This is a genomic window from Mesorhizobium sp. KACC 23794, assembly GCF_052180275.1.
Lineage (GTDB): Bacteria > Pseudomonadota > Alphaproteobacteria > Rhizobiales > Rhizobiaceae > Kumtagia.
The window spans coordinates 4,859,202-4,914,824 of sequence record NZ_CP197465.1 but is presented as its reverse complement, the minus strand read 5'-3'; the positions used below and the strand labels follow the sequence as shown (position 1 = coordinate 4,914,824).

Genomic DNA, 55,623 nt, shown 5'->3' with positions numbered 1-55,623 from the left:
AGGTGCTGTCGCATTCGTCAGACCGGCATCCGTGGTTTGTCGAAAGCCGGGCGAGCCGCAAGAACCCGAAAGCCGACTGGTATGTCTGGGCCGATCCGAGACCCGACGGCTCGGCGCCCAACAACTGGCTGTCCATCTTCGGCGGGCCGGCCTGGGAATGGGATTCGATGCGCAAGCAATATTATTTGCACAATTTTTTGGCCTCGCAGCCTGATCTCAACTTCCACAATCCGGACGTGCAGCAGGCGTTGCTAGCCGCCGTACGCTTCTGGCTGGATCGCGGGGTGGATGGCTTTCGGCTGGATACGGTGAACTTCTACGTCCACGACAAGACGCTGCGTGACAACCCACCGCTGCGCATGAGCAAGGCGGCAAAGCAAAAACAGACCAACCCCTACGAGTACCAGAACCACCTGCACGACAAGACGCAGCCGGAAAACCTCGTCTTCCTCAAGCGGTTCCGGGTTCTGCTGAATGAATACGACAACCGCGCCTCGGTGGGCGAAGTGGGCGACGGCCAGCGTTCTCTGCAGACGGTCGCGGCCTACACATCGGGCGGCGACAAGCTCAACATGTCCTATACATTCGACATGCTCGGCCCGGATTTCTCCGCCGCGCATGTGAAAAAATGCATCTCGGCCTTCGAGACGTCGGTGACCGACGGCTGGATCTGCTGGGCGTTTTCGAACCACGATGTGATCCGCCATGTGACCCGCTGGACGAAACCTGGCCAATCGCCGGCGGCTACGGCAAAATTCGCAATCGCCTTGCTCGCCTGCCTGCGCGGCTCGATCTGCATCTATCAGGGCGAGGAACTCGGTTTGGAGGAAGCGGAGCTCGCCTTCGAGGATCTGGTCGATCCCTATGGCATCCGCTTCTGGCCGGGCTTCAAGGGCCGCGACGGCTGCCGCACGCCGATGCCGTGGCAGGCAGAGGCGCATGCTGGCGGATTCACTACCGGAAAACCGTGGCTGCCGGTGCCGGAGGCTCACCGGGCACTGGCGGTGGATCGGCAGGACAATACTGCCGATTCCGTGCTGGCGTGCTACCGCGAGGTGCTGAAATTCCGGCGTGGCGAGCAGCCGCTGGTGAAGGGATCGATCGAACTGCTGGACGGGCCGCAGGATGTGCTCCTGTTCGCTCGCGCCGCCGGCAACGAAAAACTGCTCTGCGCCTTCAATTTCGGGGATGAGGCGATCAATACCGAACTCCCGCCAGAGCTAGGTGGTGCGGCGGCGGTCGGTTTTCCCAATGCCGAGGGAACGATGGAAGGCAAAACCCTTCGCCTGCCGCCCGTGGGCATCTTTGTCGGCCGGATCGCCTGACTGGCGCCGCAGCAGAGCGCCACCCGTGATTGCAAGGCAAACGGGGTTGCGAGTGGACGGCCGCCAGGACTGATCTTCCTCTGCGTGATCTGTCGGGATGGTTGAATTAGCCTTCGCCGGTGCTAGTGTCGCGGCACGGGGCGGTCACGGGCAATCCGGGCCGCATTCACCGTGCCGGCGCTGTCCGGCACAACACGTGACGCCTGTCGCGGCTGAGGGGCCGTGGCCAAGTGGGAGATCAGACAAATGAAGATGCGAAACCTGTTGAAGGCGACGGTATTTACCGTGAGCCTGACGGCTGCCGGCGGGATGATGCTGGCACCGGCCTTTGCCGAAGTGGTCTACAACCGCGGCAGCGCGGCGGAACCGGAATCGGTCGACCCGCACAAGACCTCGACGGTCTATGAAGCGCATGTGCTGCGCGACCTGTTCATGGGTCTCGTCATGCAGGACGCCAAGGCGGAACTGATCCCCGGCGCCGCCGAAAGCTGGACGGTCTCCGATGACGGCAAGACCTATACGTTCAAGCTGCGCGCCGGCGCGACCTGGTCGGACGGCAGCCCGGTGACCGCCGATGACTTCCTCTATTCGTTCCGCCGCCTCGAGGATCCGGCCACCGGCGCCGAATATGCCTCGATGCTCTATCCGATCGTCAACGCCGAGGAAGTCAACACGGGCAAGGCGAAGCCGGAGGACATGGGCGTGAAGGCGGTAGACGCCAATACGCTGGAAGTGACGCTGAAGGCGCCGACGCCTTATTTCCTGGAAATGCTGACGCACCAGGCGGCCTATCCGGTGAACAAGGCATCGATCGAAAAGGACGGAGCCGACTGGATCAAGCCCGGCAAGCTGGTTTCGAACGGCGCCTTCACGCTTGCCGAATGGGTGCCGAACGATCACATCAAGATGGTCAAGAACCCGAAATTCTATGATGCCGCCAACGTCAAGATCGATGTCGTCAACTTCATCCCGACCGAGGATCGGTCCTCGGCCATGAAGCGCTTCGAGGCAGGCGAACTGGACAGCTACGACGATCTTCCGACAGAGCAGCTTCCCGACCTCAAGGCCAAGTTCGGCGACCAGATCCGCGTCGCGCCCTATCTCGGCAGCTATTATTACGCGATCAAGACCGACAAGGCACCCTGGGACAATGTCGAACTGCGCACCGCGATTTCGGAAGCGATCGACCGCGATTTCCTCGCCGAGAAAGTCTGGAACAATTCTATGTTCCCCGGCTATTCGATGGTTCCGCCCGGCACCGTTGGCTATACGGCGGCAATTGCAAGCTATGCCGACAAATCCCAGATCGACCGCGAGGACGAGGCCAAGGCCGTTCTCGTGAAGCTCGGCTATGGTCCCGACAAGCCGCTGAAGATGGAAATCCGCTACAACACGTCGGAGAACCATAAGAACACGGCAGTCGCCATCCAGGAGCAGTTGAAGCCGCTCGGCATCGAGGTGACGCTGCTCAATACCGATACGAAGACACACTACGCTCATCTGGAGCAGAAGGGCGACTACGATGTGGCGCGTATCGGCTGGATCGCCGATTATCAGGATCCGGAGACATTTCTGGGCACCCTCAGGAAAGCCAGCGGCAACAACTATTCCAACTACAACAGCCCGAAGTTCGAGGAGTTGATGGACAAGGCGGCCGCCGCCGGCGGCAATCCGGAAGAGCGCATGAAGCTTCTGGGTGAAGCCGAGCGGCAAGTCGTCGACGATGTCGCCATAATCCCGCTGCTCTACTACAGCTACAAGGACATCGTTTCGCCGAAGCTCACGGGCTTCGACGACAACGTCATGGACGTCCATCCGTCGCGCTTCATCAGCAAGACTGAATAAGACTGTCCGCAAAATGGCCGCTCCACGCGTGTGGAGCGGCTCGCGGGCCTGTTAACGAGGTCTTGCGCTCATGCTGATCTACGTCGTCAGGCGCCTTCTCACGGCCATACCTACGCTTTTTGTCATCGTCACGCTGGCGTTCTTCCTGATCAGGGTCGCGCCGGGCGGGCCGTTCAACCAGGAGCGTGGGCTGAGCCCCGAGATCAAGGCCAACCTTGAGGCCCAGTTCGGGTTGAACGACCCGCTCTGGCTTCAATATGTCAACTATCTCAAGAACTTGCTGCATGGCAATTTCGGCCCGAGCTACAATCTCCCGGATTTTACCGTGGGCGAACTCTTCGCCAACGGCCTGCCGATCTCGATCCAGCTCGGCGCCGCCGCCCTGGTGCTGGCGCTTATCGTCGGGTCGGGATTGGGCATCGTCGCTGCGCTGAACCAGAACAAGGTTGTCGACTACGCGGTGATCGCCACCGCGACGGCCGGCAGCACCATCCCGACCTTCGTCATCGCGCCGGTGATCCAGCTGCTGTTCGGCCTGACCTGGAGCCTGCTGCCGATCGGCGGCTGGGGCGACGGCGCGCTGCTGAACAAGATCGGCCCGGTGCTGACCTTGTCGTTGCCGCAAATCGCGATCGTGGCGCGGCTGATGCGCGGCTCGATGATCGAATCGCTGCGCTCGCATCATATCCGCACGGCCCGCGCGCTCGGTCTTTCGGAGTGGTCGGTCGTGGTGCGCCACGCCTTGCGCGGGGCACTGCTGCCGATCGTATCCTACGCCGGGCCGGCGGCAGCGGCGTTGCTCACCGGCTCCATCATCGTCGAGACGATTTTTTCGATACCCGGCGTCGGCCGCTATTTCGTCGATGCGGCCCTCAATCGCGATTATACGCTGGTGATGGGGACCGTCGTGGTGATCGCCATCTTCACCATCGTGTTCAACCTTATTGTCGACATCCTCTACGCCGTGGTCGATCCCCGGGTGCGCTATGACTGACGCGGTGATGGAAAATGCTGTTGCCGGCCGTTCTTTCTGGGGTGACGCCTGGGCGCGACTCAAGGCCAACCGCGCTGCGATGGTCAGTCTGATTTACCTTGGCGTGATGGCCGTCGTCTGCATCGCCGGCCCCTGGTTCGTGCCGCACCAGTACACGACGATCTACAGCGACTACGTGCGCATACCGCCGAGCCTGTCCGCCTATCCGAAAGCCGATATGATCGAGACGGCGCTGACCGACGTTCTGAAGCGCATGCGCGTCGACCTGAAGGACTGGCGGCAGGAGGGCGAGCGCATCTTCGTGACGGTGACGTCATCGCGCGAGATCGATGAGCGCAACACGCGCTATATCGATCGTTCCGATACGTTCGACGACGCGAAAGTGGAAGAGAAGTCCGCCGACGGTCTGACGATGACCATGAGTGCGGCGATCAAGCAGCAATATTTCCTGTTCGGCACCGACAATACGGGCCGCGACCTGCTGTCGCGAACGTTGATGGCCGGGCGCGTCTCGCTGGCGATCGGTCTTCTGGCCGGCGTCGTGGCGGTGGTAATCGGCGTGCTCTACGGCGCGACAGCGGGCTTCCTCGGCGGCCGAGCCGATGAAATCATGATGCGCATCGTCGACGTGCTTTATTCGTTGCCCTTCATCTTCTTCGTCATCATGCTGGTTGTGTTCTTCGGCCGAAACTTCGTGCTGATGTTCCTGGCCGTCGGCGCGGTGCTGTGGCTGGACATGGCGCGCATCGTGCGCGGCCAGGCGCTGTCGATAAGAAGGCAGGAGTATGTGCAGGCGGCGGAGGCGCTTGGCGTCGCGCGTGTCGGCATCGTCATGCGCCATATCGTGCCGAACCTGCTCGGCGTGGTGGTCATCTACATGACGCTGTTGGTGCCGCAGGTGATCATCCTGGAGAGTTTTCTGTCTTTCCTCGGGCTCGGCGTGCAGGAGCCGATGACCAGTTGGGGCGTGCTGATCTCCGTGGGAGCCAAGAACATCGGCACCGCCAACTGGCTGCTGCTGTTTCCAGCGGTGTTCCTTGTTTCGACGCTGTTCGCCCTGAATTTTGTCGGCGATGGTCTGCGCGACGCGCTCGATCCGAAGGACCGCTGAGATGGCAGAAGGAGCTCCAATCCTCGCCGTCAGGGACTTGCGCGTCAGCTTCCGCACGCTGGATGGCGCAGTCGAAGCCGTCAAAGGCGTAAACCTTCATGTCAACGCCGGCGAGACGGTGGCGATCGTGGGCGAATCCGGCTCCGGCAAGAGCCAGACCATGATGGCGGCGATGAGTTTGCTGGCGTCGAACGGTGCCGCCACCGGGGCCGTCGAGTATCGTGGCCGAAACCTGCTCGGCCTGTCGAAGAGCGAATTGAACAAGGTTCGCGGCAGCAAGATCAGCATGATCTTCCAGGAGCCGATGACCTCGCTCGACCCGCTCTATTCGATCGGCAGCCAGTTGATGGAGCCGATCAGGAGGCATCGCGGGCTCAGCGCGGCGGATGCCAGGGCAGAGGCGCTTCGCCTGCTCGAACTGGTGCATATTCCGGACCCGAAGCGGCGGTTCAAATCCTATCCCTACGAAATGTCCGGTGGCCAGCGGCAGCGCGTCATGATCGCCATGGCGCTGGCCAACGATCCCGACATCCTGATTGCCGACGAGCCGACGACGGCGCTCGATGTCACGGTGCAGGCGCAGATCCTCAAGCTGCTTGCCGAGCTTCAGCGCAAGTTCGGCATGGCGATCGTCTTCATCACCCACGATCTCGGTATCGTGCGCAGGCTGGCTGACCGGGTCTATGTCATGCGTTACGGCGAGGTGGTCGAGGAGGGGGCTACCACAGCGATCTTCTCCGCGCCGAAGCACGATTACACGAAGATGCTGCTTGCCGCCGAGCCAACCGGCCACAAGGCGCCGCCGGCGGCCGGAGCGCCGGTGATCCTGGAGGGACGCAACGTCGAGGTGACGTTCGAGATCGGCGGCGGGTTTTTGGCTGGCGATCCGATGATCCTGCGTGCCGTCGACAAGATTTCCGTCGCGCTCCGCCAGGAGCAGACGATCGGCATCGTCGGCGAATCCGGGTCTGGCAAGTCGACGCTCGGCCGGGCGCTGCTGCGCCTGCTGCCGAGCCGGGGCGTGATCCGCTTCGGCATGAAGGACATCGACCGGCTGGACCGCGAGGCGATGCGGCCACTGCGGCGGGAACTGCAACTGGTCTTCCAGGACCCGTTCGGGTCGCTTTCGCCGCGCATGACGATCGGCCAGATCGTCACCGAGGGTTTGCTCGTCCACGAGCCGGGCTTGTCGAAGGCGGAGCGCGACCGTCGTGCGGTCGAGGCGCTGCGGGAGGTCGGTCTCGATCCGGGCATGCGCAACCGCTATCCGCACGAATTCTCGGGCGGCCAGCGCCAGCGCATCGCGATCGCGCGCGCCATGATCCTGAAGCCGCGGGTGGTGGTGCTCGACGAACCGACCTCCGCGCTGGACCGGTCCGTGCAGAAGCAGATCGTCGAGCTTCTGCGCGATCTGCAGAAGTCGCACCAGCTGTCCTACCTGTTCATCAGCCATGACCTCTCGGTGGTGCGCGCCATGGCGGACTACATCATCGTCATGAAGGAAGGCAGGATCGTCGAGCAGGGCGAAACCGAGGCGATTTTCGATCGTCCGCGCGAGGATTACACCCGCACCCTGATGGCGGCGGCAGTCGACGAAACGCTGTTCCGGGCGACAGGCTGACGAGGGGCCTTGTTAAAGAAAATGAGACCCGGCATTGGGGCAAGAGGCCGGGTCCCTAAGGCATATCCATCTGGAATGATTGAAGGTTACGAAGCCTGTGTAACCGCCGGATGCCGCGCGCCTCGCCAATGTAACGGCAAGGCGGTTAGCCAAGATTGACGACGATCCTTGCGGCTGGATCGAGGGAACGTTACCCTTGGGCGGACGTTACGAGACACGTCGAACTGAGAGAGGGATTTCCACTCATGAAGAAGATACTGATCCTGCTGGCCGTGGTGGCGGGCGTTGCGGGCTGCTCGAATACGGAAAAGGGCGCGGTTATCGGCGGTGCGAGCGGTGCGCTTATCGGTGGCTTGGCAAGCGGCGACGCTGGCGGCGCGATCATTGGCGGCATTGCTGGTACGGCGGTGGGCGCGCTGATCGGCAACGTCGCCGACCAGCCTGGCAAGTGCTACTATCGTGGCCGCGACGGACGTCGCTACATCGCCCGCTGCTGATCTCGATCCAGCGTCGGATCGGAGTGCGCCCGCGCCGAAAGCGCGGGCGTTTGCTTTTCTGATGGGTGCAACTCTTCCTTTTGCCTCGCGTTTCGATGGCGTGCCTGGAGAAATGCCATGACCGGAAGATCTGGACCCCAGCGGCTGACGCCTGATGGCAAACCGCTGCCGCCCCGCCGAACGGGCGACGAGGGCGACGCCAGTTCGGTCGATGGCGTGGAGGATACCGCAGTGGCCGGCGATGCCGGCAAAGGCGGTTATGCCAACACCGACGAAGTGACAGTGACGCAGGACGGACTGGTCCGCCGTGGTGACCAGCGTGATCGCCCTCTGGTTTGAGAAGCCGTCCAGCCGCCCCCCCTTTGCGTGTCAGATCACCACGAAATCCGCATTGGTGAGCGCCAGCCCGTCGGTGACCGTCGTGAACTGGATGCCGGTGGCGCCGGCTCCACTGCCGTCGGCATCGTAAAACAGCTTTCCGGTATCGGACTCGTAGACGATGCGGTCGCCGGCATCGGCCGCCAGACCGGTGGTGTTGGCGCGGAAGGCGTCGGCCGCAAGCGTCCCTGTCGTCGTCAGCGCCGCAAAGATCGCGTTCTCCAGCCGGATCGTGTCCGCCCCCACGCTGAAGTCGGTGATCGTGTCTACATTGGTCGCGCCCAGAGCCGTCGAGAAAACGAAGAAGTCCATGCCACTGAGACCGCTGAACGTATCCGATCCCTCCTTGCCATCGAGGATGTTGGAGCCGGCATTCCCGATGACCGTCTGGGCTATCTCGTTGCCGGTCAGGTCTATCCACGAGGTTCCGGCGCCACTCGTGGTGGCGAGTTGCTCGACATGAACGCCCGCGCCCAGCACATAGTCGATGTTCGACAACACCTTGTCCAGCACCCCCTGAGCGGCGCTTTCGACGATGGTCGTGCCTACGCTGTAGACGAGATAGGTATCGTCACCTCCTAGCCCGCGCAGAACGTCGGCCGCGCCGCCTCCGTCCTTCAGCGTGTTTTCGCCGGCGTTGCCGAATATTTCTTGGGCGAGCTTGTTGCCGGTGAGGTCGATCGCCGACATGCCCGCCGAGGACGTTGTCGTCAGCTTCTCGATGTCGGCATCCGCCGCCAGCGTGTAGCTCGCCCGTGCCATGACACGATCGGTCGTGCCGCCTCCAGCGACTTCGAAGACAATGTCGCTGGCCGTGTCGACGATCAAGGTGTCGTCGTCTTGGCCGCCCTGCAGCGTGTCCGTGCCCTTGCCGCCGTCGAGCGTGTCGCTGCCGGTCCCGCCCTTCAGCGTATCGTTGCCACCGAGACCGAAGAGCTTGTCCAGTCCTTCGCTGCCGTCGAGCACGTTGTCGACGCCGTCGGTGCCCGTGATCGTGTCGTCGTGAAACGACCCAAAGGCATTTTCGACGGCGTAGGTCTTGTCGTTGCTGGCGCCGCCGGCATTGGCGCTGCCGTCGAGATTGAGCGTTATCCCCATCGTTTCCGATTCATAGCTGATCCAGTCGATGCCATCTCCGCCGTCGAACGTGCTGCCCGTACTCTTCGAAGCGACGAGGAAATCGTCGCCGCCCTCGCCCGACAGCACGTCATGGCCGCCGTTTCCGGCCAGCGTGTCCTTGCCGCCACCTCCGTACAGCCGGTTGTTGCCGGTGGTGCCGTACAGCGTGTCATCGCCGGTTGCAGAGCCGATGACCTTGAAGAACGAACTGTAGACGATGGTGTCGCCTTCCGCGTCGCCGTATTTCGCGGTGCCGCCCAAAAGGTCGATCTCGACCCCGACCAGCGAGCTTTCATAGCTCAGCGTGTTGAGGCCGGCGCCGCCGTCCAGCTTGTCGCCGCCAACTCCTCCTTCCACGATGTCGTCGCCGCCGCCTGCTGTAATCGTGTCCTTGCCGCCGGCGCCGAAGATTTTGTCGACCAGTTCGTCGCCCTTCAGCGTCTCGTCGGTGCCGTTGCCGACGGTGGTGCGGCTGATCAGCGTTTCGGTATAGGCTATCCCGCTTCCATTGCCGTCGAAGTTTGGATCCATCGTCTTGTAGACATGGGCGAGAACGCCGCCCGCCAATCCCACTGCGTCGCCGCCATTTTGGGCCACGGCTCCCGCGGCGATCGTGAACTCACCTGTTATTGCGACACCATTGGCGCTGTATATTCTAGCGGCCACATCGTCGTTCGCGCTGCCCTGCGCGCTGGTCTCCCAGGTGACCGCGATGAAACCGTTATCCAGCAAGGCGAGCGACGGCACGGTCTGTATGCCGTCGGTCACTTGGTTGATCGTGAACGCGGCCGTGCGCGCCGTGCCGTTTTCATTGTAGATTCGCATGTTCAGGTCGAAATTCGCGCCCCCGCCATGGTTGAGATAGGCCACCGCGAAGCCGCCGTCCTTCAGGCCGATCACCTGCGGGTTGTGGCCGACGCTGCCACCGGTGTCGTCTACCAGGATCTTGCCGGTGAGCGAGGAGTTGCCGTCGCTGTACCGGCTGACATATGTGTTCCACTTCTGGCCGTCGTGTTCGGACCAGACGATCGCAAACCCGCCATTCGCCAGCGCCGCGACGGAGGGTGTGGTGGTATTGTTCTGCGGCAGATCGTCGACGGCGTAGCCGTTCTTCAGAACGCCGCTGGCGTCGAAACGCGCGAAATCGACGTCTCCGTCGTCTCCAGCGGTGTTGTTGGGCTCGAAAGTGATGACGAAGCCGCCGTCCTTCAGCGCGGCCACACCGCCCATTCCGGTGGTCGTGAAGCCTTCGAAGACGACCGCATCGGGTCCGAGTGCGACGCCATTGCTGTCAAAGATACGGTAGCGGACCTGGTTCTCACCGGAGCTCATATCGTTGAAGATCGTGACGAAGCCGCCGCCGGCTAGACCGACAGTCTGGCTGTTGAACTGGTCTCCCGTGGTGGTCGAGTTCACCGGGCCAAATTCGAATAGCGGCGTCGAATTGCTTGGATTCGTGCCAGCTTTGTAGGCCGTCATGGCAAGCTGCGTCGTGCCGAAATGGTTGAACGTCGTCACCAGCGTGCCGTCCTTCAGCACTGCGATCGAGGGCGAGCCCTGGATGTTCGCGGTGTAGGCGTCGCTGAGAACGACGGGTACGAGAATTTGTTCGTGCTTGTATGTGATCGTTGCCACGGGAGTGCCCTTCCGAGATGTAGGGTTGTGCGGCCCACATGCTTTACGTTGCGGAATGCGCGCCGCGTTCGGGTGGCGATATAGAGAACGATTCCGACAAAATCCAGAAGGAATCGTACAATAAATCGAATTTATCGTAAAAATTATGGCGTTGGAACAAATATTCCGGATAAAGTTCGCTGCGGTCCAAAGTCTGTCCGATTCTTGCATAGTTCCCCGATTGACTGGCGGGCAGGTTGGGAGCAGGGACGAAGGCATGAACGATCTGGACGACACCGACAGGATTATCCTCGCGCTCCTTCAGGAGAACGGCCGGACCTCCTACGCCGAACTCGGCAAGGCGGTGGGGCTGGCGGTTTCCTCGGTGAACGAGCGCGTGAAGAAACTGCATGAGCGCGGGGTGATAGAGGGCGTGCATGCGACGCTCTCCGCGCCGGCGTTGCGGCTCGATCTGCTTGCCTTCGTGTTCGTCGGTTGGAACGATCCCGGGACCGAGGAGGTTTTTCTTGCCCGCGTCGCCAACGAGACGGCGATCCTCGAATGCCATCACGTCACGGGGGCATGGAACTACCTGCTCAAGGTGCGGACGCACACGACGCGCGACCTGGAGGCATTCCTGAACTCCATCGTCAAGGCCGTTCCCGGCGTACAGCGCACCGAGACGCTGATTGCGCTTTCGTCTCCGAAGGAGACCGCGCGCCTGCCCTTGTCCCGCCAGGAATGGTCGGGCGGAGCTAGGCAGAACCGCTGACGCTGCTTGTCGGCTGGCCGAGAGGCGATCCAGTCGGCGACAGCGGTCCCGCATATGCGCTGCGTTTGCCGATCGAGCGGAAACTATTGTGGCGAAGCAGGTTCGCCTTCACGCCGTGGGACGCGGCCGTGTCGATTGCTTGCAATCTGGGTGGGCTGATGACTACGGCCCGCATCACTTGTAGGGTATCCCTGCGGTGAGAGCCGCCTTGTAGGCTGAGGGCGAACGTCAGAAGTCCTAGGGGTAATCCTAGGAGTAGCCCTATGACGATGCCGCGGGTGGAGGTGATCACGTCGGTTGAGAGGCGCCGGCGGTGGTCACGTGAGGAGAAGGAACGCCTGGTCGCGGCGTCGTTCGAGCCCGACGTGTCGGTGTCGGAAGTTGCACGATCGGCGGGCATTCACGTCAGCCAGCTCTTTCGATGGCGCAAGGACCTGTGCGATCGGGTCGATGCCGGTTCATCGCAATTGGTCCCGGTCGAGATCGCTCCTGCTGTTGCGCTGCCAGCCGTTGAGGCGCCGGCGCCATCGGCGTCTCCCGGCCGACGTCGCCGCAAGAGCGGCATCATCGAGATCGAACTTGGCGGCGGGCGTTGCGTCCGCGTCGATCGCGACGTGGATGTCGAGGCGCTACGGCGCGTGCTGGACGCGCTCGGGTCGCGATGATCCCGGTTCCGAACGGCGTGCGGGTGTGGCTGGCGACCGGCCACACCGACATGCGGAAGGGCTTTCCGGGCCTGGCCCTGGTGGTGCAGGAGACGCTGAAGCGCGATCCGCACAACGGTCACCTGTTCGTCTTCCGCGGCCGCCGCGGCGATCTGATCAAGGTTCTGTGGCACGACGGCCAGGGCGCCTGCCTGTTCTCAAAGAAGCTCGAGCGCGGCCGCTTCATCTGGCCGTCACCGGCCGACGGTGTGATCACCATCACGCCGGCACAGCTCGGCTATCTGCTCGAAGGCATCGACTGGCGCATGCCGCAGAGGACCTGGCGGCCGACGGCGACCGGCTGACGATTTGGCCTTGCACATGGTGGTGGATGTGATTCCATCGCCCTGTGCCCGCTGCTGAAACGCTCCCTTCCGACCTCGCCGCCGCCCACGCGATGATCCTCGCGGAGCGCGCCGCACGCGTCGAGGCCGAAGCGCTTGCCGCCCGCGCGGCAGCGGTCAGTTCTGGGACGGAGGCGCTGATTGGGTGGCTGAAGCTGGAGATCGAGAAGCTCAGGCGCGAACTCTATGGCAGCCGTTCGGAGCGCAAGGCCAGGCTGCTCGAGCAGATGGAGTTGCAGCTCGAGGATCTGGAGGCGGATGCAACCGAGGACGAGTTGGCGGCGGAGCAGGCAGCCCTCCAGTCACAGACGGTTCGTACGTTTGAGCGCCGGCGCCCATCGCGCAAACCGTTCCCGGAGCATCTGCCGCGCGAACGCGTCATTATCGCCGCACCCGAGAGCTGCCCCTGCTGCGGCTCGACCAAGCTGTCGAAGCTGGGCGAGGACCTCACCGAGACGCTGGAGGTGATCCCGCGCCAGTGGAAGGTCATCCAGACGGTGCGCGAGAAGTTCTCCTGCCGGCAGTGCGAGGCGATCAGCCAGCCGCCGGCGCCGTTCCATGTCACGCCGCGCGGCTTTGCCGGGCCGAACCTGCTTGCCATGGTGCTGTTCGAGAAGTTCGGCCAACACCAGCCTCTCAACCGGCAGAGCGAACGTTACGCCCGCGAAGGCGTCGAGCTGAGCCTGTCGACGCTGGCCGATCAGGTCGGCACATGCGCGGCGGTGCTGCGTCCGCTGCATTCGCTAATCGAGGAGCATGTGCTCTCGGCAGAGCGGCTTCACGGCGACGACACCACGGTGCCAATCCTGGCGAAGGGCAAGACCGACACCGGCCGGGCTTGGGTCTATGTTCGCGACGATCGCCCCTTCGGCGGCGCCGCGCCGTCGGCGGCACTGTTCTACGCCTCGCGCGACCGGTCCGGCGAGCATCCCGAGCGACACCTGAAGCAGTTCGCCGGCATTCTGCAGGCCGATGCCTATGCCGGCTACAACGGACTTTACCTCCCCGACCGGAAGCCCGGTCCGGTGAAGGAGGCGCTCTGTTGGAGCCATGCGCGGCGCAAGTTCTTCGTGCTCGCCGACATCGCCGCCAATACCCGTCGGGGAAAGACCGCGCCGCCGATCTCGCCGATCGCCTTCGAGGCCGTCAAACGCATCGATCTCCTGTTCGACATCGAGCGCGACATCAATGGTCTTGCCGCAGCCGAACGCCTTGCCGTGCGCCAGGAGCGGAGCGCGCCGCGCGTCGCTCAGCTGAAAGAATGGATGCGCGGCGAACGGGCCAAACTCTCGCGCCATGCGCCCGCCGCCCAGGCGATCGACTACATGCTCAAGCGCTGGGCAGGCTTCACGCGCTTCCTCAATGACGGGCATATCTGCCTGACGAACAATGCGGCCGAACGGGCGCTGCGCGGCCTGGCTCTCGGCAGGAAGTCCTGGCTCTTCGCCGGCTCCCAGCGCGGCGCCGATCGCGCTGCCGTCATCTACACGCTGATCGTAACCGCCCGCCTCAATGACGTCGACCCGCAGGCCTGGCTCGCCGACGTGCTCGCCCGCATCGCCGATACGCCGCAGGGCCGGCTGAGCGATCTCCTGCCGTGGAACTGGTGCCGATCCACCGTCATGGCGAAAGCAGCCTGACCGCGGCCCTCACCGGACGCTTACCTTGTAGGGTCGTTAATCGCTCTTGTATTTGTCGTTAACGGGACTTACAAAATAGTGATACCAGATGGGGCAATATTCTTCTGGGTAAGATAACGGGCGGGAGTTTGGGAGACAATTTATGTGGATAAAATTGACGAAAAAGGATATGGAACCAGTTCTCGTGAATTTGGCAAGGGTATCTCATGTACTTCATCGAACTGGAGGTGGGTCTACACTTAATTTTGCCGGTGGAGCCTCCGAGAAGGACGGTGTCGTCAAGCCGAAGGCCTTGGCTGTGACGGAGTCTGTTGCGGAGATATCAAAAGCCATGGAGGCGGACGAGGCGGCGCCCGCGCAAGCCGGCAAACGGACGGCGCGGAGTTGAACGCAGTCGCTGTACTGGCGCCGCCACTCGTTGGTCGGAACAGTTGTGCACGACGACGCGGATGCCTGTCGGGTAGTTCATGAAAACGATGACTCGGCGCAGGCTTCAGGTTGGTGCCGAATTTTGAAGTGCCTGACATCTCGATATCGGCTTGGCGGATTGTCCTGCTGCCCGCGATGTGACGGGTGGCCATCGATTGGCAAGATCGAAGAGGCTGATAGCACGCCGATCCTTGGCAACAACGGTTGCAGCTTTGGGGATATCCACCGGGTAGACCGTGAGCATGAGCCCGACCCGCTTGTTAGACTGGTCGGAGTGGCAGGATTTGAACCTGCGACCCCGTCGTCCCGAACGACGTGCGCTACCAGACTGCGCTACACTCCGTGACCAGACGCGGGCTTATAGCCGCCACAGGACAAAGCCGCAAGCGTGAAAAGGCGGGTTTGCGCAGGAATCGACAGGGCTGTCCGACGAGCCGGCAAAAGGTTTTAACAGACTGATTTCACGCGCGTTTTGACCAACCATTTCTGAATGCCGGGGCGGCTTCCAACTTGTGAATGCAATTGGTCGCAAGAGTGCGCACATACGGCCTGTTCCGTCGACCGCGAGACCACCGCTCGCCCGGGCCGAAGACAGGTTTAGACCTGCGACCCCATCGTCCCGAACGACGTGCGCTACCAGCCTCAATAGGGGCTGGCGACGTCGCCGGTTTCGACATAGACCGACTTAACCTGCGAGTAGTGGCGAAGTGCGTCCAGCGCATTCTCGCGGCCGATGCCCGACTGCTTGTAGCCGCCGAAGGGAATCTCGACCGGCGTCAGATTGTAGGCGTTGATCCAGCAGGTGCCGGCCTGGAGCTCAGCGATCACCCGATGCGCGCGCGGCAGGTCGCGCGTGAACACGCCGGCGGCAAGGCCGAACTCGGTGTCGTTGGCGCGGGCCACGACCTCGTCTTCGTCGTCGAACGACAGGACCGACATCACCGGTCCGAAAATCTCCTCGCGTGCTATCCGCATGCGGTCGGTCACGCCAGTGAAGACCGTAGGCTCGACAAAGAAGCCTCCCTCGAAACCTTGCAGCGAAGGCACGCCGCCGCCATGGCTGAACGTGGCGCCTTCATCCCGTCCGATGTCGATGTAGCCTAAAACCTTGTCGTGCTGGGCCTTGCTGATCAGCGGCCCCATCTGGGTTTCTGGGTCGAGCGGGTCTCCGATGCGAATCTTCTTGGTGCGCTCGACCAGCCGTTCAACGAACCGGTCGTGCAGCCCTTTCTGCACGAAGACACGCGTGCCGTTGGAGCAGACCTGGCCGGTCGAATAGAAATTGCCGAGCATGGCGCCGCCGACTGCGTTTTCGAGATCGGCGTCGTCGAAGACGATGAGCGGCGATTTTCCGCCGAGTTCCATGGTCGCGTGCTTCATCAGCGAGCCAGCCAGCGCCAGCACTTTTCGGCCGGTCGGGACCGAGCCCGTCATCGAAATCTTGGCGATCGCCTCATGCCCGGCAAGGGCCGCGCCGACATCGCCAAAACCCTGGACGACGTTGAAGATGCCGTCCGGCAGGCCCGCCTCCGAATAGATCTCGGCCAGCGCCAGCGCCGTCAGGGGCGTGTTTTCCGAGGGCTTGAACACCATCGCGTTGCCCATGGCCAGCGCCGGGGCGGATTTCCAGCCGGCCACCTGGATCGGATAGTTCCATGCGCCGATGCCGGCGCAGACGCCCAACGCCTCGCGCCGTGTGTAGGCGAACGGGCCACCGAGGTCGACATATTCGCCGCCGAAGGCTGCGACAGCGCCGCCGAAATATTCCAGCGCATCCGCTGCGGAGGCCGAGTCGGCCACCAGCGTTTCCTGGATCGCCTTGCCGGTGTTTAGCGTCTCCAGCCGCGCCAATTCGGCATTGCGGGCGCGCAATATGTCGGCGGCGCGGCGCAGCACGCGCCCGCGCTCCACCGGCTTCAGCCGCGCCCAAGCCGGCTGGGCTGCTCGCGCGGCCTCGACGGCGAGTTCCACCGTGTTCGGCGTTGCCGCATGCAGCGTGGCGATGGTCTCGCCGGTAGCGGGGTAGATGACGGGCAGTTCACGGCCCTGCTCGTCCTCGACATAGCTGCCGTTGATGTAATGCGAGGCTTTCGGCTGGGCTTTCACGACGATCTCCGACCGGATCAATTCTGCTGGATGGAAACGCCGTTCTCGTCGAGCTTTATCTCGACACCGTCCGGCTTGCTCTCTTCCCGCCAAACATAGATGCCGAGCGCGATGACGATGACGACCAGCGCACCGATGATGAGGTAGAGTCTGTTTTGAGGCATCGTGGGCCTTTCGGATTCAATTGTGCTGTAGCTGCAATCGGAAGTCAGCGCCAGCGGCGTCCATCACCGGTCGCTCTCCCGCCAGCGCGGGTTGATCCACGGTTCCAGGTTGGATGGCGGCAGGATCGGTCTGCCAAGAATGTGATCGGCAGCCTTCTCGCCGGTCATGATCGACGGCGCGTTGAGATTACCGTTGGTGACGCGCGGAAAAATCGAGGAGTCGGCAACGCGCAGCCCTTCGATGCCGATCACGCGGCATTCAGGATCGACCACGCTCATCGCATCGTTTTTCCAACCCATGCGGCAGGTGCCGCAGGGATGGAATGCGCTCTCGGCGTGCTCGCGGATGAAGGCATCGAGTTGGTCATCGCTCTGAACATCCGATCCGGGCGATATCTCGCGGCCGCGATAGGCGTCGAAGGCGGGCTGCGCAAAGATCTCGCGCGTGAGCCGGATGCAATGCCGGAATTCCGCCCAGTCGTCGGGATGCGACATGTAGTTGAAGCGGATCTCCGGCTTGGCCCACGGGTCCGGCGAGCGCAGGGTGACGCTGCCGCGAGATTTCGACCGCATCGGCCCGACATGCGCCTGGAAACCATGCGACTTCGCAGCCGCCTTGCCGTCATAGCGCACGGCCGCCGGCAGGAAGTGGAACTGGATGTCGGGATAGTCGATTCCTGCTTTCGAGCGGACGAAGGCAGCTGCCTCGAAATGGTTGGTGGCGCCGAGCCCGGTCTTGAAGAACAGCCACTCCGCGCCGATCAGCGCCTTGGAGAACGGGTTCAGCACGGAATGCAGCGTGACCGGTTGGGTAGCCTCCTGCTGGATATAAAGTTCCATATGGTCTTGCAGGTTCGCACCGACGCCAGGCCGGTCGGCGATCACTTCGATGCCGTTCGCCTTGAGATGTTTGGCAGGCCCGATGCCGGACAGCAGCAGCAGTTTCGGCGAGTTGATCGACGAGGCCGCGACGATCACTTCGCGCTTGGCGCGCACGATCTGGACCTGGCCGCGCGCCTCGATCTCAACGCCGACGGCACGTTGATTCTCGATGACGACTTTCCGGGCGAAGCCTTTGACCAGGCTGACATTCTTGCGCTTCAGCGCCGGCCGCAGATAGGCGTTGGCCGCCGACCAGCGGCGGCCGCGATGGATGGTCTGTTCCATCGCTCCGAACCCTTCCTGTTTGGAGCCGTTATAGTCCTCGGTCAGTTCGAAGCCCGCTTGGGCGCCTGCCGCCACGAAGGCCGAATAGAGCGGGTTGGACCGCTTGCCGCGCTGCACGAAGAGGGGACCGTCCGTGCCGCGCCAGCCATCCTCGCCGTCGCGAACGTTTTCCATGCGCTTGAAATAGGGAAGCACGTCGGCATAACCCCAGCCGGCAGCGCCGTCTTCGGCCCAATGATCGAAGTCGCCGGCGTGGCCGCGCACATAGACCATGCCGTTGATCGACGACGACCCGCCGAGCACTTTTCCACGCGGCGTGACCAGCACGCGGCCGCCGAGGTGTGGCTCCGGCTCGCTCGAAAAACCCCAGTCGTAGAGGCTCATGTTCATGGGGAAGGACAGTGCCGACGGCATCTGGATCAACGGTCCGATGTCGGTGCCGCCATACTCGATGACGATGACGCTGTGCCTGCCGTCCTCGGACAGCCGGTAGGCCATGGCCGAGCCGGCGGAACCGGAGCCGATGATGACGTAGTCCGCCTCAAGCATCGCCGACTTGTTTCATGAAGTCGGCGAGCGAGACGTTTCCGCCGCTCGCGATCACCACGACGGTCTTGCCCTTCACATCGACCGCGCCCGACAGCAGGGCTGCCAGCGAGGCCGCGCCGGAGGGCTCAAGCACCAGCTTCATGCGCTCGAAGGCGATCTTCATCGCCGCGCGGACGGCAGCGTCGCTGACCGACAGGCCGCGCACGCCGGCGGCCTGCACGGCCGTGAAGGGCGCAACGCCCGGCCGCCGCGCCATCAGCCCGTCGCAGATGGAAGGCGAAACAAGCGGCATGGTCTCGATTTCGCCGTGGCTGATCGACGTGCCCATGCCGTTGAAACCTTCGGGCTCGACACCGTAGATTTCCGTCTTCGGCGAGAGATAGTGGAAAGCCAGCGACACGCCGCCGATCAGCCCGCCGCCACCGACAGGGCAAAACAGGAGGTCGGCCTGCGCCTCGCGTGCCGCGAGTTGGTCCAGCGCTTCCAGTCCGGCGCCGCCCTGTCCGGCGACGATCTCCGGATCGTCGAACGGATGCAGCAGCGCGAGGCCCTGCTCGGACGAGATATCGCGTGCCCGGGCGGAGGCCACTTCCTCGCGCGGTCGCTCGCCATGGTCGGTGAGCACCACGGTCGCGCCAAAACCCTTGGTCGCGTCGCGCTTGGCCGCCGGCGCATCGATCGGCATGACGATGGTGACCGGAATGCCAAGCGCCTCGCCGGCTGCCGCCAGCCCTTGCGCGAAATTGCCGGAAGAGTAGGCCACCACGCCGCGTTTCGCCTCCTCTGGCGAAAGCTGTTTTAGCCGCCAGTAGGCGCCGCGCACCTTGAACGAACCGGCCCATTGCAGTGATTCCGGCTTCAGGAAGACGCGCGCCGCGCCGGTCTGCCGTGCCAGCGCCGCCGATTCCATCAGCGGCGTGACCTGCGTCGCCCGCGACGTTACGGAATAGGCTTTCTTGAGATGGTTGAGATCGGGGATCATTCTTTTGCTCTCAGGCTTTCGTAGGAGACCATGACGTGCCCTGCATAAGCCGGCCGCTGGCAAAGCCGGTCGTAATAGGCGCGCAGGTTCGGCGTGTCGGCGCGGTCGAAATCCAGTGTGAAGTAGCGGTAGAGCAGGGTGCCGGTGATCATGTCGGCGAAAGAGACGTCATCGCCGCCGATATAGGCGCTGTCGGCCATGCGTGCGTCGAACATCTGGGCAAGCGGCTTCATCCGTTTCTCGGCAGCCTCGATCGCAGGCAGATCGCGCCTGGACGGAAGTGTGCCGACCAGCGGCCAGAACAGGCCGGTCTGCAGCGCTGGCCCGAACGATGTCTTGATCCACTCGGCCCATTTGTCTTGCGGCGCGCGTGCCGCCGGAGAGACCGGCCAGAACTGCCCGTCGCCATAGCTGGCGGCGAGATAACGTACGATCGCCGCGCTCTCCCACAGGAACGGTCCGTCGCCGTCGCGCAGCACCGGCACCAGCCGGTTGGGGTTCATGGCGAAGTACTCGGGCGTGTCGGTCCTGCCGAAGGCGCCGCCGAAATCCAGCCGCTCGTAGGGCAGGCCGATCTCGTTCAGTGCCCAGACGACCATTTGTGTGTTACCGGAGGTTGCCCGGCCCCAGACCGTGATCATCTCATTTCTCCCGCTGAAAAGTGTTTACCTGCTTCCTGCACGCTCTCCCCTGCGCAGATCCATGCCGGCCGAGTTTGGTCTCGACATAATCCTCGACGAGTGCAGCCGCGCTGAACGGGTGTGGCAGGCCGTCGCGAAGCGCGCGGCGGATGTAGAGGCCGTCGATCATGGCGGCGGTGGCCTCGGCGACACGTTCGGCTTCCGCGCGTTCGAAAAGCGGCAGCAGACCGCTCATCAGATTGGAGTAAAGCCGGCGGCTGTAGACCCTGAGCAGGCGGCGCAAGGGCGTGGATCGTTGCGCCTCTACGTAGAAGGCAAGCCAGGCCTGGACCGTTTCCTGCCGGAACTGGCCGACCGAGAAGTTGACGCGGATGACGGCCGATATGCGCTCGCGCGGTGTCGTTGCCCGACGAAGCGCGACGATCATGTCGCGGCCGAGATCGGCGAGCAGATGCCGCATCGTGGCTTCGAGCAGGTCCTGCTTGGCGCCGAAATAATGATGGGCCAGCGCGGATGAGACGCCGGCGCGGCCGGCGATATCCGACATGGTGACGTCGAGCGAGCCGCGGTCGCCGATGGCCGATATCGCCGCGTCGATCAGCGCCCGGCGGCGCATGGGTTCCATTCCGATCTTGGGCATCGATATCCCTCCAAGGGAAAGGATTATTTTTTATTGACCCGTCAATCAACAAAAATTCTTCGCTTCGGCCCATGGCTCGCGGTGGTGGCGCGTCCTACCTTGATGTCTACGGTCCAACGGCTTTACTCAAGGCCCGAAAAGGTTCATTCGTGAACAGAGTTGGTGGCGTTGGATTCACCTTGCTTTCAGCGCAAAGTGCAGGGATCAAGGAGGCAGATATGACCGCATGCATCGTCGGTTGGGCGCATTCGCGCTTCGGCAAGCTTGAGGGCGAGACGCTCGAGAGCCTGATCGTGAAGGCTGCGGTCGAAGCCATGGAGCATGCAGGCATCGGCCCGGATGACGTCGGCGAGATCGTGCTCGGCCATTTCAACGCCGGCTTCTCGGCGCAGGATTTTACCGCCAGCCTCGTCCTGCAGGCCGATGACCGCCTGCGCTTCAAGCCGGCAACGCGTGTCGAGAACGCCTGCGCCACGGGCTCGGCGGCGGTGCGGCAGGGCATCCGCGCCATCGATGCCGGGGCTGCCAAGTTCGTGCTGGTCGTCGGTGCAGAGCAGATGACGACGACGCCCGGCCCGCAGGTCCAGCAGAACCTCATCCGTGCGTCCTACATCCCGGAGGAGGGGGATATCCCGGCCGGGTTCGCCGGCCAGTTCGGCAAGATCGCCGCAGCCTATTTCCAGCGCCATGGCGACCAGTCCGACGCGCTTGCCGCGATAGCTGCCAAGAACCACAGGAACGGCGTCGACAATCCGTACGCGCATATGCGCAGGGATTTCGGCTATGATTTCTGCCGCCAGGAAAGCGACAAGAACCCCTTAGTCGCCGGCCCGCTGAAGCGCACCGACTGCTCGCTGGTGTCCGACGGCGCGGCAGCACTCGTGCTGACCGATGCCACCACTGCGCTGTCGATGCGCCGCGCCGTCGCCTTCCGGGCGAACGAGCATGTCCAGGATTTCCTGCCAATGTCGAAGCGCGACATCCTTCTGTTTGAAGGCTGCGAGCACGCCTGGGCGCGGGCGCTGAAGGCGGCTGGCGTCACGCTCGACGACTTGTCCTTCGTCGAGACGCATGATTGCTTCACCATCGCCGAACTGATCGAATACGAGGCGATGGGGCTGGCGCCGCGCGGGCAGGGCGCGGCAATCGTTGCCGAAGGGCAGACCGAGAAGGGGGGCCGCCTGCCGGTCAACCCGTCCGGTGGCTTGAAGGCCAAGGGCCATCCGATCGGCGCAACGGGCGTTTCCATGCACGTGCTGACCGCCATGCAGCTCGCGGGCGAGGCGGGCGGCATCCAGGTGAAGGATGCGAAGCTCGGCGGCATCTTCAACATGGGTGGCGCTGCGGTAGCGAATTACGTTTCGATCCTCGACCGGATCAGATAGAAGCCGCTGCCGGGGCCGACGCGCGCGCGATCCGAGGCCTGCGGCAATCCAGGTGGCGGGCGGAATGACAATAGCTAGGAGAAAACTGCTCAAGCCTCTGATCGGGCTGATGTTTTCCGCATCGCTGTCCGCCGTGGCCCCATCCGGCTCGTGGGCTGCTGGCGGGGCTGCCGAGCTTGCCGCGGCATTTTGCAAGACGCGGATCGCAGGCAATGCGGAAGCCGTGAAGCCGCTGCTGACGCTTTCGCTGCAGGCGGTGATCACCGACGCGGAGCAACGCAACAGGATCATCGCCGAGGCGACGCCGGACGAGAAGCCGCCTTTCGGCGATGGCATCCCCTACCAGAGTTTTCCCGATATTCCAGACGCTTGCGAGCCGGGCAAGCCGGACGAGGGGGCAGGTCGCACCGAGGTTCCGGTCGGCTATTCCTTCAAGCAGAGTCCGGATGCCGGCTGGACAGATACGCTGATCCTGGTTTCGTCCGGGGGCGATGTCCGCATCGACAACATCAGGTTCAGGGACGCACCCGACGGCAGCGCCCCGCATAGCTTGCGCGAGATATTGCACGACGCCTTCGATCAATAGGAAGCGCCTTTTGCCGAGCGAAATCAACGGGAAGAGAAGATCGTGACCAATCCGGTGCTGGTGGAAGTGCTGCGTGGCGGGATCGTCGAGAGCGCGCATCGCGGCGCGGTCGCGGTTTTCGACGCTGCGGGACGATCCGTGCTGGAAATCGGTGACGTCGAGCAGCCGGTTTTCCCGCGTTCGGCGGTCAAGGCGATCCAGGCCCTGCCGCTGGTCGAGAGCGGCGCCGCGGACGCTTATGGCTTTGGAAACAAGGAGTTGGCACTGGCCTGCGCCTCGCATGGCGGCGAGCCGGTGCATGTGGATCTGGCAGCGGCGATGCTGGCCAGGGCGGGCCTGGACGGGGGCGCCTTGGAGTGCGGAAGCCACTGGCCCAGCCATCAGGACTCGACTTTGGCGCTGGCGCGGGCAGGGGGCGCCCCGAATGACCTGCACAACAACTGTTCGGGAAAACACTCCGGTTTTTTATGCACATGCCGGCATCTCGGCATCGGGCATCGCGGCTATGTCGCGGCCGGCCATCGGTCGCAGGAGATGGTGCGCGACGCGATGCAGGGCGTGACCGGGGCGGCGCATGAACAGGCGAACAGCGGCATCGACGGCTGCTCGATACCGACTTATGCCGTGCCGTTGAAAAATCTCGCGGTCGGTTTTGCCAAGATGTTGACGGGGCAGGGTTTTTCGCCGTCGCGGGCGGCCGCTGCCAGGCGCCTGACCGCCGCCTGCATGGCCGAACCGTTCTACGTCGCGGGCACCGGACGCGCCGACACACGGCTTATGCAGACGGCCCCCGGGCGCATCTTCGTCAAGATCGGGGCGGAGGGAGTCTATTGCGCCGGGGTGCCGGAACTGGGTTTCGGCATCGCGCTGAAGGCCGGCGACGGGGGAGAAAGGGCGGCCGAGGTGATGGTCGCCTCCGTTTTGGGACGGCTGCTCGAAGGCGACGAAGCGCTTTCGAAACGGCTTTCCGGCATGGCGCGGACGCCGATCCTCAACCGCAGGGGGGTGGAAGTCGGTGTCGCGCGGCCAGCGGAAGCGCTGCTGGCATGAGGCTTGGTTTCAAGCGATCGAGAATGCTGGCCCAGGGCATTGATTTTCTTGTAAAAATTCTTACATGGCGAGTGATCGGAGCGGCCGTTCGACCGCCGGAGGAATATCGCCTGTCCGCTGGTTCCGGATGTGCGTGAAGCCCGGAATATCGCGCCAGATCAATATGATATGCGTATTTCCAGAATCAAATGCGCTGAATCGCTTCACTCAAGGCCCGAAAATCGGCCTTCGCGCTACCAAAACGACGCGACAGGCTTGTTTTTCGTCTCAGCGGACTTGATTGCGCTCGACCGTGAGGTGACTGTAGGCAGAAGCCCCCGGCGCAGCCAGGTCGCCGGTGGCGGTTTTGGTCCAGCGGAAGCCGACGACCGCACCTTCGGACGCCGCCTCTATGATGTTGTCGGTGATGACAGCCGGTCCGGCGCCCTCGACGACGGTTACCGCGATGCCGACCTGAGCCTTGCGGATGATGTTGCCGGTGGCGGACACGTTGCGCAGGTATGGCCCCCAGCCGAGCTGCATGCCGTAGCGGGCGCTGTCCTCGACGACGTTGCCGGTGAGCGTCGTGTCGGCCTCGACGGTGATGCCGACGCCGAAGATCGGGCGGTCGTGTGTATAGGGGCCGGTGTTGGAGATATTGCGCACGAGGTTGCCACTGCACACGGCCAGCCGACCGCCCTGGTCGAAGTTGACGATGGCGATGCCGTTGGCGGCTCCGTCGACGATGTTGGCGCTGACGATCGCGCCCTGGAAGGCGAACTCCGAGTAGATCGCGGTCTCGCCGCTGCGCGCGCAGTTGTTGTTGAGGATCTGCACGTCGCTGGCGCTGTTGGCGCGGATCGCCGAGAAGGCGCAGTCGGCGATCATGTTGTTGGCGATCATCACCTTATCGGCGCGGAAGGCGTTGATGCCGTTGCCGTAGGGGCCGGTGCCGCCCTTGCGCGCGGCGATGCGCTCGACGCGGTTGTTGGTGACCATGGTGAAATCGTCGGCCGGCTGCCAGCGATGCACCAGGATGCCGCCATTGGCGCAGTCGGTCACGGTGTTGCCGGCGATCGACAGCCGCCCGGCTTCGACCGAATAGATACCGGATTCAGCAGCGCCTGAGATGATCGTGCGCTCGATGCGGCCGGACACGGTCTCCAGCGCCAGCCCGTTGCTGCCGCTGCCGAGGATCTGGCAGTTGTCGACGACCAGTTGCGCCACGCGGCGGAAGTCGCCGAGTCCCTGCGCATAGTCGCCGATCCAGCGGTTGGCGCCGTCGAGCACTAGGCCGGTCAGTCCGATGTGGTCGGCGCCGTCGGCCAGCAGCAGATGGCCGTCGCCGCCATAAAGCAGCCTTGTCGCGCCCGGCACGCCGGAAAGCCGTACGCGGCGGGGCAAGGTGATGTTGGAGACGACATAGGTGCCGGGCGGCAGGAAGACCGGCGCTTCGCTCTGCGCGGCCTTGTCGAGGAGTTTTGCAAAAGCCTTGCTCTGGTCGTCGAGCGTGCCGGGCGCGACGCCGAATTCGCCGGCGCTGATCGCACCGCGCAACGATGCAGTCTCGATGCCGGCCGGCGCGCGCGAGATCGCGGCCGCCGGCACGGAAAGGCCCACCGCCGCGAGGCCGGCCGAGCCCGCCAGAAAGATACGCCTGTTCAACATCGGCACAGATTCCGCCCGCAGCCTTCTGTTTGCCCTCGCCACGCAGGATATATGCCAGGCGCGCGGTTGGCGCTTGTCGGCGGTGCGGCGAAGGCATACGTTTCTCGAATGAGCAGAGCATTCACCCGGGAAGACGACAACGAGGCCATCGCCGACATCGGCGAACGGCCGGTGAGCCCGCACCGCAATCTCGTTACCGAACGGGGCCTTGCACAGATCGAGAAGGAACTCGCGAGACTGCGCGAGGAACTGGGCGATGCCGAGCGCAAATCCGACCGCGAGCACATCGCGCTGGTGTCGCGCGACCTGCGCTACTGGACGGCACGCCGCGAGACGGCCGAGGTTTCGGTGCCCGAGCCGGATTCGGATGTCGTCCGCTTCGGCATGACGGTCACGCTCAAGGGCGAGGACGGCAAAAAGCACGTCTGGGCGATCGTCGGCGAGGACGAGGCGGACGCCGCGCATGGCACGATCAGCCATGTCTCGCCGATGGCATTGGCGCTGTTCGGAAAGGGCGTCGGCGACGAGGCCAGCGTGAACGGTAAGGCGTTCGAGATCGTTGGGATGAAGGCGGGCTGACGGCAGCTTGTCAGCAATGAGACAGACGTTGCATTGAGTTTCAAGGTCTGCTTGCGACCCTATTCCGGCCATTAGCGATCTGCTTAATCGATGGCAGCTTTTGACCGATTGTGTTGAAAAACTCTGTAGCGTCACTCGGAGCGCTCCAGCCTGGAATGACTTTCTCCGCGCGGCGGGATCTGGGGCAGTTCGTGCTGTTTCATTTCTGCTGTGCGGCTTGAGTAGAAAGCAATTCTGTGCACTTCCGCTCCGCTCGCGTCATTGCGCCGTTCATTCGACTTTTTCAACACAATCGACCCATTGCAGACCTTCCGGTGCGTGCCAGCAAAGGTCTTGTGGCGATACAACTCGTCCGACTTCTGCTACTGTCCACCCCTCGGGCATACGTGGTCTTCAAGAACGCCGTCGTGGAGACGGCCAAGCAGGAGGTCGACGCGCACACAGGGCCGGCGTCCATTTTGGTTCCGATGTGGTTGCGGTGCCAAATCCGTGAGGGTCTGGCCGAGGCGCACGGGGGAGAGCCGTGTTGTCAACCGAACATGTAGAGCGGCGACTTACTGCCATTCTGGCGGCCGACATCGCCGGCTACAGCCGGCTAATGGGCGACAACGAGGAAGGTACGCTCGCTCAGCTGAAGGCCCATCGGTCTGCTTTGATCGACCCAAAGATCAACGAGCACCGCGGGCGGATCGTCAAGACCACCGGCGATGGCATGCTGGTCGAGTTCGCGAGTGTGGTCGAGGCCGTGCGCTGCGCCGTCGAGATCCAGCGCGGCATGGCGGAACGAAATGTCACGGCACCGGCAGGGCAACGTATCGAGTTCCGCGTCGGCATCAACGTCGGTGACATCATCATCGAGGGTGACGACATTTTCGGGGACGGCGTCAACGTGGCGGCTCGCCTGGAGGGTCTCGCGGAGCCTGGCGGCATCTGCGTCTCGGGCCGCGTGCAGGAAGACGCGCAAGGCAAGCTTGACATTGCCTTTGAGGATATCGGTGAACAGAAGCTGAAGAACATCGCGCGGCCGGTGCGCGTATATCGCTTGCGGCTCGACGCCACGGCCGCTCCGGCGCGCACCCACTGGCGCCGTGGATTGTACGCCGCTCTGGCTCTGATGATCTTGCTTGCTGCCGGCGCGCTGTGGACAGGTTTTGGCTCCGAGTCGAAATTTCTCAGCATTCTGCGCCCTGGCGATCAATTCACGAAAAGCGCTGAAGTCGACGAGAAACCCGCGATCGCCATTCTCCCGTTCCTGAACAACAGCGGCGATCCGGCTCGTGAGTATTTCGCGGATGGATTGACGCAGGATATCATCAACGCGCTGGGTCGGTTCTCCGCGCTGACCGTGATGTCGTGGAACGCTGTAGCCCCGTACAAGGGAAAGCCTGCAAGCCCCGAGGATATCGGCCGCGGTCTCGCTGTCAGCTATTTGGTCGAAGGCAGCGTCCGCCATACCGGAGACCGCGTGCGGGTCATCGCACAACTCGTCGACACAAGGCAGGGACGTGTGCTTTGGTCTGCAAGCTTCGAGGAAGCACTGGCGGACGTGTTTGCGCTGCAGGACATCATTGTCACTGACATTGTCAGAGTACTGGCGATTCGCGTGACGCAGATCGAACAAAATCGAGTGTTCGCAAAGCCGACCGAAAATCTCGCAGCCTATGACTACGTACTCCGCGCCAGGCCGGCATTGCAGCGCCCGACGCGGGCAAACAATGTGGAGGCGCGGAGCCTGGTCAAACGCGCTATCGAGCTTGACCCAAACTACGCTGCTGCATATGCGGCACTCGCCGAAACCCATCACCTTGCCAGCTCGATGGGCTGGGCGGAGTCGCCAGCCGCCTCCCTGAGCCGCGCCGAGGAACTGGCAACCAAGGCGCTGAGACTTGACGATTCCGAAGTGCGCGCGCACGTCATTCTCGGCCACATCCACCTCTTTCATCAGCGATACGACCTGGCAAAAGAGGAGATCGAGCGGGCCATTGCGATCAATCCGAACGATGCGCTCGGCCTCGCGGGGCGCGGCACCATCTTGTTGTGGCTGGGACAGACCGATGCGGCGATCGAAGCCTTGGAGCAGGCGCAGCGCATCGACCCCGATCTCAATGCGGTTGACCGCTTTGCGCTGAGCCTGGCCTACTATCTCAAAGGCCGTTACGACGCGGCGATCGAACAGGCGGAACTTAATCTTCGAACAACCGCAGACGCGAACTTCAGCCGTGTCTTGCTGGCCGCCGCGTATGCACAAAACAACCGAGCGGAGGACGCTGCGCGAGTCGTCGCGATGATACGCCGCATCGACCCAACCTTCGATCCGCAGGAGTTTGGAAACAAGTTTCTAAACTCTGGCAATCTCGATCATCTGCGCGACGGATTGCGCAAGGCCGGCCTCTACCCGGTCTCTGGGGACCTGCTACCGGCCGAGAGAATGAACCGCTAAGTCATTGCATTAGCGCGCGGTTCGCGTTGGCCTTCGCGATGTTCGCAGCAAGGTCCTGCTCGAAGAGCGCGGGTCCCATCGGGGCCGGCTTGCCGAAAATATAAAGCTTGCCGTCGCTGATCAGCCAGTTCTCCGGGTTGGCCTCGGTGAGTTCGCCCTCGGCCAGCGCCATCGCACAATAGTCTCCGAACTGCGGCGCGTAGCGAACAGGATCGGCCTTAAAGAGCTCACGATGCTCAGCATTCGCGAAGAGATAGCGGTGCTCGTCCCATTCATACTCGAACTCCGGCAGCCCGCGCGTGGGCCTTCCGGTGGTGAAATAGGCGACCGGGTCATAACCCTTGATCGCCAAGGGAACCGCTTCCGTGGCAAAAGTGGACATCGAGGTCGCAAGCGGGGCGGCTGCGACCGCCAGAACAAGGCGAACGGCATTTCGCCGAGAGAAAGTGTGCATGGCGAATTCCTCTGAGATTTGGCCCTCCCGGGCGGCGCCAATCGTTTGGGGCACGGATTATCGCTCTTGTACCGCTCGGCAGCAACACGTTTCGGAGATTTTCGGAGTTCGAGTGGGGTGGGGGGCGGGCCCGTCGCAGGGACGCCGGGCTCTATTCTTCGTCTTCTTGTGGCGCTAAGCGGCCGTTGGCAGCTCGGCATCGGACTGACCGCTTCCCACCCATTCTGGACATTCGAGCTTGAAACAGAACCCCGGTTCAATGTCACAATGAAGATCAGGCGCTTTCGGTCAGCGGCACCGTGTGATCCCGGAAGAACGCCGTCGCGCCGGCCTCGTCGATCTCGCCGGCGGCAACACCCATAGTGAACTCGTAGAGCGTTCCGTCATCAGCGGTCAGTTCGTATCCGTTCAGCAGCAGGAATGTTGCCGCCGCGACGATCGCGGTACGTTTGTTGCCGTCCACGAAGGCATGGTTGCGGGCAATGCCAAAGACATAGGCGGCGGCGAGTTCATGCACCGTCGGCTCGCCATAGGCAGCCTTGTTTTCCGGACGTGACAGCGCCGATTCCAGCGCGTTCTCATCGCGCAAGCCCTGTGCGCCGCCATGCCGGCGCAACTGCTCCGAATGGAAAGCCTCTACAGCGCGCCGTGACAAAAACGCCCAATTCATTCGGCGAGCTTCTGAAGCGCGACCTTGTATCTGTCCATAACCTTGCGGGCGGCTTCCATCTGCCGCTCGAAGGAATCGTCCACCGGCGTCAGCGTGAGGCCGGCAGCGGTTTCCTTAACCTCAAGGGCGTCGCCGGCTTGCAGGTTGAGCTTGTTGAGCAATTCCTTCGGCAGGATCACACCCTCGGAATTGCCGATCTTGCGGATGACGGTGTTCAAGGCAACCTCCATGTTATAACGGCTTGTATAACATGGATTGAGAGATGTTGCAACGGGTGTGGTAACAGGCAAGGAAATCGAAAATTCCTACGCCGGCAGGGTTTCCACGTCGGTCTCGCGCAGCAACTGGTCGAGGGTTAGCAGCGGCGAGCCCATGGTCTTGGCGTAAGCATAGTGGAAGCAATCGAAATTGCTGAGATGCCGTTTGCCGAGACAATGCTGCTCGGCCACCGCGACGGCGTGGCTGAGGACGCTGCGCGGCGAAGCGGGTTCGCGAAGCGCAATCTGCCTGGCCTCCAGCCACTCGACGACCACCGCCTCGGCGGCCGTGTAGGGACAATCAAGCTGGTCCGGCCGCGACAGGACAATGATCGCCTCCCAGGCGGCAAGGGCGGACGTGAACGGCGCCGACGCGTCCAGCAGGGCAGCCTCGTAAGCGTCGCCGGTTTCCTCACCGGCCATCATCGACACAATCGCGCAGGCATCGATAAACACTATTCGCCACCCGTCAGGTCGTGGTCGAGATCGTGCCACGCTTCCGGCGGGACGGGCTTTCGGTCCGGCTGGAAGGAAAGCCCATGTTTCGCGAGGATCTTGCGGGCCGTCTCACGCGGACTTTCCTTGTTCATTCGGTTCCGGATGGTTTCGCGCAGTGCTGCGATCACCGCATCGGTGATGCTGGTGTCGTCAATGCGGGCCAGTTCCCGCGCCAGCTCATCGGCCTCGGGGTTGCGGATGTTGAGCGTCATTTGTGTAGCTCCGAGTGTGTAGATCACGATACGTATCTATGTAGTTGGTCGCAAGGTGGAACACGGGGCGTTCCTGGTCCGGCGGCGCGCCATCCCGACCGTCGTCCTGGACGGAGAGCGGGCCACGGCGGCGTTGCGGCGCAACATCCCGGCATTGCCTTGCGCCGGCAATCCAGCAATGCATTATGGCCGGACAGGTTTGGGGGATATGTGGTGACTACCGTAACGGTTTTGGTTGTCGGGGCGGGTCCGACCGGTTTGCTCGCAGCCGCCGAACTCCGTCGGCGCGGCGTGGATTGCCTGCTCGTCGACGCGCATGAGCATGTGATGGCCTGGGACCGGGCGACAGTTGTTCATCCGCGCTCGCTGGAGATTTTCGAATCGCTGGGCATCCTGGACCCGTTGCTGGCCGCCGGCGTGAAACAGCGGCGTGCCCGCATCCATGCGGGGGGCGCGGTGCTGGGCGAGATCGATCTCGAACTTTGCGGCAGCCGCTTTCCGTTCAATATCGGGATATCGGAGGAAGTGACCGAAGCGATCCTGACCGACTATCTTATGCGGCAGGACGGCATGGTGACGCGCGCCACGAAGCTTGTCGGGTTGGTGGAGCGGCAGGAGGGCATGCTCGCCACGATCGAGCACGAGGGCAGGGCGACCGAAATCCTCGCCCAATGGGTGATCGGCTGCGACGGGCACCACAGCACGGTGCGCTCGCTGGCCGGCATCGAGCAGGACGGACACGACATCGCCGAGCCCTGGGCGGTGTTCGACGCCGGCGTGGCTGGCTGGCCGGCGTCGTTCGAGGCCAACTATGCCTATCTGGATGAGGTGCCTGTCATCCTCACCGCGCTGCCGGACCAGCGCTGGCGTGTCTATCTGAGGCCGAGTTCGCCGGATTCCGATCTCGTCGCCGACGCACTCGGAACGCTGCGGCGCTATCTGCCGGCGGCGCGCTTCGAGGGCGTGACCAATCCGACGCGTTTCCATTGCCACACCAAAGTCGCGCAGAAATTCCGGTCGGGCCGTATCCTGCTTGCCGGTGACGCCGCGCATACCTGTAGCCCGGCGCAGGGCCACGGCATGAACAGCGGGCTGCAGGATGCCTACAACCTTGCCTGGAAACTGGCGCTGGTCTGCCAGGGACATTGCTCCGAAAAGCTCCTCGACAGCTATGAAGCGGAACGGCGTCCGGTGGCGGAAATGGTGACGGCTTCCGGCGACACGGCCGAGGGCGCCCAGATGGTCAAGGGTGCTGCCGCTCGCCGGGAGCGCGACGCCGCCATCAAGGGCGCCTTCGCCGATCCCGCCATGCGCCACCACGAGGCGGTGGCCGAGGCGGAACTCGACATCGACTACGCGGCCTCGCCGATCGTGCTGGGCGACAGGCATGAAGCAAGCTGGCCGGGCCAGCGGCTGCCGGACGGGATCGAACTGCGGCAGGCGGCTGGCGGCGGCATGCTTCATCACCACGCCAACCGGCGGGGCCATACCGCGTTCGTCATAGGCGGAGCCTCGACCGGCGCAGACGATCTCACCAAAATTCTTCGGGATGTGAAGCCTTTGTCCGACGGCCCGATCATCGAGACGGTTGTTGCCCTTTCCGCGAATGAGGAGGTCGCGGATGTCGAGGCGCATCTGGAGCCGGCGGCTGCCGACCGGCTGGGCGCGGGCGGTATCGTGCTCCTGGTCGCGAGGGCGGATGGGCATGTGGGCCTTCGCGCCGAGAAAAACCACGCGGAAGCTCTCGCGGCCTATGTGGGCGTGCTGCGGTCCAGTTGAGGCTGAACCGGCGGCTGCCTAGCGCGCCAGCCCGTCCAGCAATCTCTCGGCCGCCTCGGGGATAACCGTTCCTTGACAATTTTGCGAATTTTACGCATTTTGCGTAAATCAGGAGGCCGCAGATGGGCATCACGGTTCGGGCCACGGAGTTTTCCCGCAACTTCGGAAAATATCAGGACGAGGCGATTTCGGCCAAGGTCATCAACGTGACCAGTCACGGAAGGGTGGTGGGGGCGTATCTGTCGGCACAGGAACTCGCACACTACGAGACACTGAAGCGCCGGGAGCGTGAGGTTCTGGTCGTCGGCGCTCTCGATGACGAAACCATTGCCGCCATCGAAGCCTCGGAATATGGCGTGGAGCCCAATTGAGCATCCCGGTCCCCAGGCCGGGTCTTGTCATTCGCTATGGTTTTCTTTGGAGCAGCGAAAGCGATCGCGGACTCATGGAGGGCCGAAAGGATCGTCCGTGTGCAATTGTCGTCGCGGCGCCGCGCGATGAGCGGGGGCATGTTCGCACGATCGTCGCGCCGATCACGCATAGTCCGCCGGCGGACAGCTTTGCGTCGTTGGAAATTCCGGCAGCCATATGCCGGGCGCTGGAACTCGACGAAGGCCGACATTGGGTACGTCTTGACGAACTGAACCGTTTTGTGTGGCCCGGCTATGATTTGCGGCCGCGCGCCGACGGACGCTACGAATACGGAATGTTGCCGCGCGGACTGTTCGAGCAGATCAAACGCGGCATCCTCGAGGTGCAGCAGAAGCGCAAGGGGCGGATCGTCGGCCGCGACGAGTGAATGCCGTTCAAGCCCCCGCCAACCCGTCCAGCAGCCGCTCCGCCGCCTCCGGGATCACCGTGCCCGGCGGAAAAATTTCCGCGGCGCCCGCGGCCAGCACCGCGTCGAAATCCTGGGGCGGGATGACGCCGCCGGCGACGATCGTGATGTCGTCGCGGCCGAGTTTTTTCAGGGCGGCTTTCAGTTCGGGGATGAGGGTCAGGTGGCCGGCGGCGAGCGAGGAGGCGCCGACGATGTGGACGTCGCGCTCGGCGGCGAGTTTGGCGATCTCTTCCGGCGTCTGGAACATCGAGCCGACGGTGACGTCGAAGCCGAGGTCGGCGAAGGCGGTGGCGATGACCTTCTGGCCGCGGTCGTGGCCGTCCTGGCCCATCTTGGCGACGAGGATGCGCGGCCTGCTGCCGTTGGTCCTCTCGAAGGCGGAGACCTTTGCCTGCACCCGGTCGACCACGGTATTCTCGCCGATCGCCTCGCGATAGACGCCGGAGATGGTCTGAACCTCGGCGACGTGGCGGCCGAAAGTCTTTTCCAGCGCCAGCGAGATCTCCCCCACCGTGGCCTTGGCGCGGGCGGCCTTGATCGCGAATTCGAGCAGATTGCCGTTTTGGCGTGCGGCGGCGGCGAGTTGGTCGAGCGCCGTCTCGACGGCGGCGACGTCGCGGGTGCCCTTGAGCTGCTGGAGCTTCGACAATTGCCGGGCGCGGACCTCGGCGTTGTCGATCTTGAGCACGTTGACCTCGATGTCCTTCTCGGGGCGGAAGGCGTTGACGCCGACCAGGAACTGCTCGCCGGAATCGATGCGCGCCTGGGTGCGGGCTGCGGCTTCCTCGATGCGCAGTTTCGGGATGCCTTTTTCGACGGCGGCGGCCATGCCGCCGAGGGATTCGACCTCCTCGATATGGGCGAGAGCCTTGGCGGCGAGGTCGTGGGTGAGCCGCTCGACAAAGGCCGAGCCGCCCCACGGGTCGATGAAGCGGGTGGTGCCGGATTCCTTCTGCAGGATCAGCTGGGTGTTGCGGGCAATGCGCGCCGAATGATCGGTGGGCAGCGCCAGCGCCTCGTCGAAGGAGTTGGTGTGCAGCGACTGGGTGTGGCCCTGCGTGGCCGCCATCGCCTCTATCATGGTGCGCATGATGTTGTTGTAGGGGTCCTGCGCTGTCAGCGACCAGCCGGAGGTCTGGCAGTGGGTCCTGAGCGACAGCGAGCGAGAGTCCTTGGGCGCAAAATTCTTCTGCATCAGCGCTGCCCAGATCAGGCGGGCGGCGCGCATTTTTGCGACTTCCATGAAGAAGTTCATGCCGATCGCCCAGAAGAAGGAGAGGCGCGGCGCGAACTTGTCGATGTCGAGCCCGGCGGCGACGCCGGCGCGCGCATATTCGATGCCGTCGGCGATGGTGTAGGCGAGCTCCAGGTCGGCGGTCGCGCCGGCCTCCTGCATGTGGTAGCCGGAGATCGAGATGGAGTTGAATTTCGGCATGTTGGCCGAGGTGTAGGAAAAAATGTCCGACACAATCCGCATCGAGGGTTTCGGCGGATAGATGTAGGTGTTGCGGACCATGAACTCCTTCAGGATGTCGTTCTGGATGGTGCCGGCAAGGTCTTTTTGGGCGACGCCCTGTTCTTCCGCTGCGACGATGTAGAGCGCCATGATCGGCAGAACGGCGCCGTTCATGGTCATCGACACGGTCATCTGATCAAGCGGTATCTGGTCGAACAGCTGGCGCATGTCGAGGATGGAATCGATCGCCACGCCGGCCATGCCGACATCGCCGGCGACGCGCGGATGGTCGCTGTCGTAGCCGCGATGGGTGGCGAGGTCGAAGGCGACGGAAAGACCCTTCTGGCCGCCGGCGAGGTTGCGGCGGTAGAAGGCGTTGGATTCTTCCGCCGTCGAGAAGCCGGCATACTGGCGGATGGTCCAGGGCTGCTGGACATACATGGTCGGGTAGGGGCCGCGAATGAAGGGAGCGATGCCGGGATAGGTGTCAAGCATGGGAAGCTTGGCGACATCACTTTCGCCATACGATCGCTTGATCGTCAGGCCTTCCGGGGTCTTCCACGTGCTTTTGTCACGGATGGGGGCGGCCGCGACGGGCCGGCGCCAGTCGATTTTCGTGAAATCAGGGATCATGCGTCGGTGCCAGCCAGTTCGTCGATGCGGGCCAGATCCAGCCTCTGGCAAAACACGGTGCCGTCGGTGGGGAGCGGGCGAGGGGAGGCGGGAAGGGTTTCGACCGGCAGTTCGATCTTGGCGGGAAACAGCGTGGTGCCGATGATGGCGCGCTTGCCGGCGCGGTATTCGGCGGCGCGGCGGTCGCGGGCGGCGAGGATGCGGGTTTGCAGATGGCCGCCGGCAAGACTTCTGAGCAGGCCGCCTTCCTTTTCGATTCGCTGGAACTCGGCCCACGCGGCCTCGCAGAGCGCATCGGTCAGCGCCTCGATGCTGCCCGAGCCGGCGACCGGGTCGATGACGAAATCGACATGGCTTTCCGAGGCGAGCACAAGGTGGGTGTTGCGGGCGACGCGGCGGGCAAAGGCTTCCGGCAGGCCGTGGGCGACGGTGTGCGGCAGGACCGAGATCGAATCGGCGCCGCCGGCGCCCGCCGCGAAGGCGGCCAGCGTGGCGCGCAATATGTTGGTCTCGGGGTCGCGCAGGGTCGTCATGCGGTAGGTGGTCTCGGCGTGGATCATGGCGCGCGACGGCTTTATCGACACGACCTCCTGCGCCTTCTGCCACAGCAGGCGCAGCGCCCGGATTTTTGCGATCGACAGGAACTGGTCCTGGTCGACGGAGATCGCGAAGCCGATATGCGGGGCGGCATAGACCAGCGCCTGGCGGGCCTCCTCGAACAGCCGGAGATGGGCGACGGCGCCGGCCAGCATCGCGCCGAGCTCCTGCGCCTCGGTGGCGCCGGCATTGTGGAAGACGCGGCCGTCGGCCTCCAGCAGGATGCCGGGCACGCCCATGGCGAAGAAATGCGCCAGCGATTGCGGCATGGAGGCCTGCAGCGCCTCGATCGACATGCGCAGCCGGCCGGTGGCGGCGAAGGTGGCGGCCGAATCGATTCCGAACGAAACGCTGAGCTTTGCCGGATCGGCGCGCCGTGCGGTCAGGAACGCCACGAGCCGATCGGCCATGGCGCGGCTGGACGGATGCGGGTCGATGCGCACATGCACCTTGTCGAGCGGAATGCCGTCGAGCACGCGCTCCAGCGTGTCGGGCTGGTCGGGCAGGCCGTAGCGGAAGGCGTTGGGCGCGCCCTCGAACACCAGCGCCAGGCCGGTCGCGCCGCCGGCAACGTCTTCCAGCGCCTGTCGGTTGGCTCGGGCGGGATCGATGTCGTCGCAGCGCTGCACGATGGTCCAGGGAAGTGCCGCCTTGCGCCGCGGCAGCGGCACGGCGCCGGCGCGGCGCGGCTCCAGCGGCTGGATGCGCAGGCCGTCGTCGGTTCGGCCGACCATGACGTCGTCGAAGGCGGAGCCGGCGAGCGTTTTCTCGACGAGGGCGGCCCAGCGCGACCGGTCGGACGCCGGGAAGGCCGAAACGCTGATCAGGTCGTCGACGTTCATCCTGTCCGATTCTCCCGGTCGCAGTGGCGGCGGTTCGATACGCCTCTGATTTTACCACGTCTTATGGCTTTCGACATGGTCCCGCAATGCGGCAAGACATCAACATTACCGTCGCCGGAATCGAGGCGCCGTCATGGCCGGCCATACGCTGTTCATACCATTGCCGGCGCCGGAACGGTTTCAATCGACTGCGCCTTGCTCTAATGCTTCAGGCCCGGCTGCCGACGGCGCCGGCCTGTGGAGCGACTGAATTCTCAAGGAGGAGACCAGATGGCATTTTCCGCACTGACCCGCCGCGCCGGCCTTGCGCTCGGACTTTCGCTGCTGTCGGCCGCAGCAGTTGGCGTTCCGGCGTTCGCCGACACGTTCCCGGACCGCCCGGTGACGCTGGTGGTGCCGTTCGCGGCGGGCGGATCGACGGACCTCGTCGCCCGCGTGCTCGCCGAGAAGATGTCCGCCGACCTCGGCCAGCAGGTCGTCGTCCAGAACGTGGCCGGGGCCGGCGGCAATCTGGGGGCCGACAATGTCGCGCGGGCGGAGCCGGACGGCTACACCATCCTGATGGGGACGGTGGCCACGCATGCGCTCAACCCGCTGATCCTCAAGACCAAACCCTACGACCCGGAAAAGGACTTCGCCCCGATCTCGCTGCTGGTCGTGGTGCCGAACGTGCTGGTGGTCAATCCCGAATTGCCGGTCAAGAGCGTCGCGGACCTGATCGCCCTGCTCAAGGCCTCGCCCGACCAGTACAGCTATGCGTCGTCGGGCAACGGCACGCCGCTGCACCTCTCGGGTGAGCTGTTCAAGAAGATGGCCGGCGTGAACATGCAGCACGTGCCCTACAAGGGCGCGGGGCCGGCATTGAACGACGTCATCGCCAACCAGGTGCCGATCATGTTCGACAATCTGCCGTCCTCGTCGGGGCATATCAAGGCGGGCACGCTGCGCGCCCTTGCGGTCACCACCGCCGAGCGCGCGCCGTCGTTCCCCGACGTGCCGACGATCGCCGAATCGGGCGTGCCTGGCTATGAGACCTATACGTGGAACGCGCTCTTCGCCCCGGCCAACACACCGCCCGAGGTGGTGGCGCGGCTGAACGAAGCGGCCAAGAAGGCGCTGGCCGATCCCGCGGTGGTCGAACGGATGAACGAGTTCAGCGCGACGATCGTCGGGTCGACGCCCGAGGAGCTCGCCGCCCATGTGACGGCCGAGCTCGCCAAATGGACGCCGGTGGTGCGCGACGCCAACGTCCAGATGGATTGACGTGAACCCGGCGCTCCGGGGCTATTCCCGGAGCGCCGCGCCGCCATTGTCGCGCCGCGCTTGCATGGCTATACCGATGCCGAAGCGTGGCGACACGCTGTCGGATCCTTTCTTTCGGAGATTGAAGCCCATGGCAGCCGAGACCAGCATCTTCCTCGGCGCCAGCCGCAAGCCGGACGACAGCTACCAGCGGCCGGAGGAACTGCTGCTGCGATACGGCAACCGGCACGGGCTGGTGACCGGCGCCACGGGCACCGGCAAGACGGTGTCGCTGCAGGTGATGGCGGAAGGCTTTTCCAACGCCGGCGTGCCGGTGTTCTGCGCCGACATCAAGGGCGACCTTTCCGGCATCGCCATGATGGGCGAAGCCAAGGACTTTTTGGTCAAGCGAGCCGAGCAGGTGAAGCTCGACCCGTATGAATTCCAGGAATTCCCGGTGATCTTCTGGGACCTGTTCGGCGAGCAGGGCCACCCGATCCGCGCCACCGTCTCGGAGATGGGACCGCTGCTTCTGTCCCGGCTGATGAACCTGACCGAGGCGCAGGAAGGCATCATCAACATCGCCTTCCGCATCGCCGACGAGGATGGCCTGCTGTTGCTCGACATGAAGGATCTGCAGGCGCTGCTGTCCAACATCGCCGAGCGGGCCGACGAGATTTCGACGCGCTACGGCAACGTGACGAAGCCGTCGGTCGGCGCGATCCAGCGCTCGCTGCTGATCCTCGAGCAGCAGGGCGCGAAGAACTTCTTCGGCGAACCGGCGCTGCGTATTCCCGACATCATGCGCACCACCCGTGACGGGCGCGGCGCGATCAACGTGCTTGCCGCCGACAGACTGATGATGAATCCGCGGCTCTACGCAACCTTCCTCTTGTGGCTGATGTCGGAACTGTTCGAGCAGCTTCCCGAGGTCGGTGACCCCGATAAGCCGAAGCTGGTGTTCTTCTTCGACGAGGCGCATCTGCTGTTCGACGAAGCGCCAAAAATCCTGATCGACCGGGTGGAGCAGGTGGTGCGCCTGATCCGCTCGAAAGGCGTCGGCGTGTATTTCATCACGCAGAACCCGCTCGACGTGCCGGAGACGGTGCTGGCGCAGCTCGGCAACCGGGTGCAGCACGCGCTGCGCGCCTATACGCCGCGCGAGCAGAAGGCGGTGCGCACGGCCGCCGAGACATTCCGCCCGAACCCGGATTTCGACTGCGCCACGGCGATCACCAATCTCGGCACCGGCGAGGCGCTGGTCTCGACACTCGAGAACAAGGGCGTACCGTCGATGGTGCAGCGGACGCTGATGCGGCCGCCAGCCTCGCGGCTCGGCCCGATCACGCCGGAGGAACGGCGCAAGCTGATCCTCGAAAGCCCGGTGGCCGGCCAGTACGACCAGACGATCGACCGCGAATCGGCGTTCGAGGTCTTGAAAAAGAAGGCCGAGCAGGCGTTGCAGCAACAGGACGAACCACAGACGGGCGGGCAGGGCGGCGGACGCTGGACCCTTCCGGATTTCGGCGGCGATTCCTCGCAGCCGGCACCACAGGATCGCTACCAGCCCGCTCCCAGGCAGCGCGCGCCGGCCGCGCCGCGTCCATCCAACCGCCAGACGGTTGCCGAAGCCGCCATCAAGTCCGTCGTCCGCTCCGTGGGCTCTTCCGTGGGACGGGCGCTCGTGCGCGGAATCCTTGGGAGCTTGTCGCGCGGACGGTAGCGTCGGCCGTCGCTCGACGGCGCTGTCGTGTGGACTTTGGGATGTTAAAGCGTGTCGCCGATTGGATGCGACACGCTTTAAGGCAGTTGGCGGGTTCTCTTTAGTTCGTGCTATCGTGTCGCTGAATTCACGACCCGTCGCATTGCCATGTACAAGATCAGAAGTGCGGAGCCTGGTGACGTTGGCGGAGCGGTCGCCGCACTGGGCGATGCCTTCGCCGACGACCCTTTGATGTCGTATCTCTTTCGCGAAACCCCAAATGGTGTTCGCGCCGGCGCGACTGAGTTCTTCTCCATTCTGCTCCGGGCAAGGATTGCGCTCGGGATGCCTGCATATGTGCTGCGGCAGGCCGAGGGGATGGGCGTTGCGATGGGGTACGACACGTCGCGACCGGCCTGGCCGGCTATGCTCGAAACGGAATGGCGCCAGTTCGAGGTCAGTTTGCCCGGCTTTGCGGCGCGCCTCGCCGCCTACGAGAAAATCTGTGAGACTCACCAGCCGATCGAAGGTCATTTTTACCTGGGCGTGATCGGGATACATCCTTCGCTTCAGCGCAAGGGTGCGGGGAAGGCGTTGCTTGATGCCTTTTGCGCTCTCTCTCGCGCAGATCCTCAATCACACGGCGTCTATTTGGACACGTCCAATCCGAGCAGCCTCCAATTCTATTACAATAATGGGTTTGAACTCCGGGGCCAAGGCAGTCTCGATACGACGCCCTTGTGGTGCGTCTACAAGCGGACGTAATAGGCTGGCTCTGAGAAATCTTGCACAACCGGTGCCGTAGGGGGTGTCTCAAGGGTCGAGACAACAGCCTTTCGCGTCGGCCGTCATGACGCTGTCGGCGTCGGCTGCTGCCGCGCCGGCAGCATGGCGGTGAGCAAGCCGGCGACGATGAAGGCTCCTCCCACGATGTCAAAACCCTGCAGCCGCTCGCCGAGGAAAATGTAGGCCAGGATCGCGACGAAGGCGGTCTGGAGATAGAGCATCATGCCGGCGCGGCTGGCGCCCAACGTGTCGACGCTGCGGTTATAGAGATAATACATGAACGCGCCGCCTGGCCCGGCCACATAGGCGAGCGCCAGCAGGCCGGTCGTATCCATCGCCGTGCGATGATGCGAGAAAATCTCCCAGAGGTAGAGCGGCAGGGCGCCGAGCGCGCCCATGCCCAGCAGCAGGACCAGCAGCGGAAGGCGCTCGATGCCGAATTTCAGGCGGCGCAGCAGGACGGTGTAGAGCGCCCATGCGACAGCGCTGCCGACGATCAGCAATTCGCCGGCGTTCACCTCCAGCCGCAACAGTCCGGGAAGGTCGCCGCGCGCGACGATGACGATCATTCCGAACATGGAGATCGCAGCCCCGGCCGCCTGCCGGAAACCCATCTTCTCCGCGAGCAGGAAATGCGCCAGCACCATGGTTATCATCGGCGCCAGCGCCATGATGATGCCGGCGGTGGTGGCGTTGGTGAATTCGAGGCCGACATAGATCAGGCCTTGGCAGATCGTCAGGCCGAGCACGCCGACGGCGAGCAGTTCGAGCGACCTGTCGCGGATGAGGGCGATCATGGCGGGATAGTGCCGGCGCACGATGGGCAGCAGGATCACGCAGGCCAAAGCAAGCCGCCAGAAGCAGAGCGCCCAGGGCGGCATTTCCGGAATGATCCATTTCGCTGCGATGTAGACCCCGGCCGAAAGCAGCCAGCCGAACACCGCCGTCGAATAGGCGAAGGGCAGCGAGGTCTCGATCGCGGCGCGGTCCTTGCCGTGGCCGATGGCAGCGATGTGGAAGCCCATCTGTCCTCGCTTCATGGCGCGCTCGATGCCCGGGCCTTGCCGCGCCGTCTCAAGCGAAGCAGCCGCCGCATCCGGCGTCAAGCGGTTGCGCCGGTCCGGCGCGGGGCGTATTGGGCCGGACGACGAAAATGCGCTGTTGACGGCGCCTACAGCGCGGCAATTCACCCCCGAGGCGCATCTTGAGAGCCATTCTGCGGCAGAAGATCGTGGAAGTCTGCGATCGCAAGATTTCCGAGAAAGGCCCGGCGTCGGCCTCTCTTTCTACGCGTTCTTCGCGAACAGGAATGACGATCCCGAGCTTCTGATGGAAGCCGCCGAATGGTGGATACGGATCCACCGGCTCGATCATTTCGAAAAGGCGACGAAGATACGCGCCATGGTCGCCGAAATGGAGATTGCGTAGGAAAACGAATGGTCCCCACAGTTGACCGAAAAATTCGGCCGGACTGTTGGAACCGTATTCTTCTACATCGTGCCCGGCTGCCCGGAGCCCGGCGGGATACCGTCGTCGATCGCGATGCCCTGGTCCATCGGCGTGGATGCTACAGGACCCGATCCGACGCCGCCGGTGACGACGATGTTGGTGCCGTCGGGGACGCGGTCGTAGAGGTCGATGATGTCCTGGTTGATCAGGCGCACGCAGCCGGACGATACCGACTTGCCGATCGAGTTCCATTCGGGCGAGCCGTGCAGGCGGTAGAGCGTGTCCTCGCCATTCTGGAAGATATAGAGGGCGCGGGCGCCGAGCGGATTGTTGGGGCCGGGCGGCATGCCGCCTTCCCACTCGTTCTTCCGCGGTACCTGGCGGGCGCGGTACTGCTCGAGTTCCGGCTGGCGGGCGATCATCTCTGCCGGCGGGAACCAGCGCGGCCAGGCCTGCTTCCATTGGATGACGCCGCGCCCCGACCATTCGAAGCCGGCGCGGCCGAGACCGACGCCGTAGCGAATGGCCTGGCCACCTTCGCGAACGAGATAGAGGTAATGCGCTGAGGTATCGATGACGATGGTGCCGGGCATCTCGCCGGTGGGATTGCTGACGACCTGCCGGAGAAAACGGTGATCGATGCGATCGGTGGGGACGCCGGGAACATCGAAGCCGCCATCGACAACCGGGGCGTACATCGAGGCGAAACTGCCGAATTCCGGGACGTCGGCGTAAGGCGGTTGCTGCGGCTCCGCTTCGACATAGGCGGCGTTGCGAGGAGCACTCGCACAGGCCGGGAGCGTTATCGCCGCAGCGCCCATGGCGGCTACGCCAAGGAACCGGCGCCTTGTCCAGGCGGGAGCACTGTCGTCTGAAACCATTTTTCTTCTTTCACTTCGGCGACCGATCCGAATCGCTCGCGCGCCGGTCACCCTATTCAGGCGACCATCCAATAATGAATGATGGACATAGGGGTTCCGATTGAGGCGCCGCCACGATGAGACAAGGGCGCGGATGTGATCGCCGGAACCTGTTGCAAGACGGCAACAGAATGTATCAGCCGGCCAGCAGACCTTCCAGCGAAGGCAGGATCAGGCGAGGCGGAAGATCACGATATTCGTCGGGCTGGGCGTTGCGGTTGATCCACACGGTGCGGAAGCCGAATTTCGCCGCGCCGGCAATGTCCCAGCGGTTGGAGGACTGGAAGGAGACGGCGTCGGGATAAAGCCGCCAGCCGGTGGCGACGAGGTCGTAGACCTGCGGATCGGTCTTGAAGCGGCGGACCGGATCGACCGAAAAAATCTCGTCGATGACGTTTTCCAGCGCGGCGGATTTGACGGCCGCGGCTAGCATGTCGGGCGAGCCGTTCGACAGGATGGCGAGCCGTGCGCCGGCCGCCTTCAGGCCCTTCAGCACATGCGGGACTTCCGGATAGCAGTCGAGCGTCCAGTAGGCGGCGAGAAGGTCCGTCCTCAGCCCCGGGTCGTCGGCCTTGACCTGGGCCAGCGCGAAGTCGAGGGACTGCTCGGTCAACGCCCAGAAATCCTGGTAGGCGCCCATCAGCGTGCGCACCCAGGAATATTCGAGTTGCTTCGCGCGCCAGATTTCCGACAGGCGCTGGGCGTCCGGCCCGATTCGTCCTGACTGTTTGCGCACGGCGGCATGCACGTCGAACAAGGTGCCGTAGGCGTCGAAAATGTAGGCGGCGTGCAGCATGCCTTTTCGTCGGCCAAAGGTTTCGTGAAAGCAAGCGCTTGTTACGCCCCGATCTGATTTTCGACGTCCTTCGACCGCCCGGCTTCGGGCAGGTCGGTCGGAGAAAGAATAGTATTGACTAATTGATCAGTATCGGCTAATGATTATCCCATGATCGAGGCCGCTTCCGTCACAACCGTCATGCGGGCGCTTGCCGATCCTACGCGGCGGGCTCTGTTCGAGCGTGTCGCGCGGTCGGACGAAATCACCGTCGTCGAGCTGACGCGCGGCAGCAGCGTGACGCAGGGCGCCATTTCACAGCATCTCAAGGCCTTGAAACAGGCCGGGCTGGTGGCCGAACGGCCCGAAGGCCGAAAAGTCTATTATCGCGTCCAGCCGGAAGGTCTGGAACCGCTTGCCGACTGGATGGGCCACTACGGCGCCTTCTGGCGCGAGCGCTTTTCCGATCTCAGAACACTCCTGAAGGAGATCGACCCATGAACGACACCGCCTTGAGACAGAAGACGCAGGACATCGTCGTCGACGAGATATTTTCGCATGCGCCGGAGACCATATGGAAGGCGCTGACGACCGGTGAGCTGATCGGCCGCTGGCTGATGGAGCCGGCGGGCTTCCAGCCGGTCGAGGGGACGCATTTCACCTACAAGACCAAACCTGCCGGCGCATGGGACGGCACGATCCGCTGCGAGGTGCTGCAGGTGGTGCCGAACCAACGCCTCGCCTATGCCTGGCGCGGCGGCGACGAGCGCAATGTCGGCTACGGCTCGAAACTGGACACCGTCGTCACCTGGACGCTCTCGCCGGTTCGGGGCGGAACGCGGGTCCGCCTGGTCCATTCGGGCTTCGTGCTGCCGATGAACGACACGGCGTTCCAGAATATGAGCGACGGTTGGAAGAAGGTCGTTCCGAGGCTGGGCGAGATCGCCGGCGGAAAAGACTGACGCAGGACTTTCAATTTCAACAGCAGGAGAAAGACGATGAGCGACGCCTTCACCGGCGGATGCGCCTGCGGCGCTATCCGCTATGAAATCTCGGCCGAACCAATCTTCATGAACGACTGCCAGTGCCGCGACTGCCAGCGCAGAAGCGGCACCGGGCATGGATCCTACCTGACCTTCCCGTCACGCAAGGATGTGAGGCTTCAGGGCGCGGCCACGCAATGGGATGTCCCGGCCGACTCGGGCAATTTGAAGACCCATGCTTTCTGCGCCGCTTGCGGATCGCCGGTCTATCTGACGTTCTCGGCCGCGCGCGATCTCTTCACGGTGCATGCTGGAAGCCTTGACGACCCGGGCCGGTACATGCCGCAAGTCGTGACGTACCGCATGCGGGGGCATGCGTGGGATCACATCGATCCGGCGATACCGCAATTTGACAGGATGCCGACCGGGTGAGGGCACGTGCGACGGCTGCGGAGCGCCTTCGGCTGCCGGGCGGTTCGGTAGCGTCCGCTTTTGCGCTGGTCCACCGTTTTGCCTGACGGTCCCGGTTGACCTGCCGGCGCAAAGCGGCTTTCCATTGCCGCGCAAAAGGAGACGCCATGACATGACCCTTGCCGCAGCCGCACAGACGACCACCTGGACCTATGTCGACGGCGACTGGCACGAAGGCAATGTCGCGATCCTCGGGCCGCGCAGCCACGCCTTCTGGCTGGCTTCCAGCGTGTTCGACGGCGCCCGCTGGTTCGAGGGCGTGTCGCCCGACCTCGACCGTCACGCGGCGCGCGTCAATTCGTCGGCGATCAGCCTTGGGCTCAGGCCGACGATGACCGTCGAGGCGATTGTCGGGCTGACGCTGGACGGGCTGAAGAAGTTCGACGGCAAGACGGCGATCTACATCCGCCCGATGTACTGGGCCGAGCATGGCGGCTACATGGGCGTGCCGGCCGATCCGGACTCGACCCGCTTCTGCCTCTGCCTCTACGAGGTGCCGATGCCGGAGCCGGGCGGCTTTTCGCTCACCGTCTCGCCGTTCCGCCGCCCGACCATCGAGACCATGCCGACCGACGCGAAGGCCGGCTGCCTCTATCCGAACAACGGCCGCGCCATCCTCGAAGCCCGCATGCGCGGCTTCGACAACGCACTCGTTCTCGACATGCTGGGTAATGTCGCCGAGACGGGGTCGTCCAACATCTTCCTGGTCAAGGACGGGCATGTCTACACGCCGGCGCCGAACGGTACGTTCCTGTCCGGCATCACGCGCTCGCGCACCATCGGCCTGCTTGGCGACTACGGGTTCCGGACGACCGAGAAGACGCTGACGCCGCGCGATTTCCGCTTTGCCGACGAGATCTTCTCGACCGGCAATTACTCCAAGGTGGTGCCGGTGACCCGTATCGAGGACCGCGACCTGCAGCCCGGGCCGGTGGCGCGCAAGGCGCGCGAGCTTTATTGGGAATGGGCGCACGCGAAGGCGGCATGAACCGCGGCGCGATGGTTTGAATCTCTTTTTGCCGCAGGTTTTGGAAGGAAAACCGTGTGACAGTTTTCCGGAACCCGCTTAGAAGGGAACCGACGCGCGCCGGCGGAGTTTTTCGGTGGTCGCGACCCATCTTCCCCGGTCCTTGAGGGCCGGTCTCTAGCCAACGAGGGAGTATTGCCATGGCTTTCGAACTGCCCGCTTTGCCTTATGACTACGAGGCGCTTCAGCCCTTCATGTCGAAGGAAACGCTCGAATATCATCACGACAAGCACCACAAGGCCTATGTCGACAACGGCAACAAGCTTGCAGCCGAGGCGGGCCTAGAGAACCTGTCGCTCGAAGAGGTGGTGAAGCAGTCCTTCGGCAAGAACGCCGGGCTCTTCAACAATGCCGCCCAGCACTACAACCACGTCCATTTCTGGAAGTGGATGAAGAAGGGCGGCGGTGGCAACAAGCTTCCTGCCGCGCTGCAGAAGGCGGTCGACGCCGACCTCGGGGGCTACGACAAGTTCAAGGCGGATTTTGTCGCCGCGGGCACCACGCAGTTCGGCTCCGGCTGGGCCTGGGTCTCGGTCAAGGACGGCAAGCTTGCCATCTCCAAGACCCCGAACGGCGAGAACCCGCTGGTGCACGGCGCGACCCCGATCCTCGGCGTCGACGTGTGGGAGCATTCCTATTACATCGACTACCGCAACGCCCGTCCGAAGTATCTCGAGGCGTTTGTCGACAGCCTGATCAACTGGGACTACGTGCTCGAGCTGTACGAGAAGGCGAAGTAATTTCGCTTAATCTCGGTACCGCCCACAACGCCATCCGGCGGTGGGCGGTGTGACGACAGTATTTGGACTTGGACAAACCCCGCGGCTCGCGGGGTTTGTTGTTTTTGAGCCGGGAAGGCGAACCTCTGTCGGCTCGGCGCTCGCAAAAAAGAAGGCAGTGTGTGTGCGTTCGCTCTCGTGGTCGTCTTCGTGTTATAAGCGCCGCCATGACGCTCCATTTCGGCAAGCAGATCATCCCGGCCGATTTCCCCGAACTCAAGCGGCTCGTGTGGAATCGCGACCCCTCGCGGCCGATCGAGGCGGAGGAGGTTTTCGCGCTGTACGAGCGGAACTGGCGGTTCGTCGACAAGGACCACCTGACCGACCGTGAGGCCAGGCTCATCGAAGAGCTTGGACGGCTTCACGGCAAAGGCTTCGGGCTGAGGTAATCGTGATTCCGCAGCGTGCAGCCAAGCGGCTATCGTGACTCGAACAGCCCAAGCGGACAGCGCCATGCCATTTGTTCGACCCGAACACGAAGTCATCGCCGACATGCTGCGGCGCATGAACCATCCAATGCTGATTGAAACGCGCTGCTGGTTTGGCGGCGGCACGGCCATCGTCCTGCTGCACGGCGAGTACCGGCGTTCGCTCGATGTCGATTTCCTCTGCGCCGATATGGACGGCTACCGGGAAATCAGGAGCGTCGTTGTGACCAGTGGGGCACGGCAGCTTTTTGGCGGCAATGTCGTGAGTGCCCGGGAGGCGAGAGTGGACGCCTATGGCATTCGCATGTTTCTCGAGCAGGGAGGGCAGTTGATCAAATTCGAGATCATCCGCGAGGCTCGTATTGCGCTGAGCGGAACCGTGGACGAGCGGCTGGGGGTGCCAACCCTCGGCGTCACTGACATGTTTGCTGAAAAGCTTCTCGCAAATGCCGACCGATGCATGGACCGTTCGGTAGCCTATCGGGACGCGATCGATCTGGGCAAGCTCGTCGAGGCTTATGGCGGCATTCCGGAGGACGCTTTGAAAAAAGCGATCAAAGCCTACGGCCAGGACATCGAGCGCAAGGCTGTATGGGTCCTCAACCGGCTGAACGATGGGAGCCATCTTCGGGAAGCTGCCGCGGCGCTCCAGATGGACGAGGCGGTGGCTGCTGATGCCGTTGCCGCCTTTCGCACCGAATGCCGGCGAATCTGGCCTGGAGCCGTCATGAACGACCGGCAGGGCGGTCGCGACGAACCTGGCTGCTGACCAGCCAAAATGGTGTCAGACGGACGATCACGAAACCGTGAAGTTGCACCCCGCAAGAACTCGTGCAACGTCGTCGTTAGCCTCCTCAAGGCAGCCATACGCAACCCAGAGGGATCTTCATGAAAAAACTGCTTCTCGCCATCTCCCTGTTCGCGCTGACGGTTTCGGCGGCGACGGCCGATCCGGTCGCCGACCGCCAGGCGCTGATGAAGGCCAATGGCAAGGCTGTCGGGCAGCTTGCGGCGATCGCCAAGGGCGAGCAGCCCTTCGATGCGGCCGCCGTGCTCGCCGCGCTGACGACGCTTAACGACGACGCGCAGAAGCTCGACGTGGCGGCCCTGTTCCCGGCCGGCAGCGACACGGGCGACACCACCGCGTCGCCGAAGATCTGGGAAGACATGGCTGGCTTCCAGGCGAAGGTCGACAAGTTCAAGGCCGACACCGCGGCAGCCCTTGCCACGCCCCCGGCCGATGTCGATGGCGTCAAGGCGGCTCTGGGCGTCATCGGCCAGAATTGCGGCGGCTGCCACGAGTTGTTCCGGATCAAGAAGGGCTAGGAGGGACGAGGTTCGGAGCGGCTCACCCGACCCGAATCGCAATTCCCGGTTTTCAATCCCGAATGCGCATTCTCGCCAAGCTCGCCGTCGCCGCCGTCCTGCTGGGCGGCGTTGCGGCCGTAGGCGGCTGGGTGCTGTCGGCGCCGCAGCGGCTGGACGCGGAGACGCTGGCGCAGGTCGGAACCGGCGACCCGGCGCGGGGCGAACGCATCTTCTGGGCGGGCGGCTGCACCTCCTGCCATGGAAAACCGGGATCGGAAGGCGACGCCCGGCTGCAACTGGCTGGCGGCGTCGAGCTGAAGACCCCGTTCGGCATATTCGTCGCGCCTAATATTTCGCAGGACAAGACCGACGGTATCGGCGGCTGGAGCGCCGCCGATCTCGCCAACGCCATGCTGAAGGGCGTGTCGCCCGGCGGTTCGCATTATTATCCGGCCTTTCCCTATGCGTCCTATGCGCGGATGAAACCGTCGGACGTGGGCGACCTCCATGCCTATCTGAAGACGCTGCCGGCCGTTGCCGGCAAGGCGGCGGACCACAAGCTCGGCTTCCCTTTCAACATCCGGCGCGGCCTTGGCCTGTGGAAGCTGCTTTATCTGAGCGGCCAGCCGGCCGTGGCTTTTGCGGAGGGGACGCCGGACAACGTCCTTGCGGGCCGATACCTTGTCGAAGGCCCCGGCCATTGCGGCGAATGCCACACGCCGCGCGACCTCATCGGCGGGCCGAAGACCGGTGCGTGGCTGGCCGGCGCGGTCGCCGCGGAAGGGCAGGGCAACGTGCCCAACATCACCGCGGGCGAGGGAGGCATCGGCGGCTGGTCCGAGGGCGAGATCGCCTATTTCCTCGAAACCGGCTTCACCCCGGATTTCGATTCGGTTGGCGGCTCGATGACCGAGGTGCAGAAGAACATGGCGAGGCTGACGCCCGAGGATCGGGCCGCCATCGCTGCGTATCTCAAGGCCATACCGGCGCATCCGAGAGGGTATTAGAGCCTCGCTGAAAGTTGCCTATGGTCCGTTGCGGCTCCTAGGCATTCATTTCGTTCGCTGCCGCGATCACTTCCGACACGATCTCCTGCACGTTTTCGTCCGTCGTGCGGTGATTGACGAAGCAGGCACGCAGCGCGAATTGACCTTGGATGGTGGCGTTGGACAGGTAGACGCGCCCGCGGGCGATTACGCGTTTCAGGATAGCCTGATTGTCCTTCGACCGGTGACGGAAGCAGACCGCGCTGAGCGGCACCGGCGCCAGCATCTCCAGGTCCGGATGGCTACCCACCAATTCCGCCAACAGCCGGGCGTGTTCAAGATCGCGGGCGATCGCCTGCCGGAATGCCTTTCGTCCGTGATATTGAAGCGATAGCCACAGCTTCAATGCCCTGAAGCGCCGGGACAGTTCGATCGACTCCTCGAAGAAGGCGAAGGACTCGGTCGGATCTTCGTTCATGATGGCGACATAGCTGTCGCTGTGGGAGAAGGTCGCGCGCGCGACGTCATCGTGGCGGTGCAGAAGGCAGCCGCAATCGACAGGCTGATAGAGCCATTTGTGGGCGTCGAACGACACCGAATCGACGAGATCGAGACCGTCGAATTGTTCGGGCACCGCCAGGGCCGCCGGCACGCCGTAGGCGCCATCGACATGCAGCCAAAGCTCTTCCTTGCGGGCAATGGCCCCTATCGCGGAGAGCGGATCGATGGCGCCGCAAACGACGGTGCCGCCCGTGGCGACGATTGCAATCGGCGTCTTGCCGGCCGCCCGGTCCTCGGCAATTGCGGCTTGCAGCGCGTCGGGCCGCAAACGGAATTCGTCATCAGTCGGGATAAGCCGCAGATTTCGCCGGCCGATGCCGAGCAGCGCGACCGCCTTTGGAATGGACATGTGAACCTGTTCGGAAGCATAGACGACGCCGGGCCGCGCACCGGCCTCGTTCGCCGGCAGCTTGGCCTCCCGCGCCATCGCCAGTGCCATGAGGTTGGCAGTGGAGCCGCCGCCGCAAAGCGATCCCGAGAAACCGGCGCAACGGAATGCCTCGGCCAGCCAGCCGATGACCAGGCGTTCGATCGTCACGGCCGCCGGAGCCGAGCGCCAGGAGGTGGTGTTCTGGTTCAGCACTGCCGACAGGAATTCGCCGACCACGCCCACCGGTTCGCCCGAGCCGAAGACGTAGCCGAAGAACCGGCCGGTGTTCGGACGCGCGTGCTCGGCGATGAGGCTGAAATCCTGAAGAACAGCGCGGCCGCAACCTTCCTCCGCCCACGGCCGCGAGAAAAGCTCGGCGGTCTCCGCGCCCGACGTTTGCGGATAGGCGGCGCGTTCGTCCAGCGATGCCCAATAGGTCCGGGCGAGGTCGATTGCGGCGTCTGTAAGCCGCGACAATTCCTGCTGAGAGATTTCCAGGTCCCGCATCGAGCCCTCTCCGCCAAACGCCGCCTAAGAGTGGCTGCTTTTGGCGGAGAGTTCAATCGTCTGGACCCGGCACGACTCCGGGGGGATTGCCCGGCAGGCGCGAGCGGCTCAAACGCCGTGCGTGTCGGCTTTGCCCGTAACCTTCAGCGCAAACGCATAATTGAAGGCGATCTCCTCCAGCCGCGAGAAGCGGCCGGAGGCGCCGGCGTGGCCGGCATCCATGTTGATCTTGAACAGCACCGGATTGTCGCCGGTCTTCAGCTTGCGCAGCCGGGCCGTCCATTTTGCTGGCTCCCAATAGGTGACGCGCGGGTCGGTGAGGCCGGCGACCGCCAGGATCGGCGGATAGTCTTTCGCACCGACATTGTCGTAGGGCGAATAGGCGGCGATGGTGCAATAGTCCTCGACGGAGGCGATCGGGTTGCCCCATTCCGGCCATTCGGGCGGGGTCAGCGGCAGCGTGTCGTCGAGCATGGTGTCGAGCACGTCGACGAAGGGGACCTCGGCGATGATGCCGCCGAAGGCCTCCGGCGCCATGTTGGCGATGGCGCCCATCAGCATGCCGCCGGCCGAGCCGCCCTGCGCGACGATGCGGTCGTGCGCTGTGTAGTTTTCGGCGACGAGGTGTTTTGCGGCGGCGATGAAGTCGAGAAAGGTGTTGACCTTCTTCTCGCGCTTGCCGTCCTCGTACCAGGCAAAACCCTTGTCCTTGCCGCCGCGGATATGGGCGATGGCGTAGACGAAGCCGCGATCGGCCAGCGACAGGCAGTTGGTGTTGAAGCCGGCGGGAATGGCGATGCCGTAGGCGCCGTAGCCGTAGAGCAGGCAGGGCGCCGTTCCGTCGATCGGCGTGTCGATGTGATGGATAAGCGAGATCGGCACCAGTTCGCCGTCATGCGAGGGGGCCATCAGCCGGCGCGTCACATAGTGGTCCGGGTCGTGGCCGGAAGGCACCTCCTGCGTTTTCAGCAGCGTGCGCTCGCGCGTGCGCATGTCGTAATCGAAGACCTGGCCAGGCGTGGTCATCGACGAATAGGAGAAGCGCATGATTTCGGTGTCGTATTCGTAGGAGCCGGACAGGCCGAGCGAATAGGCCTCCTCGTCGAACGAGATCATATGCTCGCTGCCATCGGCGCGATTGCGGATGACGATGCGCGGCAGGCTGTCCTTGCGCTCCAGCCGGACCATGAAGTCCTTGAAGCCGATGACGGAGAGGATGAGCCGGCCGGGCTCGTGTGCCACCAGTTCCGACCAGTTCTCGCGTCGGGGATCGGCGACGGGCGCCGTCATGATCTTGAAATCCTTCGCGCCGTCGGCATTGGTCAGCACGAAGAAGACGTCGCCGCCTTCCTCCAGGTCGTATTGCAGGCCGGCCTCGCGCGCCGCCACCAGCTTCGGTTCGGCAGCGGGATCCCTTGCGTCGATGATGCGGTATTCGGAGGTCTCATGGTCGTTGATGCCGATCATGATCCAGCGGTTGTCGCGTGTGCCGCCGACATTCATGAAGAAGCCGTGGTCGGCCTCCTCGAATACCAGGCGGTCATCGGCGGCGTCGGCGCCAAGTGTATGATAGTATATTTTAGACGGGCGATGGTTCGGATCGAGCCTGGTGTAGAAGAAGCCGGCATTGGCGGCGTCCCATACGCCGGATCCGGCGGTGTCGGCGATGGTGTCGGGCAGGTCGGCGCCGCTCGCCAGGTCCCGCGTCTTCAGCGTGAAGAATTCGGAGCCCTTGTCGTCGAAACTCCAGAGCAGGCGCTTGTGGTCGGACGTGTGCTCGATGCCGCCGAGGTGGAAATACGGCTTGCCTTCCGCTTCGTGATCACCGTCCAGGATGATCTCCTCGGTGCCGCCGTCGCGCGGCGTGCGGAAGAAACGCGGCTGCTCGCCGCCCATCTTGAAGGAGGAGCCGTAGGCGAAGGGGCCGTCCTTCATCGGCACGGATGAATCATCCTCCTTGATGCGGCCCTTCATCTCCTGGAACAAGGTTTTGCGCAAAACCTCGGTGTCGGCCATCAGCGACTGCTGGTAGGCGTTCTCGGCATCGAGATGACTGCGGATCGCGGGATCGAGCAGGGTGGGGTCGCGGAACACGTCCTGCCAGTTGTCGGCGCGCAGCCACGCGAATTCGTCGATGCGGGTGATGCCGTGGCGGGTGTCTCCGACCGGACGCTCCTCGGTTGCCGGGGGAGTCGTGTCGGGGAAGATGGTGCTTTTCATAGGCTCTCGCAGCAACGCGGTGAATGCCCGCTGAATGGCGCGCTCCGCCTGCGTTCAGGCAAGCGGCGGTAGCGTCCGGGGCGTTGGATGTCCAATATATAGGACGTTCCATATAGCGGAGGAGATCGATGTCGAACACCCTTGCAAAGATCATCGCGACGGCCGTCCTGGCGTCCATGCTGGCGCTCGGGGCCGGCGCGGCGGGCGCTGCGACCTTCGCTGCATGGAAGGTTTCGGGACTGAAGTTCGGCGATACGCTGAACGTGCGGAAGTATCCGTCGAACCGGTCGCAGAAGCAGGCGGCCTATCCGGACGGCGCGGTGCTGCAGATGACCGGGCGATGCACCGGCGGGGTGAACCTGCTGGATATTTCCGCGCAGCCCGGCTGGAAACAGCAAGCGGCAACACTTCGCCGCTGGTGCGAGGTCTGGCACGACCCGGCGCGTGACGGAAATTTCGTCACCGGCTGGGTTTATGGCAGATACATCACGCCATATTGATCGCAGCGGTCGCCCGGTTCTGCCCAATCCTGCCTGAACAGGAGTGTACTGACTTTAAAAGCCTCGCCCCGTGGCGCCGGAGTCTCGCTTCGTGGAAAGATGCGCGGCTTCAGGCGGATGGATCGAGGCGGGATGTCGGGATACCGCGAGGTTTGCGACCATGCTGCAACGGCGATACCCGGCAAAGATGATCCTGGAATGATGTTAACGGTAGCATCGTCAAACGATTGCTCAAAATTGTAGATCGCACAAATCCCACGAAAACGGTCAGAATCGGTCTGGTTAGACCAATGGCGTGACAAATGTTGGCCCAAGGGTGGCCAGTGACGCCGCGTCAAGTATCCACACAACAGTTGGTTGCGACTGGTCTCCGGGAAAATCACAGGAACAGTTTTGTCCGCAACATTGCGAACGACTGGTTCGACCAGCAATAAAACCCGCCTCTTGTATTGACTTGACTTGAGAACCGTCCCATTTAGTCGTGTCGATGCGACTCGTAACGTTCCCGTTCGTGTCAAGTCGAACGAAGCCCTGCATGGTTCAAGCAAAGACAGGGCGTTAGATCACTCTCTCTTGGGGCCAGAAGACCATGGATATCTCTGATACGACCACGAAAAACGGTGAAATGCTGATCGAGCTGACTGCGGATGTCGTGGCTGCTTACGTCAGCAACAATCCAGTACCTGTCGGCGAACTGCCCAACCTCATCTCGGACGTTCATGCGGCGCTGGGCCGCGTCGGCGGTCCGGTCGAGCAGCCGGTGGTGGAGAAGCAGAAGCCGGCGGTGAACCCGAAGCGTTCCGTGCATGACGACTTCATCATCTGTCTCGAAGACGGAAAGAAGTTCAAGTCGCTGAAGCGCCACCTGATGACCCACTACAGCCTGACGCCGGACCAGTATCGCGAGAAGTGGGCGCTCGACGCCACCTATCCCATGGTCGCGCCGAACTATGCCACCGCCCGTTCGCAACTGGCGAAGAAGATGGGCCTCGGCCGCAAGAAGAAGATCCGGTAGGATCAGCCGCGGGGCTTTACCCTGCTTCTGTTCGATGCTGACGGCGCCTTCTGGCGCCGTCTTTCGTTGTGTGCTTGCGCGGGTTTGAAACGGATCCGCCAAGTGATGCCTTGAGCCGGTCTCCGGCCTGCTTCAGCGCGATGTGGCGGTTGAGGTCGTAGCTCCAGTGGCCGGCGAGGCCCTTCAGCCGCTCGCGGTTGAGAAGCCGGTCGATGCGGGAGAGCGCCGCGCCGCGCGCCGCTCCATCCGACGCCAGCGCCGCCGATAGGTCGATGCCGCACAGGATCTGCAGCGCGACGAGTTGCGCCGCATGCAGCCGCGCGTCCTCCTTGGCCGCCAGAAAATCCCGGATTTCGCTGCCGATCGTGTTCATCGCCGTTCCCGTTGCCTGATGCCCAAGCCTAGGGGCGCAGCGGGCCGCGGGGATAAAACACGTCTCTAAAAAATGCGGATGCGCCTAAAAACGCAACGTTTTCAATGGGAGGAAATAAAAAGAAACCCTAGGTAGTTCCTGTTTTGTTCCCATTGCACATAGCTCCTGATATAAGAAGGAATTCCTATATCGGAGGGGTCCAGTGCAAGTCAGGTCAGCGTTGGCGACAAAGGCGGTGGAGGCGGAACCGCCGGTCCGCGCGGCCGCGGCTCCCGTCGCGGACGGCCTGCGCGGCGAGCGCATCATGGAAGTCTGCGAGGCGATGATCGATGTCTGCGCTGCGCTCTACGGCGTTTCCAGCAAGGAGCTTCGCAACACCGGCAAGTCCGGGACGAGCGTGACGCGCGTGCGGCAGATCGCCATGTACGTCACCCATGTGGCGCTGGGCATCAAGATGCAGGAGGTCGGGAGAGGGTTTTCCCGCGACCGCACCACGGTGCGCTACGCCTGCCAGGTAATCGAGGACATGCGCGACGATCTGGAGTTCGATCGCACGATGATAACCACGGAACAGGTGGCGCTGGCCGCATTCCGCAACCGGCTGGAGATATGAGATGAAGACGCGCGACGACATGGAGAAGGCGACGGCGCGG

Annotated in this window: 56 protein-coding genes, 1 tRNA gene and 1 pseudogene (2 of these 58 running past the window's edge); 36 read left to right on the top strand and 22 right to left on the bottom strand. The window is 63.6% G+C overall.

The features are described from left to right. The 7 genes from bglA to ACSBOB_RS24105 all read left to right on the top strand — a co-directional run. Positions 1-1,325, top strand: the 3' portion of a protein-coding gene (gene bglA, locus ACSBOB_RS24135; protein WP_442578596.1) for a beta-galactosidase BglA. The gene continues 301 nt to the left of window position 1, outside the view; only the last 1,325 of its 1,626 coding nucleotides appear in the window; the start codon falls outside the window, past its left edge; it ends in the stop codon at positions 1,323-1,325. Positions 1,326-1,571: 246 nt separating this feature from the next. Continuing rightward, a complete protein-coding gene (locus tag ACSBOB_RS24130; protein ID WP_442578595.1) occupies positions 1,572-3,170 on the top strand; it encodes a peptide ABC transporter substrate-binding protein in 1,599 nt (532 codons plus the stop codon). A gap of 70 nt (positions 3,171-3,240) precedes the next feature. After that, positions 3,241-4,164, top strand: a complete 924-nt coding sequence (oppB, locus tag ACSBOB_RS24125) for an oligopeptide ABC transporter permease OppB (RefSeq protein WP_442578594.1) — start codon at positions 3,241-3,243, stop codon at positions 4,162-4,164. Then, entirely contained in the window at positions 4,157-5,275 is a 1,119-nt protein-coding gene (locus tag ACSBOB_RS24120) for an ABC transporter permease (protein ID WP_442578593.1), read from the top strand. The genes oppB and ACSBOB_RS24120 overlap by 8 nt, the downstream gene beginning before the upstream one ends. Before the next feature lies 1 nt (position 5,276). After that, positions 5,277-6,896, top strand: a complete 1,620-nt coding sequence (locus ACSBOB_RS24115; protein WP_442578592.1) for an ABC transporter ATP-binding protein — start codon at positions 5,277-5,279, stop codon at positions 6,894-6,896. 245 nt (positions 6,897-7,141) lie between these two features. Continuing rightward, positions 7,142-7,393 (top strand): glycine zipper domain-containing protein, encoded by a 252-nt coding sequence (locus tag ACSBOB_RS24110; RefSeq protein ID WP_442578591.1) that lies wholly within the window; start codon positions 7,142-7,144, stop codon positions 7,391-7,393. Positions 7,394-7,510: 117 nt separating this feature from the next. Beyond that, complete coding sequence (locus tag ACSBOB_RS24105) at positions 7,511-7,732, top strand: hypothetical protein (RefSeq protein WP_442578590.1); 222 nt, start codon at positions 7,511-7,513, stop codon at positions 7,730-7,732. A 30-nt stretch (positions 7,733-7,762) separates the two neighbouring features. On the opposite strand, the gene ACSBOB_RS24100 is transcribed toward ACSBOB_RS24105, so the two are convergent. Further along, positions 7,763-10,525, bottom strand: coding sequence for a beta strand repeat-containing protein (locus tag ACSBOB_RS24100; protein WP_442578589.1), 2,763 nt, complete (start codon positions 10,523-10,525; stop codon positions 7,763-7,765). 256 nt (positions 10,526-10,781) lie between these two features. Here ACSBOB_RS24100 and ACSBOB_RS24095 point away from each other — a divergent pair, with 256 nt between their 5' ends. The 4 genes from ACSBOB_RS24095 to tnpC all read left to right on the top strand — a co-directional run bounded on the left by ACSBOB_RS24095 (position 10,782) and on the right by tnpC (position 13,964). Beyond that, positions 10,782-11,276, top strand: coding sequence for an Lrp/AsnC family transcriptional regulator (locus tag ACSBOB_RS24095; RefSeq protein ID WP_442578588.1), 495 nt, complete (start codon positions 10,782-10,784; stop codon positions 11,274-11,276). 263 nt (positions 11,277-11,539) lie between these two features. Next, the gene (tnpA, locus tag ACSBOB_RS24090) at positions 11,540-11,941 is read left to right on the top strand and encodes an IS66-like element accessory protein TnpA (RefSeq protein ID WP_442578587.1); all 402 of its coding nucleotides are present in this window, start codon (positions 11,540-11,542) and stop codon (positions 11,939-11,941) included. Beyond that, the gene (gene tnpB / locus ACSBOB_RS24085; protein ID WP_442577793.1) at positions 11,938-12,285 is read left to right on the top strand and encodes an IS66 family insertion sequence element accessory protein TnpB; all 348 of its coding nucleotides are present in this window, start codon (positions 11,938-11,940) and stop codon (positions 12,283-12,285) included. The genes tnpA and tnpB overlap by 4 nt, the downstream gene beginning before the upstream one ends. Before the next feature lie 92 nt (positions 12,286-12,377). Further along, positions 12,378-13,964: an IS66 family transposase gene (tnpC, locus tag ACSBOB_RS24080; RefSeq protein WP_442583776.1), complete on the top strand. Its 1,587-nt coding sequence runs from the start codon at positions 12,378-12,380 to the stop codon at positions 13,962-13,964. A gap of 695 nt (positions 13,965-14,659) precedes the next feature. On the opposite strand, the gene ACSBOB_RS24075 is transcribed toward tnpC, so the two are convergent. The 7 genes from ACSBOB_RS24075 to betI form a co-directional block, all read right to left on the bottom strand. Further along, positions 14,660-14,736, bottom strand: a tRNA-Pro gene (locus ACSBOB_RS24075). A 299-nt stretch (positions 14,737-15,035) separates the two neighbouring features. Further along, complete coding sequence (gene betB, locus ACSBOB_RS24070) at positions 15,036-16,499, bottom strand: betaine-aldehyde dehydrogenase (RefSeq protein WP_442578586.1); 1,464 nt, start codon at positions 16,497-16,499, stop codon at positions 15,036-15,038. A 17-nt stretch (positions 16,500-16,516) separates the two neighbouring features. Continuing rightward, a complete protein-coding gene (locus tag ACSBOB_RS24065; RefSeq protein WP_442578585.1) occupies positions 16,517-16,663 on the bottom strand; it encodes a hypothetical protein in 147 nt (48 codons plus the stop codon). A 63-nt stretch (positions 16,664-16,726) separates the two neighbouring features. Beyond that, positions 16,727-18,379 (bottom strand): choline dehydrogenase, encoded by a 1,653-nt coding sequence (gene betA, locus ACSBOB_RS24060; RefSeq protein ID WP_442578584.1) that lies wholly within the window; start codon positions 18,377-18,379, stop codon positions 16,727-16,729. Further along, on the bottom strand, positions 18,372-19,361 hold the full coding sequence (locus ACSBOB_RS24055) for a threonine/serine dehydratase (protein WP_442578583.1): 990 nt from the start codon (positions 19,359-19,361) through the stop codon (positions 18,372-18,374). Before ACSBOB_RS24055 ends, betA begins: the two co-directional genes overlap by 8 nt. Beyond that, a complete protein-coding gene (locus ACSBOB_RS24050) occupies positions 19,358-20,002 on the bottom strand; it encodes a glutathione S-transferase family protein (protein WP_442578582.1) in 645 nt (214 codons plus the stop codon). The genes ACSBOB_RS24055 and ACSBOB_RS24050 overlap by 4 nt, the downstream gene beginning before the upstream one ends. A 1-nt stretch (position 20,003) precedes the next feature. Then, entirely contained in the window at positions 20,004-20,642 is a 639-nt protein-coding gene (betI, locus tag ACSBOB_RS24045; protein WP_442578581.1) for a choline-binding transcriptional repressor BetI, read from the bottom strand. A 218-nt stretch (positions 20,643-20,860) separates the two neighbouring features. Between betI and ACSBOB_RS24040 the strand changes: the two genes are divergently transcribed. The 3 genes from ACSBOB_RS24040 (at position 20,861) to ACSBOB_RS24030 (ending at position 23,663) form a co-directional block, all read left to right on the top strand. Further along, entirely contained in the window at positions 20,861-22,027 is a 1,167-nt protein-coding gene (locus tag ACSBOB_RS24040; RefSeq protein ID WP_442578580.1) for an acetyl-CoA acetyltransferase, read from the top strand. A gap of 64 nt (positions 22,028-22,091) precedes the next feature. Continuing rightward, entirely contained in the window at positions 22,092-22,613 is a 522-nt protein-coding gene (locus ACSBOB_RS24035; RefSeq protein WP_442578579.1) for a hypothetical protein, read from the top strand. 42 nt (positions 22,614-22,655) lie between these two features. Next, a complete protein-coding gene (locus tag ACSBOB_RS24030) occupies positions 22,656-23,663 on the top strand; it encodes an asparaginase (RefSeq protein WP_442578578.1) in 1,008 nt (335 codons plus the stop codon). A 267-nt stretch (positions 23,664-23,930) separates the two neighbouring features. On the opposite strand, the gene ACSBOB_RS24025 is transcribed toward ACSBOB_RS24030, so the two are convergent. Next, a complete protein-coding gene (locus ACSBOB_RS24025; RefSeq protein WP_442578577.1) occupies positions 23,931-25,310 on the bottom strand; it encodes a TIGR03808 family TAT-translocated repetitive protein in 1,380 nt (459 codons plus the stop codon). 108 nt (positions 25,311-25,418) lie between these two features. On the opposite strand from ACSBOB_RS24025, the gene greA reads away from it, so the two are divergent. After that, positions 25,419-25,889, top strand: coding sequence for a transcription elongation factor GreA (gene greA, locus ACSBOB_RS24020; protein WP_442578576.1), 471 nt, complete (start codon positions 25,419-25,421; stop codon positions 25,887-25,889). A 526-nt stretch (positions 25,890-26,415) separates the two neighbouring features. Next, a complete protein-coding gene (locus ACSBOB_RS24015; RefSeq protein ID WP_442578575.1) occupies positions 26,416-28,329 on the top strand; it encodes an adenylate/guanylate cyclase domain-containing protein in 1,914 nt (637 codons plus the stop codon). Between the two features lies 1 nt (position 28,330). Here ACSBOB_RS24015 and ACSBOB_RS24010 read toward each other — a convergent pair whose 3' ends face one another. From ACSBOB_RS24010 to ACSBOB_RS23990, 5 genes are all read right to left on the bottom strand, one after another. Then, positions 28,331-28,711, bottom strand: coding sequence for a YHS domain-containing (seleno)protein (locus ACSBOB_RS24010; RefSeq protein ID WP_442578574.1), 381 nt, complete (start codon positions 28,709-28,711; stop codon positions 28,331-28,333). 346 nt (positions 28,712-29,057) lie between these two features. After that, positions 29,058-29,453 carry a type II toxin-antitoxin system death-on-curing family toxin gene (locus tag ACSBOB_RS24005; RefSeq protein ID WP_442578573.1) on the bottom strand — a complete coding sequence of 132 codons (396 nt, stop codon included), beginning with the start codon at positions 29,451-29,453 and terminating at the stop codon, positions 29,058-29,060. Beyond that, on the bottom strand, positions 29,450-29,671 hold the full coding sequence (locus ACSBOB_RS24000; protein ID WP_442578572.1) for an AbrB/MazE/SpoVT family DNA-binding domain-containing protein: 222 nt from the start codon (positions 29,669-29,671) through the stop codon (positions 29,450-29,452). Before ACSBOB_RS24000 ends, ACSBOB_RS24005 begins: the two co-directional genes overlap by 4 nt. 87 nt (positions 29,672-29,758) lie before the next feature. Then, positions 29,759-30,136, bottom strand: coding sequence for a type II toxin-antitoxin system VapC family toxin (locus ACSBOB_RS23995; protein ID WP_442578571.1), 378 nt, complete (start codon positions 30,134-30,136; stop codon positions 29,759-29,761). 29 nt (positions 30,137-30,165) lie between these two features. After that, positions 30,166-30,420, bottom strand: a complete 255-nt coding sequence (locus ACSBOB_RS23990; RefSeq protein ID WP_442578570.1) for a type II toxin-antitoxin system VapB family antitoxin — start codon at positions 30,418-30,420, stop codon at positions 30,166-30,168. Between the two features lie 213 nt (positions 30,421-30,633). Here ACSBOB_RS23990 and ACSBOB_RS23985 point away from each other — a divergent pair, with 213 nt between their 5' ends. The 3 genes from ACSBOB_RS23985 (at position 30,634) to ACSBOB_RS23975 (ending at position 32,998) form a co-directional block, all read left to right on the top strand. Beyond that, positions 30,634-32,199 (top strand): FAD-dependent monooxygenase, encoded by a 1,566-nt coding sequence (locus ACSBOB_RS23985; RefSeq protein ID WP_442578569.1) that lies wholly within the window; start codon positions 30,634-30,636, stop codon positions 32,197-32,199. Between the two features lie 122 nt (positions 32,200-32,321). Then, positions 32,322-32,570: a hypothetical protein gene (locus ACSBOB_RS23980; RefSeq protein WP_442578568.1), complete on the top strand. Its 249-nt coding sequence runs from the start codon at positions 32,322-32,324 to the stop codon at positions 32,568-32,570. Continuing rightward, positions 32,567-32,998, top strand: coding sequence for a hypothetical protein (locus ACSBOB_RS23975; RefSeq protein WP_442578567.1), 432 nt, complete (start codon positions 32,567-32,569; stop codon positions 32,996-32,998). The genes ACSBOB_RS23980 and ACSBOB_RS23975 overlap by 4 nt, the downstream gene beginning before the upstream one ends. Positions 32,999-33,005: 7 nt before the next feature. Here the strand turns inward: ACSBOB_RS23975 and scpA are convergent, their stop codons facing one another. Beyond that, positions 33,006-35,129 (bottom strand): methylmalonyl-CoA mutase, encoded by a 2,124-nt coding sequence (scpA, locus tag ACSBOB_RS23970; protein ID WP_442578566.1) that lies wholly within the window; start codon positions 35,127-35,129, stop codon positions 33,006-33,008. Then, positions 35,126-36,568, bottom strand: coding sequence for a methylmalonyl-CoA mutase family protein (locus tag ACSBOB_RS23965; RefSeq protein ID WP_442578565.1), 1,443 nt, complete (start codon positions 36,566-36,568; stop codon positions 35,126-35,128). Before ACSBOB_RS23965 ends, scpA begins: the two co-directional genes overlap by 4 nt. Before the next feature lie 270 nt (positions 36,569-36,838). Between ACSBOB_RS23965 and ACSBOB_RS23960 the strand changes: the two genes are divergently transcribed. The 3 genes from ACSBOB_RS23960 to ACSBOB_RS23950 all read left to right on the top strand — a co-directional run bounded on the left by ACSBOB_RS23960 (position 36,839) and on the right by ACSBOB_RS23950 (position 40,277). Further along, on the top strand, positions 36,839-37,831 hold the full coding sequence (locus ACSBOB_RS23960; protein WP_442578564.1) for a Bug family tripartite tricarboxylate transporter substrate binding protein: 993 nt from the start codon (positions 36,839-36,841) through the stop codon (positions 37,829-37,831). Between the two features lie 130 nt (positions 37,832-37,961). Further along, positions 37,962-39,533: a helicase HerA-like C-terminal domain-containing protein gene (locus ACSBOB_RS23955; protein WP_442578563.1), complete on the top strand. Its 1,572-nt coding sequence runs from the start codon at positions 37,962-37,964 to the stop codon at positions 39,531-39,533. A 147-nt stretch (positions 39,534-39,680) separates the two neighbouring features. Next, positions 39,681-40,277 (top strand): GNAT family N-acetyltransferase, encoded by a 597-nt coding sequence (locus ACSBOB_RS23950; protein WP_442578562.1) that lies wholly within the window; start codon positions 39,681-39,683, stop codon positions 40,275-40,277. Positions 40,278-40,360: 83 nt separating this feature from the next. Here ACSBOB_RS23950 and ACSBOB_RS23945 read toward each other — a convergent pair whose 3' ends face one another. Next, the gene (locus tag ACSBOB_RS23945; protein ID WP_442583812.1) at positions 40,361-41,323 is read right to left on the bottom strand and encodes a DMT family transporter; all 963 of its coding nucleotides are present in this window, start codon (positions 41,321-41,323) and stop codon (positions 40,361-40,363) included. A gap of 179 nt (positions 41,324-41,502) precedes the next feature. Here ACSBOB_RS23945 and ACSBOB_RS23940 point away from each other — a divergent pair. Continuing rightward, a pseudogene (locus ACSBOB_RS23940) lies at positions 41,503-41,726 on the top strand (DUF6500 family protein). A gap of 62 nt (positions 41,727-41,788) precedes the next feature. Here ACSBOB_RS23940 and ACSBOB_RS23935 read toward each other — a convergent pair. Both ACSBOB_RS23935 and ACSBOB_RS23930 read right to left on the bottom strand, forming a co-directional pair. Then, a complete protein-coding gene (locus ACSBOB_RS23935; protein WP_442578561.1) occupies positions 41,789-42,628 on the bottom strand; it encodes a L,D-transpeptidase family protein in 840 nt (279 codons plus the stop codon). Between the two features lie 175 nt (positions 42,629-42,803). After that, on the bottom strand, positions 42,804-43,463 hold the full coding sequence (locus ACSBOB_RS23930; protein WP_442578560.1) for a haloacid dehalogenase type II: 660 nt from the start codon (positions 43,461-43,463) through the stop codon (positions 42,804-42,806). Positions 43,464-43,613: 150 nt separating this feature from the next. Here ACSBOB_RS23930 and ACSBOB_RS23925 point away from each other — a divergent pair, with 150 nt between their 5' ends. From ACSBOB_RS23925 to ACSBOB_RS23885, 9 genes are all read left to right on the top strand, one after another. Then, on the top strand, positions 43,614-43,943 hold the full coding sequence (locus ACSBOB_RS23925) for an ArsR/SmtB family transcription factor (protein WP_442578559.1): 330 nt from the start codon (positions 43,614-43,616) through the stop codon (positions 43,941-43,943). Further along, positions 43,940-44,404, top strand: a complete 465-nt coding sequence (locus tag ACSBOB_RS23920; RefSeq protein WP_442578558.1) for an SRPBCC family protein — start codon at positions 43,940-43,942, stop codon at positions 44,402-44,404. The genes ACSBOB_RS23925 and ACSBOB_RS23920 overlap by 4 nt, the downstream gene beginning before the upstream one ends. Before the next feature lie 36 nt (positions 44,405-44,440). Beyond that, positions 44,441-44,857: a GFA family protein gene (locus ACSBOB_RS23915; protein ID WP_442578557.1), complete on the top strand. Its 417-nt coding sequence runs from the start codon at positions 44,441-44,443 to the stop codon at positions 44,855-44,857. Positions 44,858-45,008: 151 nt separating this feature from the next. Next, entirely contained in the window at positions 45,009-45,884 is an 876-nt protein-coding gene (locus ACSBOB_RS23910; RefSeq protein ID WP_442578556.1) for a branched-chain amino acid aminotransferase, read from the top strand. Positions 45,885-46,063: 179 nt separating this feature from the next. Continuing rightward, positions 46,064-46,663 carry a superoxide dismutase gene (locus tag ACSBOB_RS23905; RefSeq protein ID WP_442578555.1) on the top strand — a complete coding sequence of 200 codons (600 nt, stop codon included), beginning with the start codon at positions 46,064-46,066 and terminating at the stop codon, positions 46,661-46,663. Positions 46,664-46,869: 206 nt separating this feature from the next. Continuing rightward, complete coding sequence (locus ACSBOB_RS23900; RefSeq protein WP_442578554.1) at positions 46,870-47,091, top strand: hypothetical protein; 222 nt, start codon at positions 46,870-46,872, stop codon at positions 47,089-47,091. Between the two features lie 64 nt (positions 47,092-47,155). Further along, entirely contained in the window at positions 47,156-47,899 is a 744-nt protein-coding gene (locus ACSBOB_RS23895; protein ID WP_442578553.1) for a nucleotidyl transferase AbiEii/AbiGii toxin family protein, read from the top strand. A 119-nt stretch (positions 47,900-48,018) separates the two neighbouring features. Next, positions 48,019-48,456 (top strand): c-type cytochrome, encoded by a 438-nt coding sequence (locus ACSBOB_RS23890; protein WP_442578552.1) that lies wholly within the window; start codon positions 48,019-48,021, stop codon positions 48,454-48,456. Between the two features lie 62 nt (positions 48,457-48,518). Next, positions 48,519-49,445: a c-type cytochrome gene (locus ACSBOB_RS23885; protein ID WP_442578551.1), complete on the top strand. Its 927-nt coding sequence runs from the start codon at positions 48,519-48,521 to the stop codon at positions 49,443-49,445. A gap of 37 nt (positions 49,446-49,482) precedes the next feature. Here ACSBOB_RS23885 and ACSBOB_RS23880 read toward each other — a convergent pair whose 3' ends face one another. Beyond that, positions 49,483-50,862, bottom strand: a complete 1,380-nt coding sequence (locus ACSBOB_RS23880) for a pyridoxal phosphate-dependent decarboxylase family protein (RefSeq protein WP_442578550.1) — start codon at positions 50,860-50,862, stop codon at positions 49,483-49,485. Positions 50,863-50,970: 108 nt separating this feature from the next. Next, positions 50,971-53,082 (bottom strand): S9 family peptidase, encoded by a 2,112-nt coding sequence (locus ACSBOB_RS23875; RefSeq protein ID WP_442578549.1) that lies wholly within the window; start codon positions 53,080-53,082, stop codon positions 50,971-50,973. A gap of 128 nt (positions 53,083-53,210) precedes the next feature. Between ACSBOB_RS23875 and ACSBOB_RS23870 the strand changes: the two genes are divergently transcribed. Both ACSBOB_RS23870 and ACSBOB_RS23865 read left to right on the top strand, forming a co-directional pair. Next, positions 53,211-53,582 (top strand): SH3 domain-containing protein, encoded by a 372-nt coding sequence (locus ACSBOB_RS23870; RefSeq protein WP_442578548.1) that lies wholly within the window; start codon positions 53,211-53,213, stop codon positions 53,580-53,582. Between the two features lie 589 nt (positions 53,583-54,171). Then, positions 54,172-54,597: a MucR family transcriptional regulator gene (locus ACSBOB_RS23865; RefSeq protein ID WP_442578547.1), complete on the top strand. Its 426-nt coding sequence runs from the start codon at positions 54,172-54,174 to the stop codon at positions 54,595-54,597. 16 nt (positions 54,598-54,613) lie between these two features. Here the strand turns inward: ACSBOB_RS23865 and ACSBOB_RS23860 are convergent, their stop codons facing one another. Next, a complete protein-coding gene (locus ACSBOB_RS23860) occupies positions 54,614-54,970 on the bottom strand; it encodes a cytoplasmic protein (RefSeq protein ID WP_442578546.1) in 357 nt (118 codons plus the stop codon). A 202-nt stretch (positions 54,971-55,172) separates the two neighbouring features. On the opposite strand from ACSBOB_RS23860, the gene ACSBOB_RS23855 reads away from it, so the two are divergent. Together ACSBOB_RS23855 and ACSBOB_RS23850 are read left to right on the top strand one after the other, a co-directional pair. Then, the gene (locus ACSBOB_RS23855; protein ID WP_442578545.1) at positions 55,173-55,583 is read left to right on the top strand and encodes a helix-turn-helix domain-containing protein; all 411 of its coding nucleotides are present in this window, start codon (positions 55,173-55,175) and stop codon (positions 55,581-55,583) included. A 1-nt stretch (position 55,584) separates the two neighbouring features. Then, a protein-coding gene (locus tag ACSBOB_RS23850) for a DUF6456 domain-containing protein (RefSeq protein WP_442578544.1) crosses the window boundary here: on the top strand, positions 55,585-55,623 show its beginning. It continues 792 nt past the right edge of the window; only the first 39 of its 831 coding nucleotides appear in the window; its start codon is at positions 55,585-55,587; its stop codon lies beyond the right edge, outside the window.

Excerpts from the sequence above, each read along its gene's own strand:
- tnpC (WP_442583776.1), top strand. The coding sequence starts at position 12,378 with ATGATCCTCGCGGAGCGCGCCGCACGCGTCGAGGCCGAAGCGCTTGCC.
- ACSBOB_RS23900 (WP_442578554.1), top strand. The coding sequence starts at position 46,870 with ATGACGCTCCATTTCGGCAAGCAGATCATCCCGGCCGATTTCCCCGAA.
- ACSBOB_RS23885 (WP_442578551.1), top strand. The coding sequence starts at position 48,519 with ATGCGCATTCTCGCCAAGCTCGCCGTCGCCGCCGTCCTGCTGGGCGGC.
- ACSBOB_RS24110 (WP_442578591.1), top strand. The coding sequence starts at position 7,142 with ATGAAGAAGATACTGATCCTGCTGGCCGTGGTGGCGGGCGTTGCGGGC.
- betA (WP_442578584.1), bottom strand. The coding sequence starts at position 18,379 with ATGCTTGAGGCGGACTACGTCATCATCGGCTCCGGTTCCGCCGGCTCG.
- ACSBOB_RS24130 (WP_442578595.1), top strand. The coding sequence starts at position 1,572 with ATGAAGATGCGAAACCTGTTGAAGGCGACGGTATTTACCGTGAGCCTG.
- ACSBOB_RS23955 (WP_442578563.1), top strand. The coding sequence starts at position 37,962 with ATGGCAGCCGAGACCAGCATCTTCCTCGGCGCCAGCCGCAAGCCGGAC.
- ACSBOB_RS23960 (WP_442578564.1), top strand. The coding sequence starts at position 36,839 with ATGGCATTTTCCGCACTGACCCGCCGCGCCGGCCTTGCGCTCGGACTT.
- ACSBOB_RS24010 (WP_442578574.1), bottom strand. The coding sequence starts at position 28,711 with ATGTCCACTTTTGCCACGGAAGCGGTTCCCTTGGCGATCAAGGGTTAT.
- betI (WP_442578581.1), bottom strand. The coding sequence starts at position 20,642 with ATGCCCAAGATCGGAATGGAACCCATGCGCCGCCGGGCGCTGATCGAC.
- tnpA (WP_442578587.1), top strand. The coding sequence starts at position 11,540 with ATGACGATGCCGCGGGTGGAGGTGATCACGTCGGTTGAGAGGCGCCGG.
- ACSBOB_RS24055 (WP_442578583.1), bottom strand. The coding sequence starts at position 19,361 with ATGATCCCCGATCTCAACCATCTCAAGAAAGCCTATTCCGTAACGTCG.
- ACSBOB_RS24115 (WP_442578592.1), top strand. The coding sequence starts at position 5,277 with ATGGCAGAAGGAGCTCCAATCCTCGCCGTCAGGGACTTGCGCGTCAGC.
- ACSBOB_RS23875 (WP_442578549.1), bottom strand. The coding sequence starts at position 53,082 with ATGAAAAGCACCATCTTCCCCGACACGACTCCCCCGGCAACCGAGGAG.
- ACSBOB_RS23865 (WP_442578547.1), top strand. The coding sequence starts at position 54,172 with ATGGATATCTCTGATACGACCACGAAAAACGGTGAAATGCTGATCGAG.
- ACSBOB_RS23905 (WP_442578555.1), top strand. The coding sequence starts at position 46,064 with ATGGCTTTCGAACTGCCCGCTTTGCCTTATGACTACGAGGCGCTTCAG.
- ACSBOB_RS24050 (WP_442578582.1), bottom strand. The coding sequence starts at position 20,002 with ATGATCACGGTCTGGGGCCGGGCAACCTCCGGTAACACACAAATGGTC.
- ACSBOB_RS23870 (WP_442578548.1), top strand. The coding sequence starts at position 53,211 with ATGTCGAACACCCTTGCAAAGATCATCGCGACGGCCGTCCTGGCGTCC.
- scpA (WP_442578566.1), bottom strand. The coding sequence starts at position 35,129 with ATGATCCCTGATTTCACGAAAATCGACTGGCGCCGGCCCGTCGCGGCC.
- ACSBOB_RS23890 (WP_442578552.1), top strand. The coding sequence starts at position 48,019 with ATGAAAAAACTGCTTCTCGCCATCTCCCTGTTCGCGCTGACGGTTTCG.
- ACSBOB_RS24095 (WP_442578588.1), top strand. The coding sequence starts at position 10,782 with ATGAACGATCTGGACGACACCGACAGGATTATCCTCGCGCTCCTTCAG.
- ACSBOB_RS24035 (WP_442578579.1), top strand. The coding sequence starts at position 22,092 with ATGACAATAGCTAGGAGAAAACTGCTCAAGCCTCTGATCGGGCTGATG.
- ACSBOB_RS23990 (WP_442578570.1), bottom strand. The coding sequence starts at position 30,420 with ATGACGCTCAACATCCGCAACCCCGAGGCCGATGAGCTGGCGCGGGAA.
- ACSBOB_RS23915 (WP_442578557.1), top strand. The coding sequence starts at position 44,441 with ATGAGCGACGCCTTCACCGGCGGATGCGCCTGCGGCGCTATCCGCTAT.
- ACSBOB_RS23860 (WP_442578546.1), bottom strand. The coding sequence starts at position 54,970 with ATGAACACGATCGGCAGCGAAATCCGGGATTTTCTGGCGGCCAAGGAG.
- ACSBOB_RS24040 (WP_442578580.1), top strand. The coding sequence starts at position 20,861 with ATGACCGCATGCATCGTCGGTTGGGCGCATTCGCGCTTCGGCAAGCTT.
- ACSBOB_RS23925 (WP_442578559.1), top strand. The coding sequence starts at position 43,614 with ATGATCGAGGCCGCTTCCGTCACAACCGTCATGCGGGCGCTTGCCGAT.
- greA (WP_442578576.1), top strand. The coding sequence starts at position 25,419 with ATGAGCAGAGCATTCACCCGGGAAGACGACAACGAGGCCATCGCCGAC.
- ACSBOB_RS23930 (WP_442578560.1), bottom strand. The coding sequence starts at position 43,463 with ATGCTGCACGCCGCCTACATTTTCGACGCCTACGGCACCTTGTTCGAC.
- tnpB (WP_442577793.1), top strand. The coding sequence starts at position 11,938 with ATGATCCCGGTTCCGAACGGCGTGCGGGTGTGGCTGGCGACCGGCCAC.
- ACSBOB_RS24005 (WP_442578573.1), bottom strand. The coding sequence starts at position 29,453 with ATGAATTGGGCGTTTTTGTCACGGCGCGCTGTAGAGGCTTTCCATTCG.
- ACSBOB_RS24120 (WP_442578593.1), top strand. The coding sequence starts at position 4,157 with ATGACTGACGCGGTGATGGAAAATGCTGTTGCCGGCCGTTCTTTCTGG.
- oppB (WP_442578594.1), top strand. The coding sequence starts at position 3,241 with ATGCTGATCTACGTCGTCAGGCGCCTTCTCACGGCCATACCTACGCTT.
- ACSBOB_RS24025 (WP_442578577.1), bottom strand. The coding sequence starts at position 25,310 with ATGTTGAACAGGCGTATCTTTCTGGCGGGCTCGGCCGGCCTCGCGGCG.
- ACSBOB_RS23895 (WP_442578553.1), top strand. The coding sequence starts at position 47,156 with ATGCCATTTGTTCGACCCGAACACGAAGTCATCGCCGACATGCTGCGG.
- ACSBOB_RS23965 (WP_442578565.1), bottom strand. The coding sequence starts at position 36,568 with ATGAACGTCGACGACCTGATCAGCGTTTCGGCCTTCCCGGCGTCCGAC.
- ACSBOB_RS24065 (WP_442578585.1), bottom strand. The coding sequence starts at position 16,663 with ATGCCTCAAAACAGACTCTACCTCATCATCGGTGCGCTGGTCGTCATC.
- ACSBOB_RS23935 (WP_442578561.1), bottom strand. The coding sequence starts at position 42,628 with ATGGTTTCAGACGACAGTGCTCCCGCCTGGACAAGGCGCCGGTTCCTT.
- ACSBOB_RS23995 (WP_442578571.1), bottom strand. The coding sequence starts at position 30,136 with ATGATGGCCGGTGAGGAAACCGGCGACGCTTACGAGGCTGCCCTGCTG.
- ACSBOB_RS23880 (WP_442578550.1), bottom strand. The coding sequence starts at position 50,862 with ATGCGGGACCTGGAAATCTCTCAGCAGGAATTGTCGCGGCTTACAGAC.
- ACSBOB_RS23980 (WP_442578568.1), top strand. The coding sequence starts at position 32,322 with ATGGGCATCACGGTTCGGGCCACGGAGTTTTCCCGCAACTTCGGAAAA.
- ACSBOB_RS23950 (WP_442578562.1), top strand. The coding sequence starts at position 39,681 with ATGTACAAGATCAGAAGTGCGGAGCCTGGTGACGTTGGCGGAGCGGTC.
- ACSBOB_RS23910 (WP_442578556.1), top strand. The coding sequence starts at position 45,009 with ATGACCCTTGCCGCAGCCGCACAGACGACCACCTGGACCTATGTCGAC.
- ACSBOB_RS23920 (WP_442578558.1), top strand. The coding sequence starts at position 43,940 with ATGAACGACACCGCCTTGAGACAGAAGACGCAGGACATCGTCGTCGAC.
- ACSBOB_RS23945 (WP_442583812.1), bottom strand. The coding sequence starts at position 41,323 with ATGGGCTTCCACATCGCTGCCATCGGCCACGGCAAGGACCGCGCCGCG.
- ACSBOB_RS24105 (WP_442578590.1), top strand. The coding sequence starts at position 7,511 with ATGACCGGAAGATCTGGACCCCAGCGGCTGACGCCTGATGGCAAACCG.